At 75.0% G+C, this 55,030-nt stretch carries 61 protein-coding genes, 1 tRNA gene and 1 pseudogene (2 of these 63 only partly in view); 31 read left to right on the forward strand and 32 right to left on the reverse strand.

Going from position 1 to position 55,030, the window contains the following annotated elements; all coding sequences use genetic code 11:
- A protein-coding gene (locus tag ACI79T_RS01650; RefSeq protein WP_456608305.1) for a TetR/AcrR family transcriptional regulator crosses the window boundary here: on the reverse strand, positions 1-60 show its beginning. 633 nt of this gene lie to the left of the window's left edge; only the first 60 of its 693 coding nucleotides appear in the window; it begins with the start codon at positions 58-60; the stop codon falls past the left edge of the window.
- Positions 61-264: 204 nt separating this feature from the next.
- On the opposite strand from ACI79T_RS01650, the gene ACI79T_RS01655 reads away from it, so the two are divergent.
- The 4 genes and pseudogenes from ACI79T_RS01655 (at position 265) to ACI79T_RS01670 (ending at position 3,087) form a co-directional block, all read left to right on the forward strand.
- Positions 265-1,026 (forward strand): GNAT family N-acetyltransferase, encoded by a 762-nt coding sequence (locus ACI79T_RS01655; RefSeq protein WP_456608306.1) that lies wholly within the window; start codon positions 265-267, stop codon positions 1,024-1,026.
- Positions 1,027-1,220: 194 nt separating this feature from the next.
- Positions 1,221-1,496, forward strand: a pseudogene (locus ACI79T_RS01660) (lysophospholipid acyltransferase family protein); the annotation flags it as partial.
- 53 nt (positions 1,497-1,549) lie between these two features.
- Positions 1,550-1,891, forward strand: a complete 342-nt coding sequence (locus tag ACI79T_RS01665) for a hypothetical protein (RefSeq protein WP_456608481.1) — start codon at positions 1,550-1,552, stop codon at positions 1,889-1,891.
- On the forward strand, positions 1,888-3,087 hold the full coding sequence (locus ACI79T_RS01670) for a glycosyltransferase (protein WP_456608307.1): 1,200 nt from the start codon (positions 1,888-1,890) through the stop codon (positions 3,085-3,087). Before ACI79T_RS01665 ends, ACI79T_RS01670 begins: the two co-directional genes overlap by 4 nt.
- Positions 3,088-3,097: 10 nt before the next feature.
- On the opposite strand, the gene ACI79T_RS01675 is transcribed toward ACI79T_RS01670, so the two are convergent.
- Both ACI79T_RS01675 and ACI79T_RS01680 read right to left on the reverse strand, forming a co-directional pair.
- Positions 3,098-4,810 (reverse strand): glycoside hydrolase family 13 protein, encoded by a 1,713-nt coding sequence (locus tag ACI79T_RS01675; protein ID WP_456608308.1) that lies wholly within the window; start codon positions 4,808-4,810, stop codon positions 3,098-3,100.
- 37 nt (positions 4,811-4,847) lie between these two features.
- Positions 4,848-5,237 (reverse strand): VOC family protein, encoded by a 390-nt coding sequence (locus ACI79T_RS01680; protein ID WP_456608309.1) that lies wholly within the window; start codon positions 5,235-5,237, stop codon positions 4,848-4,850.
- A gap of 152 nt (positions 5,238-5,389) precedes the next feature.
- Between ACI79T_RS01680 and ACI79T_RS01685 the strand changes: the two genes are divergently transcribed.
- Together ACI79T_RS01685 and ACI79T_RS01690 are read left to right on the forward strand one after the other, a co-directional pair.
- The gene (locus ACI79T_RS01685; RefSeq protein ID WP_456563747.1) at positions 5,390-5,782 is read left to right on the forward strand and encodes an FKBP-type peptidyl-prolyl cis-trans isomerase; all 393 of its coding nucleotides are present in this window, start codon (positions 5,390-5,392) and stop codon (positions 5,780-5,782) included.
- A gap of 43 nt (positions 5,783-5,825) precedes the next feature.
- Positions 5,826-6,518: a DsbA family oxidoreductase gene (locus ACI79T_RS01690; RefSeq protein ID WP_456608310.1), complete on the forward strand. Its 693-nt coding sequence runs from the start codon at positions 5,826-5,828 to the stop codon at positions 6,516-6,518.
- On the opposite strand, the gene ACI79T_RS01695 is transcribed toward ACI79T_RS01690, so the two are convergent.
- The 3 genes from ACI79T_RS01695 to ACI79T_RS01705 form a co-directional block, all read right to left on the reverse strand.
- The gene (locus tag ACI79T_RS01695) at positions 6,515-7,477 is read right to left on the reverse strand and encodes an NAD(P)H-dependent flavin oxidoreductase (protein WP_456608311.1); all 963 of its coding nucleotides are present in this window, start codon (positions 7,475-7,477) and stop codon (positions 6,515-6,517) included. The genes ACI79T_RS01690 and ACI79T_RS01695 overlap by 4 nt on opposite strands.
- Before the next feature lie 31 nt (positions 7,478-7,508).
- Positions 7,509-7,751 carry an acyl carrier protein gene (locus ACI79T_RS01700; protein WP_456608312.1) on the reverse strand — a complete coding sequence of 81 codons (243 nt, stop codon included), beginning with the start codon at positions 7,749-7,751 and terminating at the stop codon, positions 7,509-7,511.
- Positions 7,752-7,845: 94 nt separating this feature from the next.
- On the reverse strand, positions 7,846-8,064 hold the full coding sequence (locus ACI79T_RS01705; RefSeq protein ID WP_456608313.1) for a hypothetical protein: 219 nt from the start codon (positions 8,062-8,064) through the stop codon (positions 7,846-7,848).
- An 82-nt stretch (positions 8,065-8,146) separates the two neighbouring features.
- Here ACI79T_RS01705 and ACI79T_RS01710 point away from each other — a divergent pair, with 82 nt between their 5' ends.
- Together ACI79T_RS01710 and ACI79T_RS01715 are read left to right on the forward strand one after the other, a co-directional pair.
- Complete coding sequence (locus tag ACI79T_RS01710) at positions 8,147-8,467, forward strand: ArsR/SmtB family transcription factor (RefSeq protein ID WP_456608480.1); 321 nt, start codon at positions 8,147-8,149, stop codon at positions 8,465-8,467.
- On the forward strand, positions 8,464-8,979 hold the full coding sequence (locus ACI79T_RS01715; protein WP_456608314.1) for an SRPBCC family protein: 516 nt from the start codon (positions 8,464-8,466) through the stop codon (positions 8,977-8,979). Before ACI79T_RS01710 ends, ACI79T_RS01715 begins: the two co-directional genes overlap by 4 nt.
- Here ACI79T_RS01715 and ACI79T_RS01720 read toward each other — a convergent pair.
- Positions 8,964-9,164 carry a hypothetical protein gene (locus ACI79T_RS01720; protein WP_456608315.1) on the reverse strand — a complete coding sequence of 67 codons (201 nt, stop codon included), beginning with the start codon at positions 9,162-9,164 and terminating at the stop codon, positions 8,964-8,966. The genes ACI79T_RS01715 and ACI79T_RS01720 overlap by 16 nt on opposite strands.
- A 233-nt stretch (positions 9,165-9,397) precedes the next feature.
- Here ACI79T_RS01720 and ACI79T_RS01725 point away from each other — a divergent pair, with 233 nt between their 5' ends.
- The 4 genes from ACI79T_RS01725 to ACI79T_RS01740 all read left to right on the forward strand — a co-directional run bounded on the left by ACI79T_RS01725 (position 9,398) and on the right by ACI79T_RS01740 (position 14,639).
- Positions 9,398-11,212, forward strand: a complete 1,815-nt coding sequence (locus ACI79T_RS01725) for a phosphoenolpyruvate carboxykinase (GTP) (protein ID WP_456608316.1) — start codon at positions 9,398-9,400, stop codon at positions 11,210-11,212.
- Positions 11,213-11,476: 264 nt separating this feature from the next.
- The gene (locus ACI79T_RS01730) at positions 11,477-12,691 is read left to right on the forward strand and encodes an MFS transporter (RefSeq protein ID WP_456608317.1); all 1,215 of its coding nucleotides are present in this window, start codon (positions 11,477-11,479) and stop codon (positions 12,689-12,691) included.
- 8 nt (positions 12,692-12,699) lie between these two features.
- Positions 12,700-13,953 carry an alpha/beta fold hydrolase gene (locus ACI79T_RS01735; protein ID WP_456608318.1) on the forward strand — a complete coding sequence of 418 codons (1,254 nt, stop codon included), beginning with the start codon at positions 12,700-12,702 and terminating at the stop codon, positions 13,951-13,953.
- Positions 13,950-14,639, forward strand: a complete 690-nt coding sequence (locus tag ACI79T_RS01740) for an acVLRF1 family peptidyl-tRNA hydrolase (protein ID WP_456608319.1) — start codon at positions 13,950-13,952, stop codon at positions 14,637-14,639. The genes ACI79T_RS01735 and ACI79T_RS01740 overlap by 4 nt, the downstream gene beginning before the upstream one ends.
- Positions 14,640-14,750: 111 nt before the next feature.
- Here ACI79T_RS01740 and ACI79T_RS01745 read toward each other — a convergent pair whose 3' ends face one another.
- Positions 14,751-15,761 carry a zinc-binding dehydrogenase gene (locus ACI79T_RS01745; protein WP_456608320.1) on the reverse strand — a complete coding sequence of 337 codons (1,011 nt, stop codon included), beginning with the start codon at positions 15,759-15,761 and terminating at the stop codon, positions 14,751-14,753.
- Between the two features lie 79 nt (positions 15,762-15,840).
- Between ACI79T_RS01745 and ACI79T_RS01750 the strand changes: the two genes are divergently transcribed.
- Positions 15,841-17,925 carry a HelD family protein gene (locus ACI79T_RS01750; protein WP_456608321.1) on the forward strand — a complete coding sequence of 695 codons (2,085 nt, stop codon included), beginning with the start codon at positions 15,841-15,843 and terminating at the stop codon, positions 17,923-17,925.
- Positions 17,926-18,036: 111 nt separating this feature from the next.
- On the forward strand, positions 18,037-20,442 hold the full coding sequence (locus ACI79T_RS01755; protein ID WP_456608322.1) for a penicillin-binding protein: 2,406 nt from the start codon (positions 18,037-18,039) through the stop codon (positions 20,440-20,442).
- Here the strand turns inward: ACI79T_RS01755 and ACI79T_RS01760 are convergent.
- Positions 20,386-21,231: a YhjD/YihY/BrkB family envelope integrity protein gene (locus tag ACI79T_RS01760; protein WP_456608323.1), complete on the reverse strand. Its 846-nt coding sequence runs from the start codon at positions 21,229-21,231 to the stop codon at positions 20,386-20,388. The two genes, ACI79T_RS01755 and ACI79T_RS01760, sit on opposite strands and share 57 nt — an antisense overlap.
- 488 nt (positions 21,232-21,719) lie before the next feature.
- Between ACI79T_RS01760 and ACI79T_RS01765 the strand changes: the two genes are divergently transcribed.
- On the forward strand, positions 21,720-22,817 hold the full coding sequence (locus tag ACI79T_RS01765) for a C40 family peptidase (protein ID WP_456608324.1): 1,098 nt from the start codon (positions 21,720-21,722) through the stop codon (positions 22,815-22,817).
- Here the strand turns inward: ACI79T_RS01765 and ACI79T_RS01770 are convergent.
- The gene (locus tag ACI79T_RS01770; protein ID WP_456608325.1) at positions 22,787-23,347 is read right to left on the reverse strand and encodes a hypothetical protein; all 561 of its coding nucleotides are present in this window, start codon (positions 23,345-23,347) and stop codon (positions 22,787-22,789) included. The genes ACI79T_RS01765 and ACI79T_RS01770 overlap by 31 nt on opposite strands.
- A gap of 113 nt (positions 23,348-23,460) precedes the next feature.
- Between ACI79T_RS01770 and ACI79T_RS01775 the strand changes: the two genes are divergently transcribed.
- Both ACI79T_RS01775 and ACI79T_RS01780 read left to right on the forward strand, forming a co-directional pair.
- A complete protein-coding gene (locus ACI79T_RS01775; RefSeq protein WP_456608326.1) occupies positions 23,461-23,784 on the forward strand; it encodes a DUF3817 domain-containing protein in 324 nt (107 codons plus the stop codon).
- A gap of 34 nt (positions 23,785-23,818) precedes the next feature.
- Positions 23,819-25,141: a serine hydrolase domain-containing protein gene (locus ACI79T_RS01780; RefSeq protein WP_456608327.1), complete on the forward strand. Its 1,323-nt coding sequence runs from the start codon at positions 23,819-23,821 to the stop codon at positions 25,139-25,141.
- A gap of 331 nt (positions 25,142-25,472) precedes the next feature.
- Here the strand turns inward: ACI79T_RS01780 and ACI79T_RS01785 are convergent, their stop codons facing one another.
- Both ACI79T_RS01785 and ACI79T_RS01790 read right to left on the reverse strand, forming a co-directional pair.
- A complete protein-coding gene (locus ACI79T_RS01785; RefSeq protein WP_456608328.1) occupies positions 25,473-25,769 on the reverse strand; it encodes a pyridoxamine 5'-phosphate oxidase family protein in 297 nt (98 codons plus the stop codon).
- 24 nt (positions 25,770-25,793) lie between these two features.
- Complete coding sequence (locus ACI79T_RS01790) at positions 25,794-26,312, reverse strand: hypothetical protein (protein ID WP_456608329.1); 519 nt, start codon at positions 26,310-26,312, stop codon at positions 25,794-25,796.
- A 107-nt stretch (positions 26,313-26,419) separates the two neighbouring features.
- On the opposite strand from ACI79T_RS01790, the gene ACI79T_RS01795 reads away from it, so the two are divergent.
- Positions 26,420-26,671: a DUF3253 domain-containing protein gene (locus tag ACI79T_RS01795; RefSeq protein ID WP_456608330.1), complete on the forward strand. Its 252-nt coding sequence runs from the start codon at positions 26,420-26,422 to the stop codon at positions 26,669-26,671.
- Here the strand turns inward: ACI79T_RS01795 and ACI79T_RS01800 are convergent.
- Positions 26,668-27,141, reverse strand: coding sequence for an Lrp/AsnC family transcriptional regulator (locus ACI79T_RS01800; protein WP_456608331.1), 474 nt, complete (start codon positions 27,139-27,141; stop codon positions 26,668-26,670). The two genes, ACI79T_RS01795 and ACI79T_RS01800, sit on opposite strands and share 4 nt — an antisense overlap.
- Positions 27,142-27,357: 216 nt before the next feature.
- Between ACI79T_RS01800 and pdhA the strand changes: the two genes are divergently transcribed.
- From pdhA to ACI79T_RS01845, 9 genes are all read left to right on the forward strand, one after another.
- On the forward strand, positions 27,358-28,500 hold the full coding sequence (gene pdhA / locus ACI79T_RS01805) for a pyruvate dehydrogenase (acetyl-transferring) E1 component subunit alpha (protein WP_456608332.1): 1,143 nt from the start codon (positions 27,358-27,360) through the stop codon (positions 28,498-28,500).
- Positions 28,497-29,474, forward strand: a complete 978-nt coding sequence (locus ACI79T_RS01810) for an alpha-ketoacid dehydrogenase subunit beta (protein WP_456608333.1) — start codon at positions 28,497-28,499, stop codon at positions 29,472-29,474. Before pdhA ends, ACI79T_RS01810 begins: the two co-directional genes overlap by 4 nt.
- A gap of 3 nt (positions 29,475-29,477) precedes the next feature.
- Positions 29,478-31,007 carry a dihydrolipoamide acetyltransferase family protein gene (locus ACI79T_RS01815; RefSeq protein ID WP_456608334.1) on the forward strand — a complete coding sequence of 510 codons (1,530 nt, stop codon included), beginning with the start codon at positions 29,478-29,480 and terminating at the stop codon, positions 31,005-31,007.
- 34 nt (positions 31,008-31,041) lie between these two features.
- On the forward strand, positions 31,042-31,413 hold the full coding sequence (locus tag ACI79T_RS01820; RefSeq protein ID WP_456608335.1) for a hypothetical protein: 372 nt from the start codon (positions 31,042-31,044) through the stop codon (positions 31,411-31,413).
- A gap of 9 nt (positions 31,414-31,422) precedes the next feature.
- Positions 31,423-32,592 carry an AGE family epimerase/isomerase gene (locus ACI79T_RS01825; protein WP_456608336.1) on the forward strand — a complete coding sequence of 390 codons (1,170 nt, stop codon included), beginning with the start codon at positions 31,423-31,425 and terminating at the stop codon, positions 32,590-32,592.
- Between the two features lie 81 nt (positions 32,593-32,673).
- Complete coding sequence (locus tag ACI79T_RS01830; RefSeq protein WP_456608337.1) at positions 32,674-33,135, forward strand: SRPBCC family protein; 462 nt, start codon at positions 32,674-32,676, stop codon at positions 33,133-33,135.
- A gap of 223 nt (positions 33,136-33,358) precedes the next feature.
- A complete protein-coding gene (locus ACI79T_RS01835) occupies positions 33,359-33,508 on the forward strand; it encodes a hypothetical protein (protein WP_456608338.1) in 150 nt (49 codons plus the stop codon).
- Positions 33,509-33,688: 180 nt separating this feature from the next.
- The gene (locus ACI79T_RS01840) at positions 33,689-35,740 is read left to right on the forward strand and encodes a diguanylate cyclase domain-containing protein (protein WP_456608339.1); all 2,052 of its coding nucleotides are present in this window, start codon (positions 33,689-33,691) and stop codon (positions 35,738-35,740) included.
- 69 nt (positions 35,741-35,809) lie between these two features.
- The gene (locus ACI79T_RS01845; RefSeq protein ID WP_456608340.1) at positions 35,810-37,903 is read left to right on the forward strand and encodes a diguanylate cyclase domain-containing protein; all 2,094 of its coding nucleotides are present in this window, start codon (positions 35,810-35,812) and stop codon (positions 37,901-37,903) included.
- Between the two features lie 4 nt (positions 37,904-37,907).
- Here ACI79T_RS01845 and ACI79T_RS01850 read toward each other — a convergent pair whose 3' ends face one another.
- The 14 genes from ACI79T_RS01850 to ACI79T_RS01915 form a co-directional block, all read right to left on the reverse strand.
- The gene (locus ACI79T_RS01850; protein ID WP_456608341.1) at positions 37,908-38,741 is read right to left on the reverse strand and encodes a tyrosine-protein phosphatase; all 834 of its coding nucleotides are present in this window, start codon (positions 38,739-38,741) and stop codon (positions 37,908-37,910) included.
- The gene (locus tag ACI79T_RS01855) at positions 38,738-39,649 is read right to left on the reverse strand and encodes a 3-methyladenine DNA glycosylase (protein ID WP_456608342.1); all 912 of its coding nucleotides are present in this window, start codon (positions 39,647-39,649) and stop codon (positions 38,738-38,740) included. The genes ACI79T_RS01850 and ACI79T_RS01855 overlap by 4 nt, the downstream gene beginning before the upstream one ends.
- A 24-nt stretch (positions 39,650-39,673) precedes the next feature.
- Entirely contained in the window at positions 39,674-39,841 is a 168-nt protein-coding gene (locus ACI79T_RS01860) for a hypothetical protein (RefSeq protein ID WP_456608343.1), read from the reverse strand.
- The gene (locus ACI79T_RS01865) at positions 39,838-40,089 is read right to left on the reverse strand and encodes a hypothetical protein (protein WP_456608344.1); all 252 of its coding nucleotides are present in this window, start codon (positions 40,087-40,089) and stop codon (positions 39,838-39,840) included. The genes ACI79T_RS01860 and ACI79T_RS01865 overlap by 4 nt, the downstream gene beginning before the upstream one ends.
- 113 nt (positions 40,090-40,202) lie before the next feature.
- On the reverse strand, positions 40,203-42,041 hold the full coding sequence (locus ACI79T_RS01870) for an acyl-CoA dehydrogenase (RefSeq protein ID WP_456608345.1): 1,839 nt from the start codon (positions 42,039-42,041) through the stop codon (positions 40,203-40,205).
- 188 nt (positions 42,042-42,229) lie between these two features.
- Positions 42,230-42,592: a lipopolysaccharide assembly protein LapA domain-containing protein gene (locus ACI79T_RS01875; RefSeq protein ID WP_456608346.1), complete on the reverse strand. Its 363-nt coding sequence runs from the start codon at positions 42,590-42,592 to the stop codon at positions 42,230-42,232.
- Positions 42,589-42,759 carry a hypothetical protein gene (locus ACI79T_RS01880; protein ID WP_456608347.1) on the reverse strand — a complete coding sequence of 57 codons (171 nt, stop codon included), beginning with the start codon at positions 42,757-42,759 and terminating at the stop codon, positions 42,589-42,591. Before ACI79T_RS01880 ends, ACI79T_RS01875 begins: the two co-directional genes overlap by 4 nt.
- Positions 42,760-42,838: 79 nt before the next feature.
- On the reverse strand, positions 42,839-43,264 hold the full coding sequence (locus ACI79T_RS01885) for a hypothetical protein (protein WP_456608348.1): 426 nt from the start codon (positions 43,262-43,264) through the stop codon (positions 42,839-42,841).
- Between the two features lie 15 nt (positions 43,265-43,279).
- A complete protein-coding gene (locus tag ACI79T_RS01890) occupies positions 43,280-43,903 on the reverse strand; it encodes a TetR/AcrR family transcriptional regulator (protein ID WP_456608349.1) in 624 nt (207 codons plus the stop codon).
- A gap of 161 nt (positions 43,904-44,064) precedes the next feature.
- Positions 44,065-44,190 (reverse strand): hypothetical protein, encoded by a 126-nt coding sequence (locus ACI79T_RS01895; protein ID WP_456608350.1) that lies wholly within the window; start codon positions 44,188-44,190, stop codon positions 44,065-44,067.
- Between the two features lie 82 nt (positions 44,191-44,272).
- Positions 44,273-45,154, reverse strand: coding sequence for a metal ABC transporter permease (locus ACI79T_RS01900; protein ID WP_456608351.1), 882 nt, complete (start codon positions 45,152-45,154; stop codon positions 44,273-44,275).
- Positions 45,151-45,978: a metal ABC transporter ATP-binding protein gene (locus ACI79T_RS01905; RefSeq protein ID WP_456608352.1), complete on the reverse strand. Its 828-nt coding sequence runs from the start codon at positions 45,976-45,978 to the stop codon at positions 45,151-45,153. Before ACI79T_RS01905 ends, ACI79T_RS01900 begins: the two co-directional genes overlap by 4 nt.
- A 182-nt stretch (positions 45,979-46,160) precedes the next feature.
- Positions 46,161-46,316, reverse strand: a complete 156-nt coding sequence (locus ACI79T_RS01910) for a hypothetical protein (protein ID WP_456608353.1) — start codon at positions 46,314-46,316, stop codon at positions 46,161-46,163.
- A 66-nt stretch (positions 46,317-46,382) separates the two neighbouring features.
- Positions 46,383-47,318, reverse strand: a complete 936-nt coding sequence (locus tag ACI79T_RS01915) for a ribokinase (protein ID WP_456608354.1) — start codon at positions 47,316-47,318, stop codon at positions 46,383-46,385.
- Between the two features lie 100 nt (positions 47,319-47,418).
- On the opposite strand from ACI79T_RS01915, the gene ACI79T_RS01920 reads away from it, so the two are divergent.
- The 4 genes from ACI79T_RS01920 (at position 47,419) to ACI79T_RS01935 (ending at position 50,290) form a co-directional block, all read left to right on the forward strand.
- Positions 47,419-47,760 carry a DUF3140 domain-containing protein gene (locus ACI79T_RS01920; RefSeq protein WP_456608355.1) on the forward strand — a complete coding sequence of 114 codons (342 nt, stop codon included), beginning with the start codon at positions 47,419-47,421 and terminating at the stop codon, positions 47,758-47,760.
- A 7-nt stretch (positions 47,761-47,767) separates the two neighbouring features.
- A complete protein-coding gene (locus ACI79T_RS01925) occupies positions 47,768-48,475 on the forward strand; it encodes a methyltransferase domain-containing protein (protein WP_456608356.1) in 708 nt (235 codons plus the stop codon).
- A 73-nt stretch (positions 48,476-48,548) separates the two neighbouring features.
- Positions 48,549-49,577, forward strand: coding sequence for a type III polyketide synthase (locus ACI79T_RS01930; RefSeq protein WP_456608357.1), 1,029 nt, complete (start codon positions 48,549-48,551; stop codon positions 49,575-49,577).
- Positions 49,578-49,645: 68 nt separating this feature from the next.
- The gene (locus ACI79T_RS01935) at positions 49,646-50,290 is read left to right on the forward strand and encodes a response regulator (RefSeq protein ID WP_456608358.1); all 645 of its coding nucleotides are present in this window, start codon (positions 49,646-49,648) and stop codon (positions 50,288-50,290) included.
- 16 nt (positions 50,291-50,306) lie between these two features.
- Here the strand turns inward: ACI79T_RS01935 and ACI79T_RS01940 are convergent, their stop codons facing one another.
- The 5 genes from ACI79T_RS01940 to ACI79T_RS01960 all read right to left on the reverse strand — a co-directional run.
- Positions 50,307-51,932, reverse strand: coding sequence for a GAF domain-containing protein (locus ACI79T_RS01940; protein ID WP_456608359.1), 1,626 nt, complete (start codon positions 51,930-51,932; stop codon positions 50,307-50,309).
- A gap of 185 nt (positions 51,933-52,117) precedes the next feature.
- A tRNA-Gly gene (locus ACI79T_RS01945) sits at positions 52,118-52,191 on the reverse strand.
- Between the two features lie 52 nt (positions 52,192-52,243).
- Positions 52,244-53,197, reverse strand: coding sequence for a methyl-accepting chemotaxis protein (locus ACI79T_RS01950; protein ID WP_456608360.1), 954 nt, complete (start codon positions 53,195-53,197; stop codon positions 52,244-52,246).
- Between the two features lies 1 nt (position 53,198).
- Entirely contained in the window at positions 53,199-53,777 is a 579-nt protein-coding gene (locus ACI79T_RS01955) for a PAS domain-containing protein (protein WP_456608361.1), read from the reverse strand.
- A 184-nt stretch (positions 53,778-53,961) separates the two neighbouring features.
- Positions 53,962-55,030, reverse strand: the final stretch of a protein-coding gene (locus ACI79T_RS01960) for a S8 family serine peptidase (RefSeq protein WP_456608362.1). 1,637 nt of this gene lie beyond the right edge of the window; the window shows 1,069 of its 2,706 coding nt (coding positions 1,638-2,706); the start codon falls outside the window, past its right edge — the gene reads right to left on this strand; its stop codon occupies positions 53,962-53,964.

Here is a 55,030-nt window from a genome sequence, read left to right on the forward strand (position 1 = left end):
GCGCAGCACGGCGTCGCGGGTCAACGACGCGCGCGACCCGAGATCGGTCCGCGGAGCCATCCGTCCACCTCCCAGCACGCGCTGCCCGTACAGGGTAAGGACGCCCCGGCGGATGGGGCGGACGGTGCCAGGGTGGTGCGGCCGCCGGCCCTCAGCCGAACGGACGTGGCGTCGTCCACCGCCGTGCACCGTCCGGACATCTGGGATCCCGACCCTGCGCGTTGTCCGGGCCCGTCCGGGGCCCACCGGTACGCGAGGTGTCTCGTGACTGTCGCTCCATCCCTCGAACGGCCCACTACCCGCTACCGCACGGTCCTGGCCACCACGTCCTCCGAGCTCGACGCCGCTCAGCGGCTCCGGCACGACGTCTTCGCCGGCGAGGGCGGTGCGATGCTCGACCCCGCCGGCGCCCTCACGAACCGGGACGTCGACGAGTGGGACGAGCACTGCGACCACCTCGTCGTCCGCGAGGAGGTGGCCGACCAGATCGTCGGGACCTACCGCCTGCTCCCACCGGCGCGCGCCGCCGCGCTGGGGCGCTCGTACGGCGACGGCGAGTTCGACCTGAGCCGGCACCGTGCGCTGCGGCCGGGTCTGGTCGAGGCCGGGCGGAGCTGCGTCCACCCCGACCACCGCACGGGTGCGGTGATCACCCAGCTGTGGGCGGGGGTCACCCGCTACGTGCTGGACGGCGGCCACAGCCACCTCGGCGGCTGCGCATCGGTCCCGCTCGCGGACGGCGGGGCCACGGCTGCGGGCCTCTGGGAGTTCCTCGTGCGGGAGCGCCGGCTGGCTTCCGCCGCGCTGCGGGTGCGCCCTCACGTGCCGTTCGACGTGCACGCGCCTGCCCGGGTGGAGCCTTTCGTCCTGCCCCCGCTGGTGCGGGGCTACCTGCGGATCGGTGCCGTGGTCTGCGGGCGCCCGGCGCACGACGTGGCGTTCGGCACCGCCGACTTCTACGTGCTGCTCGCCATGACCGACATGGCACCGCGGATCCGCCGGCACCTCCTCGGCGGTGCCCGGTGACCGGCTGGTTCCCCGTCTCGTCGTGCACCCCGGCCTGCCTGGACGACGCGCCCACCGTCGGAAGGGTGACGCGGTCCCGGCGGTGGGCCGACGTCACCCGGGCCCTCGCCGCCCCGGGAGCCCGCGGGCGCGAACGGGCCGCAGCACGGTTGCTGGAGGCGCTCGGCGTCACCGTCGAGGTGTTCCGGCCGGCGGTGCCGTGGCCGACCCCCGGCGGTGGGCAGGGGGTACTGGTCGTGGCCAACCACGTCTCCTGGCTCGACGACGTCGCCCTCCTGGCGTTCCTGCCGCACGTGCGGCCGGTGGCCAAGGCGGAGATCGCGTCCTGGCCGGTGGTCGGCAGCTGGGCGCGCCGTTCGGGCACGGTGTTCCTCGACCGGGCCCGGCTCAGCGCCTTGCGGCCAGCGGTCGCGGAGGTCACCGGCATCCTCGCCGCCGGTGGCGTGGCGCTCGTCCACCCCGAGGGACGACGGCCTGCGGGTCGGAGCTCGGCCGCTTCCGGCCGGCGTTCTTCCAGGCGGCGGTGGACGCCGGTGCGGTGGTCTGCCCGGTCGCCCTCCGCTACCGCGCGGCGGGCGGCGTACCCACCGCCGCTGCCGGCTACTTCGGTGGTGACTCGCTCCGCCAGAGCCTCGGCCGGGTCATCGGCACGCGGGGGTTGGTCCTGGAGGTGCACCTGCTCCCTGCGCTCGAGCCGGGCGGCGACCGACGCAGCCTGGCAGCGCTGGCCGAGTACGCCGTGGCGGAGGTGACGGAGGCGCTGCCCCCGGCGAACGCAGCGCACGCCCGGGCCGCGCGCCCCCCGGGCGCGGCCCAGCGGGTACCCGGGGCTCCGGACGACGTGCCGCAGCCGGCCGTCCCGTGAGCGCGACGCGGGCGGCTGCCGCGGCGCCACCGGCGGGGACGGCGGCCGGTCACGGGCTGACCGTCGCCCTGGTCGCCGAGACCTTCCTGCCCTCGGTCAACGGCGTGGTCAACTCGGTGCTGCGCGCCGCGGACCACCTCGCCCTGCGGGGGCACCACCCGGTCGTGGTGGCCCCGGGAGGGACGTCGTACGAGTCGTCCTGCGGTGCCTGGATCGAGGTGGTCCCGGTGCCGTCGATGCGCCTGCCCTTCTACCGGGAGGTGCAGCTGGCCCGCCCCGGGCTCGACCTGCGCGGCGTGCTGGACCGGATCGGGCCGGACGTCGTCCACCTGGCCTCCCCGGCCGTCCTCGGCGCTGCCGCCGGGCGGGCGGTGCGCGCGCTGGGGATCCCTGCCGTGGCGGTCTTCCAGACCGATGTGGCCGCCTTCGCCCGGCGTTACCGCATACCGGGTGGCGCCGCGGCGGCGTGGCGGATGGTCGGGGAGGTGCACGCGGCGGCCGACCTCACGTTGGCGCCGTCCTCACCGTCCGTCGCCGCGCTGCGCCGGCAGGGCATCGGTCCCGTGGCGCTCTGGGCGCGGGGGGTGGACCTGGACCAGTTCTCCCCGGGGCACCGGGACGGCGGCCTCCGGCGGGAGCTGGCGCCGGACGGCGAGCTGATCGTGGGCGTGGTCGCCCGGCTGGCCGTGGAGAAGCGGCTGGAGCTGCTGGCGGAGATCGACCGGCTGCCCGGCGTCCGGGTGGTCGTCGTCGGCGACGGCCCGCAGCGCAGGCGACTCGGCCGGCTGCTGCCGGGTGCGGTCTTCACCGGTCAGCGGACGGGCGCCGATCTCGGCCGGCTGGTCGCCTCGTTCGACCTGTTCGTCCATCCCGGTCGCGACGAAACCTTCTGCCAGGCCGTGCAGGAGGCGCTCGCCGCGGGCGTACCGGCGGTCGTGGCGGCTTCGGGCGGGCCGCTGGACCTGGTGCGCCACGGCGAGAACGGATGGCTCTGGGCGGGGGACGACCCGCCCATCCTGGCGGCCATGGTCGCCGGGCTCCGGGACGACCGGCTGGCGCTGCGTGCCGCCGCGGCAGGCGCCCGCGCCTCGGTGGCGCACCGGACCTGGGCCACGGTGGGCGACGAGCTCGTCGGGCACTACGGGCGGGTGCTCGCTACCGGTCGTGCGCCGGTCGCGATGGCCCGCGCGGGGTGAGCCCGACGGGTCAGGCGGGCAGGCGCAGGACGCGGGCCTCCCAGGGGCGGAGGTCGGCCGGGTCGTCGTCGGGCAGGTTGCCCAGCACGAGTTCGGCCGCCGGCGCCTCGGGCAGCAGCTCGGCCAGCCGGTACTCCGTGCGGGACAGGTTGCAGACGACCAGCAGCGTGACGTCGTCCAGGACCCGGGTGAACGCGTACACGTCGTCGTGGTCGGGCAGCAGCATCGTGAAGTCGCCGAGTGCCACCACGGGGAGGTCGTGGCGCAGCGCGATCAGCCGCCGGTAGTGGGCGAGCACCGAGCTTTCGTCGTCCCGCTGCGCCGCGGCGTTCCACTCGACGTTGTCCGGGTTCACCGCCAGCCACGGCGTCCCGCTGGTGAAGCCGGCGTTCGGGCCGGCGTCCCACTGCACCGGTGTCCGGGCGTTGTCCCGGCTCATGGTCCGCAGCCCCGCCAGCACGTGCGCCGGGTCGTCCCCGGCCGAGACCGCCTGCACGTGGTGGTTGAGCGACTCGACGTCGCGGAACTCCTCCAGCGAGGCGAACGGGAAGTTCGCCATCCCGAGTTCCTGGCCCTGGTAGACGTACGGCGTCCCGCGGTGCAGGTGCAGCAGCGTGGCCAGGCAGGTCGCGGAGTCGCGCCGGTACTCGGGGGAGTCGTCGCCGAACCGGGAGACCGCCCGCGGCTGGTCGTGGTTGTCCCAGTAGAGCGAGTTCCAGCCCGCCTCGGCCAGCCCGGCCTGCCACCGGCCGAACGAGGCCTTGAGGTCGCGCATCCGCAGCGGCCGGACGTCCCACTTCGACGTCCCGTGGTCGAGGTTCACGTGCTCGAACTGGAACACCATGTCCACCTCGCCGCGCGCCGGGTCGGTGAACAGCGCGGCCTCCTCCACGGTGACACCCGGCATCTCACCCACGGTGAGGAACGCGCCGTCGCGCCCGGCGAACACCTCGCGGCGCATCTCCGCGAGGAACTCGTGGATCCGCGGCCCGCAGATGAACGACGCCGACCCGTCCCCGTAGCTGCTCCCGGGCAGCGGTGGGCCGTCGTGCAGGTGCCCGTCCGGACCGACGTCCTTGCTGATCATGTTGATGACGTCCATGCGGAAGCCGTCGACCCCGCGGTCGAGCCACCAGCGCATCATCGCGTGCACCGCCTGCCGGACCTCGGGGTTCTCCCAGTTCAGGTCCGGCTGCTTGCGGTCGAACAGGTGCAGGTAGTACTCGCCGCTGGCCTCGTCGAGGGTCCAGGTGGAGCCGGAGAAGGCGGCCTGCCAGTTGGTCGGCTCCGCGCCCGGGGCGCCGGGCTCCATGCCGTGCCGCGGCGGCCGCCACCAGTACCAGTCGCGCTTGGGGGAGTCCTTCGACGAGCGGGCCTCGACGAACCACGGGTGCTCGTCGCTGGTGTGGTTGACCACCAGGTCCATGAGCAGCTTCATCCCGCGGGCGTGCAGCGCCGCGATCAGCTCGTCGAGCTGCTCCAGCGACCCGAACAGCGGATCGATGTCCTGGTAGTCGCTGATGTCGTAGCCGTTGTCGGCCTGCGGCGAGGGGTAGACCGGGGAGAGCCACAGGACGTCGACGCCGAGGTCGGCCAGGTGGTCCAGGTGCAGGAGCACGCCGCCGAGGTCACCGATGCCGTCGCCGTCGGAGTCGGCGAACGAGCGCGGGTAGACCTGGTAGACGACGGCGCGGGTCCACCACGCGGGCTGGTCAGCGGCCATGGACCCAGCCCAGCACGCCCGGCGGCACCCCGCACGGTCAGGCCGGGGGGAACCCGTGGTGCACGGCCTCCACGTTGTTGCCGTCGGGGTCGCGGAGGAAGACGCCGTAGTAGCCGGGGTGGTACTCCGGCCACACCCGCGGCTCGTGCAGGATCTCCGCACCCGCGGCCCGGGCGGCCTCGAACACCTGGTCCACCGCCTCCCGGGAGGGAGCCGCCAGCGCCAGGTGCACCGGCCGGTGCCCCCGGTCCTCCGCCGGGCTGGTCCACAGCTGCGGCTGCCCGTCGGGCCCGCACAGCCCGATGACCGGCCCGTGCGGGGTGTCGATGCGCATGGCCTCGCGGATGCCGCAGGCGGCGAAGACCGAGCGGTAGAAGGTGGCCGCCGCCTCGGCGTCGGCGCACTGCAGACCCAGGTGGTCGATCATGGCCGGACCGTATCGGCGGGGGACGACGTCCGGGGGGCCTCCGGGCGCGCGGTCGCCGCCCGCCGTCCCGCGGTCGGGGAGAGGGACGCGCCGGGCGCTGCTTGGATGGAGGTCGACGGCGCCGGGAGAGCCCCGGCGCGGGAGGGAGAACCGTGGCCGAGCTGACCCGACCGGAGGTCGAGCCCCCCACCGGGCCGGCGCCCGACGACCTGGTGATCGAGGACCTGGTCGTCGGCGACGGCCAGGAGGCCAAGGCCGGCGACCTGGTGAGCACCCACTACGTCGGCGTCACGCACGAGGGCGGCGAGCAGTTCGACGCCTCCTGGGACCGCGGCGACCCGCTGGAGTTCCGGGTGGGCGTCGGCATGGTCATCCAGGGCTGGGACGAGGGCATCGTCGGCATGAAGGTCGGCGGGCGCCGCCGGCTCACCATCCCGGCGCACAAGGCCTACGGCGACCGCGGCGCCGGCGGCGTCATCAAGCCCGGCGCCACGCTGGTCTTCGTCGTCGACCTCGTCGGCGTCCGCTCCTTCACCGGCGGCTGACCCACCCCGGAATCGTTGAAGAGGCAACGACGTTGGGCCGGGCATGCAGGTAGAGGTCTGGTCCGACGTCGTCTGTCCGTGGTGCTACATCGGCAAGCGTCGCCTGGAGGCCGCGCTGGAGGGGTTCCCGCACCGGGACCAGGTCGAGGTCGTCTGGCGGTCCTTCCAGCTCGACCCGTCGGTCCCCGAGGGCGAGACGCACCCGACGCTCCCCGCCCTGGCGCGCAAGTACGGCACCGACGTCGAGTCGATGCGCGCGAACATGGCCCGCGTCGAGCAGGTCGCCGCCGACGAGGGCCTGGAGTACCACCTGGCCGACGCGGTCAGCGGCAACACCCTGCCGGCGCACGAGCTGCTGCACCTGGCCGCCGAGCACGGGAAGCGCAACGAGCTCAAGGAGCTCCTGCTGCACGCCTACTTCGAGGAGGGGCGGCCGGTCTTCGACGTCGACTCGCTGGTGCCCTTCGCCGTCGAGGTGGGCCTGGACGAGGCCGAGGTCCGCGAGGCGCTGGGTGACCGGCGCTACCTCGCCGCGGTCCGGGAGGACGGCGCGACCGCGCAGGCGCTCGGCGCCACCGGTGTCCCGTTCTTCGTGGTCGACCGCAAGTACGGCGCCGCCGGCGCCCAGCCGGCCGAGCTGCTGCGGCAGCTGCTGGAGCGCGCCTGGGCCGATGCCCACCCGCTGGTGACCGTCCCCGCCGCCGACGGCTGCGACGGCGACAACTGCGCGGTCTAGCCCAGTAGGCCGGCCACCCGGCGCAGTGCCTGCTCGGCGCTCGCGCCGAGGTCGCGGACGACGTCGGTGGCCGAGCGCTCCTCGGTGACCAGCCCGACCGACTCGCCGGCGTAGACCGGCGCCTGTTCCAGGTCGTCGGTCCGCCGGGCGTCGACCACCCGCTGCCTGGCGGCGTCGTCCCGGGCGAGCTCGTCCTCCCGGCCGTGCCAGGTCCGGCTGAAGTCGTTGGCCAGCGCGCGGCCGGGCCAGCGCTCCGGCCAGGCCAGTCCCTGGGCGACGTCGAACGACCGCGTCAGCACGGTGTCCTCACCGACGGCGGCGCGCACCCGCGCGCGGGCGGTCGGGGAGTTGAGTCCCTCGGGACAGGACAGCAGCGGCGTGCCGATCCAGACGCCGGCGGCGCCTGCGGCCAGGACGGCGGCCATGCCTGCCCCGGTGGCGATCCCACCGGCCGCGAGGACCGGGCGGTCGGTGAGCGCGAGCACCTCCTGCAGCAGCGGGAGGGTGGCCCGGTGCCCGGTGTGCCCGCCGGCCTCGCTGCCCTGCGCGACGACGACGTCGACCCCCGCGGCCAGCGCACGGTGCACGTCGGCCACGGTGTTGACCTGCGCCGCGACGGCGACGCCCGCATCGTGCAGGCGCGGGACCCAGGGCGCCGGGTCGCCGAACGAGATGGAGACCAGGCCCGGGCTCGCGTCGATCGTGGCCTCGAGCAGGTCGGGCCGGTCGGAGAGCGCCCAGGCCATCAGCCCGACGCCGAACGGCAGGGCGTCGGCGCGGGGGATCGCGCACTGCTCGGCGAGGAAGGACGCCGACGACGTGCTGCCGACGCCGATCATGCCCAGGCCGCCGCCGAGGGAGACGGCCCGCGCGAGCGCGCCCCCGGCTACGCCGGCCATCGGGGCGCCGACGACCGGGGTGGAGAGGCCGAACCGGCGGGTCAGCGGGGTCGTGAGCACGCGCCCATCCTCCCGCCGACCCGCCGTGGCGTCACTGGGTCGCCGGACCCCCCTGCGACGTGCCCTGGAGCCGGCCCAGGAACTCGTGGCAGCGCCTGGCGCGGGCGGAGTCCTGCTCCATGACCTCGCGGAAGAACGCCGCGACGTCGTCCAGGCCCGCGTTCTCGGCGTCCCGGACGTACTGGCCGTAGTCGTGCCCGGCCTTGAGCGAGTGGTACTGGACGGAGACGAGGTCGTAGAAGACGTCCTCGAAGCCGGTTTCACCGGTTGCCATCGGTCCTCCTCGGTCGTGCGGGTTCGGACGTCCCGGTCAGTGCCCCACGGCGCCCGGGGTCGAAACGGACCGATCCGTCACGGGCGACGGCGACTCAGGTCGAGGACTCGTCGGAGAAGGCGCCGCCCGTGACGTCGCTGCCGCCGGCCTCGTCCTCGAGGGTCGCGCTCGTGGGCAGTTCGTCCTCGCCGGCGGCCACCGGGTCGTCGGCGGCGGAGGCGAGGTCCTCGCCCTCGCCCAGCGCGCCGGGATCGGCCTGCAGGGTGCGCGGGTCGTTGAGCGGGTCGGGGACGTCGGGATCGGTGACGGACATGCGCCCCTCCTATCCGTCGTTCCCGCGCGCCAACCCCTCGTCCGATGCGTAACCCCTGTGTTACGCATGCCGGGTGGAGGCGATGCAGGCGCTCGGCGACCCGACCCGGCGGGCCCTGCTCGACCTGCTCGCGGGAGGTGAGCTGCCCGCCGGGGAGCTGGCCGACCGGTTCCCCGTCAGCCGCCCGGCGATCAGCCGGCACCTCCGGGTGCTGCGCGAGGCGGGGCTGGTCCGGGTCCGCAGCGACGGGCGGCAGCGGCTGTACGCGCTCGACCCCGGGCCACTGCGGGAGATCGACGACTGGCTGGAGCGCTACCGCGACCTGTGGGCGCACCGGCTGGACGCCCTGGACACCGAGATCGCCCGCGGCCGGCGGGCACGGAGCGATGGAGGAGCGACATGAACCCGCGGAGCGAGGACGTGGACACCCGGCGCGGCACCGTCACCACCGAGCCGGACGGCCGGCGGCGGCTGGAGTTCCGCCGCAGCTGGCCCGACCCGATCGACGACGTCTGGGCCGCCCTCACCGCGCCCGACCGGCTGGCCCGCTGGATCGGCACGTACGAGGGCGAGCGGACCGTCGGCGGCACCGGCACGTTCACCATGACCCACGAGCAGGAGCAGATCGGCGAACCGATGACGATCCGCGAGTGCGATCCGCCGCACCGGCTGGTGGTCGAGTGGACGCAGCAGGAGACCGAGGACTGGTCCGTCGTCCTCGACCTGCGGGCCGAGGACGGGCGGACCCATCTCCGCTTCACCCAGGTCTTCCCGGCCGGCACCGACGTCGTCGACTTCGCCATGGGCTGGCACTGGTACCTGGACAAGCTCGACGCCGAGGTGAGCGGGCACCCGGTGCCCGGCGAGTGGGACGCCTTCCTCGCCGAGATCGGCCCTGCCTACGGCCGGGGCTGACGACGGGCCAGCGCGGCCATCGCCACCGTGCCCGCGAGGCCGAGCACCACGATCGACGTCTCCACCGGGTCGAAGCCGGCGGGCGGCGGCCGGTGCCGGCACAGCCGTTCGGAGAGGTATCCGCCGACCATCCCCGTGCCGATCAGGCGGAGCACCTGCCGCGCCCGGTCGTCCGCCGGCCCCACCCCTTCCGGTGCGGCGGATCCCGGAGGATGCTCGACCCCTGCGCCGGGCGCTCTGCCAGGGGCTTTCGACCTGAGGGGAAGACGTCCTAGACGTAACATCTCTCACGGTTACATCGGTGCGAAGTCTCGGTAACCTCACCTGATCCGGCGCGTTGCACCAGCGACGACACCGGGTAGACCGCACCACCGCCGGTGCAGGACTCCGCCCCGGCTACGCAGAGGATGGAGACGCCGTGACCACCGTGGCCACCCCAGGTCTGGAGAACGCCCCCACCACGCACGCCCGCCTCCTGGCGTGGGTGCGGGAGATGGCCGAGCTGACGACCCCGGACGAGGTGGTCTGGGTCGACGGCACCGACGAGGAGTGGGAGCGGCTCACCCAGAAGCTCGTCGCCGCCGGCACCTTCACGCCCCTGGCGAAGAAGCCCAACTCGTTCTGGTGCGCCTCCGACCCCAGCGACGTCGCCCGCGTCGAGGACCGCACCTACATCTGCTCGGTCGACGAGGCCGACGCGGGGCCCACCAACAACTGGATGGCCCCGGACGAGATGAAGTCGGTCATGACCGAGCTGTACCGGGGGTGCATGCGCGGCCGGACGATGTACGTCATCCCGTTCTGCATGGGCCCGGTCGAGGCCGAGAACCCGATGTTCGGCGTCGAGCTCACCGACTCGGAGTACGTCGTCGTCTCCATGCGCGTCATGGCGCGCATCGGCAGCCGCATCCTCGAGGCCATGGGCACCGACCGCCCGTTCGTGCCGGCGATGCACTCCCTCGGTGCCCCGCTCGAGGACGGCCAGGCCGACGTCCCGTGGCCGTGCAGCGACACCAAGTACATCGTGCACTTCCCCGAGGAGCGGGCCATCTGGTCCTACGGCTCCGGGTACGGCGGCAACGCGCTGCTGGGCAAGAAGTGCTACTCGCTGCGCATCGCCTCGGTCATGGCCCGCGACGAGGGCTGGCTGGCCGAGCACATGCTGATCCTCAAGCTCACCAACCCGCAGCAGAAGGTCTACTACGTGGCGGGCGCCTTCCCGTCCGCCTGCGGCAAGACGAACCTGGCGATGCTCGAGCCGACCATCCCCGGCTGGAAGGTCGAGACGATCGGCGACGACATCGCCTGGATGCGCTTCGGCGAGGACGGCCGGCTCTACGCCATCAACCCCGAGTTCGGCCTCTTCGGCGTCGCGCCCGGCACCGGGTGGGACACCAACCCGAACGCCATGCGCACCATCGACAACGGCAACTCGGTCTTCACCAACGTCGCCCTCACCGACGACGGCGACGTCTGGTGGGAGGGCATGACCGACGACGCCCCCGCCCACCTGACCGACTGGAAGGGCCGGGACTGGACGCCGGAGTCCGACGAGCTCTCGTCGCACCCGAACTCGCGGTTCTGCACCCCGATCACCCAGTGCCCGATCCTGGCGCCGGAGTACACCGACCCGAAGGGCGTGCCGATCTCGGCGATCCTCTTCGGTGGCCGCCGCAAGACCACCATCCCGCTGGTCAGCGAGGCCCGGGACTGGAACCACGGCGTCTTCATGGGGGCCACGCTCTCCTCGGAGACCACCGCCGCCGCCACCGGCGCCGTCGGCGTCGTCCGCCGCGACCCGTTCGCCATGCTGCCGTTCATCGGCTACAACGCCGGTGACTACTTCGGCCACTGGGTGAACACCGGCAAGCAGCACGACGCCAGCAAGCTGCCGAAGATCTTCTACGTGAACTGGTTCCGTCGCGACGAGGACGGCGGCTTCCTGTGGCCGGGCTTCGGCGAGAACAGCCGGGTGCTGAAGTGGGTCATCGAGCGCCTCGAGGGCACCGCGGCCGCCGTCGAGACGCCGGTCGGCCACGTGCCGACCGCCGACTCCCTCGACGTCTCCGGCCTGGACATGACGCCCGAGCAGGTCGAGCAGGCCCTCGCCGTCAAGCCCGAGGAGTGGCGCGAGGAGATCCCGCAGATCACCGAGTGGTTCGAGAAGTTCGGTGACAAGCTGCCCAGCACCATGTGGGACGAGCTGGAGATCCTGAAGAGCCGTCTCGCGTAGGACGCACGACCCGGGGGCCCGGACCGCAGCTGCGGTCCGGGCCCCTCGTCGTCCGTGGCCCGTCCCCGCTGCTCCCTGATGATCAGGAGACCTGATCGTTCGGGGTCCTGGCTCACCACCGATGCTGAGCCAGGACCCTGAACGATCAGCTGACCTGATCGTTGCGGCGGGTGGCTGGCTGCCGGTACGCCCTCACAGCGTGTCGGCCCGGGGTCGGTTAGCGTGGCGGGCGCCCCTTCCCTGTCTGTGGAGGCATCCCCGCTCGTGGCCAATCCGTACCTGCAGGTGCTGCGGACCCCGCACGCCCTGCCGATGGTGCTCGCCGCCTTCATCGGCCGGCTGCCCCTCTCGATGGTCGGGCTCGGCTCCGTGCTGCTGGTGGCGTCCGAGACGGGTTCCTACGGCCTCGGCGGCGCCGTGGCCGCCGTCGGTGCCGTGACGACGGCGATCGCCGGGCCGTTGCTGGGCCGGTGGGCCGACACGCACGGCCAGCGCCGGGTGCTGCTGCCGGTGCTGGCGGTCTTCGTCGCCGCGGGGGTGGTCTTCCTCTTCTCCGTCCGCGAGGCCTGGCCGCTCTGGATCGTCTTCGCCTCCGCCGGGCTGGCCGGGGCCTGCATCCCGCCGGTGTCCTCGATGATCCGCGTCCGCTGGACCCACCTGCTGCGCGGGAGCCACCGGCTGCCCACGGCGCTGGCGCTGGAGTCCGTCGTCGACGAGTTCGTCTTCATCGTCGGCCCGGTGCTGGTCACGTTCCTCTCGACGACCGGGCACGCCACCTCCGGCGTGGTCACCGCGTTCACCCTCGCCACCGTGGGCAGCCTCCTGTTCGCCGCCCAGCGCCGCACCGAGCCCGAGCCGCACGGGCACGCCAGCCGCCAGGGACCGTCGGCGATCCGGACCAGGGGACTGCGCGTGCTGTTCGTCGTCGGCGCGGCGGTGGGCGCCATCCTCGGCACGCTGGAGATCGCGCTGGTCGCGTTCGCCGACGAGCAGGGCGCCAAGGCGCTGTCCGGCGTGCTCATCGCGGGCCTCGCCGTGGGCTCGATGCTCAGCGGCATCGGATGGGGTGTCGTGCACTGGCGGGTGCCCCTGCGGCTGCGGCTCGCCGTGGCCCTGGCCGTGCTCACCGTGCTCACCGTGCCGCTGATGCTGGTCCGCGACGTCTGGCTGATGGTGCCGTTCGTGGTCGTCGCCGGGATCGCCGTCTCGCCGTCGCTGATCAGCTCCTTCACCCTCGCCGAGCTGCTGGTGCCGCGGGCCGCGGTCACCGAGGCCTTCACCTGGATCGGCACGGCCCTGGGGCTGGGCGTGGCGCTGGGTGCCTCGGTCGCCGGGAAGCTCGTCGACGTGCACGGCGCGAACACCGCGTTCGTGGTCGCCACGATCTCCGCCGCGGTCGCCGCCGTCGTCGTCGCCGCCTTCCAGCGGCTGTTGCACGTCCCCGCCGAGCACGTGGCCGAGCCCGCGCTCGCCGGCTGACGCCGACCGTGCACGAGTACACGATCCCGGGCGCGCGCGTGCGCGACCGGTCGGTGACCGTGCCGCTGCGCTGGGGCTCGGACGACGGCGCGGCGATCTCCGTCTTCGTCCGGGAGCTGGTCCACCCCGACAAGCGCGCCGACGACCTCCCGCTGCTGCTCTTCCTCCAGGGCGGCCCCGGCGGGAAGTCGCCCCGTCCCACCCGCGGCGGCTGGGTCGACCGCGCGTTGCGCGAGTTCCGCGTGGTGCTGCTCGACCAGCGGGGCACCGGGCGCAGCTCCCGGGTCACCGGCGCGACGATCAGCCGTCTCCCCGATGACGCCTCGGCCGCCGCCCACCTGCTCGCCTTCCGCGCGGACTCGATCGTGGCCGATGCCGAGCACGTGCGGGCCACCCTCTACGGCGGCCGGTCCTGGACCACCCTGGGCCAGAGCTACGGCGGCTTCGTCACGCTGACCTACCTGTCGCAGGCGCCGGAGGGGCTGCAGCGGTGCCTGGTCACCGGCGGGCTGGCCGGCCTGCACGCCGACGGCCGGGAGGTCTACCGGCGCACCTACCCCCGGGTCGCCGCGAAGACCCGGCGGTTCTACGACCGCTACCCCGGCGACGTCGCGCGGATCGCCGCCGTCGCCGACCGGCTGGAAGCGGAGCCCGCGACCCTGCCCGACGGCGACCGGCTCTCCGTCCGCCGGCTGCAGACCGTCGGCCAGGCGCTGGGCACCCGGGACGGCGCGGAGGAGCTGCACTGGCTGTTCGAGGAGGCCCTCGACGACGACGGCGGGCTCTCGGACACCTTCCTCGACCAGGTCGCCCGTCGGACCGCCTACTGGGACAACCCGCTCTACGCGGCGCTGCACGAGAGCATCTACGCGCAGGGGCCGGGCCCGATCGGCTGGGCGGCCGAGGACGAGCGCGGCCCGGAGTTCGACGGAGCCCGCCGCCCGCTGCCGTTCACCGGCGAGATGATCTACCCCTGGATGTTCGAGGAGATCGCCTCGCTGCGGCCGTTCGGCCCGGCCGCGCAGGCGCTGGCCGAGGTCGAGGAGTTCCCCGCGCTCTACGACCCCGCGCGACTGGCCGCCAACGAGGTGCCGGTCGACGCCGCCGTCTACTTCGACGACATGTACGTCGACGCCGGGCTGTCGCTGGCGACCGCCGAGGAGGTCGGCAACGTGCGCACCTGGGTGACCAACGAGCACGAGCACGACGGCCTCCGGGTCGGGAACGTGCTGGACCGGCTGCTGACCCTGCGGTCCCGGTGACCCGTCCCCGGCCGGCCGCCGGCGGTGGGCGGCAGCTGGGGGTGGCCCCGGAGCGGCTGGGCCGCTGGCTGGACGGCGTCGCCACCCGGCACGGCGCGTTCACCGAGGTGGAGCCGGTCGACGACGGGCTGCGGATCACCTGCGCCGACACCACCACCGTCGTGCTGCGCGCCCCGTTCGGCTGGACGCCCGAGACCCCGCTCCTGAGCAGCTTCACCGCCGCCGCCGGGCGACCCCGGCGGGCCGCGGTGCTGCTGGTCCGCCGCGGCCGGTGGGCGGTCGGGGTCTTCGACGGCGACCAGCTGGTCGTCTCGAAGGTCGACGCCCGGCAGGTGCAGGGCCGGACGGCGGCCGGCGGCTGGTCGCAGCAGCGGTTCGCCCGCCGCCGCGCCCACCAGACCGACGCCGTCGTCGGGCACGCGGTGGAGACCGCCGTACGGGTCCTGCTGCCGCACGCCGACGCGGTGGTGGCGCTGTTCACCGGGGGCGACCGGGGCCTGGCCGACGAGGTGCTGGCCGATCCCCGGCTGCGCCCCCTGGCCGCCGTGCGCCGCGAGCCGGCCCTGGACGTGGGGGAGCCGACCAAGGCGGTGCTGCTGGAGACGCCGAAGCAGTTCCGCGCCGTCCAGGTGCTGATCAGGGAGCCGCATGAGCGCGGCCAGGAGTCGCCCCCGCCCGCGGGTTGAGCCGGGCCACGGTACGTCGAGCCGCGTGCGCACGCGGTTCGACGTCACCTGGAGCGGCTCGACGTGGTCGGGACGGCTCCTGGCCGCGGTGTCGTCCGGAGGACGACAGAGTCATGGCGTGATCACCAGGCGAATGGGGTCGCCCTCCTTGTTGGCCAGCCGCTCGACGCCCTCGGCGGCGTCGGCGAGCGGCAGGGTGCCGGAGATGGAGCGGCTCAGGTCCAGGCGGTGGTGCCGGATGAGATTCACCAGCTCGACCACGTGGGCGGGCTCGGAGCCGTAGTGGCCGAGGATCCGCTGGCCGAAGTAGCTGAACTGGGTGCCGTTGCGGATCTCCAGCGGCTGGTCGGTGAGGCCGACCAGCACGAGGGCGCCGTCGCGCTCCAGGCAGCGCACCGCCTGCTCGCGCACGGGCGCGACGCCGGCGAAGTCGAAGGCGACGGCCAGCCCGGCGCCGCCGGTCAGCTCGCGGACGCGGGTGGCGATGTCCTCGGAGGGGTCCAGCGCGAGGTCCGCGCCGAAGTCCAGCGCCCGCTGCCGGGCGGCCGGCACCGGGTCGACGGCGACGATCGGGGCGGCCCCGGCCAGGCGCAGCAGCTGCACCGCGTGCGCGCCGAGCCCGCCGATGCCCCAGACGCCGACGGGCTGGGCGGCCCGCACCTGCGCCGTCCGCACGATCGAGGCCCACGGCGTGGACACCGCGTCGGGCACGATGCAGGCCTGCTCCAGCGGCAGGTCGTCGGGGATCGGGACGACCGTCTCCGCGGTCGCCAGCGCGTACTCCGCCCAGCCGCCGTCGTAGTCGACGCCGCGGGTGTGCACCCAGCCGCCCTTCTCCTCCCCGGCCTGCAGCAGCACCCGCTGCCCCTCCGCCCATCCGGTCACGCCGGCGCCCAGCTCGGCGACGGTGCCGGCCACCTCGTGGCCCAGCGTCACCTCGTCGCCGGCGAGGAAGAGCGGGGAGAGCTGGCCCTCGATGAGGTGGACGTCGGAGAGGCAGATGCCGGCCGCGGCGACCTTGATCAGGACCTCGCCGGGCCCCGGCGCCGGCTTCGGTACCTCCTTCACCACGAACTCACGGGTGCGCACGTTCAGCCGGCCGGCCAGCATCGAGTCAGGCATTCCCCCATCCAACGCGGTGCCCGGGCTGCCGACGACCGGGGGCCCCGAGGGCCCGTTCCTGGCGTAACGTCCTCCGACCGTGTCTCTCTCCGCGACCCCCGAGACCACCGCCCCCGATCCCGTCCCCGCAGATCCCGTGCTGGCCGCCGAGCGCGCCCACCTGGGCCGGGCGGCCGACTGCCTGGCGCAGATGCGCGTCGCCGCATCCGCCGTCACCGACGCCGGCGTCGACTCCTGGGCCTCCGAGCGCCTCGGCGCCGCCCGCGCCGAGCGGCTGGCCGCCCTGGCCGCCGACCCCGGCGTCCCGCCGTTCTTCGGCCGTACCGACTCGCTGCCGGCCGACGGCGCCCGCGAGATCTTCCACATCGGCCGCCGACACGTGCGCGACGCCGCGGGCGACCCGGTCGTCATCGACTGGCGGGCGCCGATGAGCCGGCCGTTCTACCAGGCCAACGCCGCCGATCCGCAGGGCGTGGCGCGGCGCCGCCGGTTCGGGTTCTCCGGCGGGGAGCTCACCGGGTACGAGGACGAGCTGCTCGCCGAGCCGGGCACCGGGCATCCCGGCGAGCTGCTGCGCGCGGAGATCGAGCGCCCGCGCAGCGGCCCGATGCGGGACATCGTCGCCACCATCCAGCCGGACCAGGACGACATCGTCCGCGCCCCGCTGGCCGACTCGATCTGCGTCCAGGGCGCGCCGGGCACGGGGAAGACCGCCGTCGGCCTGCACCGGGCGGCCTACCTGCTCTACACGCACGGCGGGCAGCTGGCGCGCACCGGCGTCCTGGTCGTCGGGCCCAACCGGGCGTTCCTGCGCTACATCGAGCAGGTGCTGCCCACCCTCGGCGAGGCCGACGTCGCGCAGACGACGGTGGCCGAGCTGACCGCCCGGGTGCCGGTGCGGGCCGAGGGCCGTCCGGAGGTCGCGACGCTCAAGGGTGACGCCCGGCTCGCCGAGGTGCTGCGCCGGGCGCTCTGGGGCGAGATCGCCAAGCCGGCCGACGACGTGCTGGTGCCCCTGGCCGGACGCCGGTACCGGGTGCCGGTCGAGCGGCTCAAGCGGGCCGTCGACGACCTGCGCCGCCGGGGCAGGGGGACCGACGACCAGCAGCTGCTGCACTACGCCGCCGGCCGGGAGCAGCTGGCGATGCTGCTGGCCTCCGACGCGCGCCGGCAGAAGGAGGAGGCCGGCGGCAGTCCCTCCGACGGCGAGGTCCGGCGGGCCGCCCGCAGCCCCGAGGTTCGGGAGTTCTGCGACCGGGTGTGGCCGGCCCGGGACGCCGCCGGGCTGCTGTTCCGGCTGTGGAGCGAGCCCGACCGGCTGGCCCGCGCTGCCCGGGGGATCCTGGACGACGCGGAGCAGGCCCTGCTGCGCTGGCCGGCCACGCCCCGGTCGGTGCGCACCGCCCCGTGGACGGCGGCCGACGCCGTGCTGGCCGACGAGCTCGCCGGGCTGCTCGAGCGCACCCCCGGCCACGGGCACGTGGTCGTCGACGAGGCCCAGGACCTCTCACCCATGCAGTGCCGGGCGATCGCCCGCCGGCTGGGCGCCGGATCGCTCACCGTGCTCGGGGACCTGGCGCAGGGCACCAGTCCCTGGTCGCCGGACGACTGGGCCCGCACGCTGGCCGACCTGGGGCGGCCGGACGCCGGCGTCACCCCGCTCACCCGGGGCTACCGGGTGCCGGCCGAGGTGCTCGACTTCGCCAACCGGCTGCTGCCGGTGATCGCCCCCGGGCTGCCGCCGGCCACCGCGGTCCGGTCCGAGCCCGACGCGCTCGCGCTGCGGCCGGTCTCCACGTTCGCTGCGCCGCTGCTGGAGGTGGTCGGTGCGCTCACCGCGGTCCCCGGCTCGATCGGCATCGTCTGCGCCGACGCGGCGGTGGCCGGGGTGACCGGCCTGCTGACCGGCGCCGGCATCGACGCGGCGGAGCTCACCGACGACGGGACCGGCACCGCCGCGGTCGCGGTCGTCCCCGCCACGCTGGCCAAGGGGCTGGAGTTCGACGCGGTGGTCGTCGTCGACCCGGCGGCGATCGTGGCTGCCGAGCCGCGCGGGCTGCACCGGCTCTACGTCGTCCTGACCCGGGCGGTCAGCACCCTGGTGGTCCTCCACCGCGACGACCTGCCGGCCCCGCTGCTCCGGGACGCCGGGCACCCCGTGTGACGGGCGGGTCCCGGGAGGCGGACGGGACGGTTCCGGTTGCGGCCCCGCCGCGCGGATGGTTGTGCGAGTCGATCTTCCCTGCTGAGCTGCGCATTCAGCCGGAGGAGGATTATGGAGTCGCGCACGGGCACCGGCCGCACCCTGCTCACCCTGGCGGGCGCCGTCCTGCTGGCGGGGGCGCTGTTGGCCGGGCTGCTGGCGCCGTGGATCGGCGGGCCGGCGCTGGCCGCCCGGCAGTCCACCGGCCTGCTCGGCGACCCCCCGGAGGAGTTCTCCGTCGAGGTGCCGGCCCGCAACAGCGTCATGCTGGCGGCCGACGGTGAGGTGATCACCTCCTTCTACGACGAGAACCGGGCGCCGGTCACGACCGACGAGATCGCCGAGGTCATGCGGCAGGCGCTGATCGCCGTCGAGGACGCCCGCTTCTTCGACCACGGCGGGCTCGACGTGCAGGGCACCGTGCGCGCGCTGGTCACGAACATCGCCGCCGGCGAGGTCGAGGAGGGCGGCTCCACGCTCACCCAGCAGCTGGTCAAGCAGACCCTGCTGCAGGCCGCCGGCACGCAGGAGGAGCGGGACGCGGCCACGGAGAAGACCTTCGGCCGCAAGCTGCGCGAGGCCCGGCTCGCCCTGGCGATGGAGAGCGCCTACAGCAAGGACGAGCTGCTCACCCGCTACCTCAACATCGTCTACTTCGGGCGGAACGCCTACGGCGTCCAGCCCGCGGCCCAGGCGTTCTTCGGCGTGGACGCCGCGGAGCTGACCCTGACGCAGGCGGCCCTGCTGGCCGGCCTGGTGCAGAGCCCCTTCGACCACGACCCGTTCACCGATCCCGAGGGCGCCGCCGTCCGGCGCAGCCAGGTGCTGGCCCGCATGGCCGACCAGGGCTACATCACGCCGGAGCAGCAGGCCGAGGCCTCGGCCGCCCCGCTCGGGCTCGCCCCCGCTCCCGCCCCGCGCCGCGGCTGCATCGAGGCGACGGTGGGCGCCTACGTCTGCGACTTCGTCCAGACCTACCTGGAGCGCGAGTACGGCATCACGCAGGAGGACCTGGACCGCAACGGCTACGTCGTCCAGACCACGCTGGACCCGGAGCTGCAGCGCGCCGGCGACGCGGCGGTGCTCGCGACCGAGCCGCTGGAGAGCTCGCTGGCGGCGACCTTCACCGCGGTCGAGCCGGGCACCGGTCACCTGCTGGCGATGAGCGTCAACCGGGTCTTCGGCCACGACGAGACCGACCGCACCCAGGAGTCGTTCAACCTCAACGCCGCGCCCAGCCGCGGCGCCGGGTCCACCTACAAGGTGTTCGTGGCCGCCGCCGCGCTGGCCCGCGGGTACTCCACGGAGTACACGCTCACCACCCCCAGCCGGTACGTCTCCCGGGTCTACGAGGAGGGCGACGGCTTCTACGACGTCCGGAACTCCGGCACCTACCGGTCCACGCTCGACCTGACGACGGCGCTCTACCAGTCCTCCAACACCTATTTCCTCGCGCTCGAGGACGCCCTCGGCAGCGTCGAGGAGCCGGTGCGGATGGCCGAGCGGATGGGCCTGTACGAGCACGGGCCCGGCGGGCTCGCCCAGCGGACCATCGACGAGGACAACGGCTCGTTCGCCTTCGGGCCGGAGGCCACCAGCCCGCTGGGCCTGGCGAGCGCCTACTCGACGCTGGCGGCCGGCGGCACGCAGTGCGACGTCGTCCCGGTCACCGGCCTGCTGGACCGTGACGGGGAGCCCGTCCTGGGCGACGACGGCGAGCCGCTCGTCGACGGCGACCGCTGCACGCCCGAGGCCATCCCGGCCGGGGTCGCGAACACGCTCAACCAGATGCTGCGCAAGGACGTCGAGCCGGGCTACGGCGGGCAGACCGGCTGGCGCGCCTACGTGCCGGGGCACCAGATCGCGGGCAAGACGGGCACCACGCAGGAGAACGTCTCCGTCGCCTTCGTCGGCTACACGCCGGAGATCGCCGCCGGCGTCATGGTCTTCAACCCCAAGGAGAAGGAGGACGTCGGCGGCTTCGGCGGCGGCAAGGGCGCGACCATCTGGCACGACGCCATGGCGCCGATCCTGACCGCGCGCGGCAGCAGCGACTTCCCGCCGGCCGACCCCGCGGTGGTCCGCGGCAACACGGTTCCGGTGCCCGGCTGCGCCTCGCCCGCCGACTGCCAGGACGTGCTGAGCGGGGCCGGCTTCCTGGACACGGTGGTGCGGGTGGACAGCGAGCTCGCCGAGGGCCAGCTCGTGGGCACGAGCCCGCCCGCGGGCGGGCGTGCGGTGCCCGGCCAGGTCGTCGCGATCCTCGTCAGCAACGGCTCCCGGTACGTGCCGCCCCCGCCGGTCCCGGTCCCGGTTCCCGTCCCCGTGGCGCCTCCGCCGGTGGCCCCGCCACCGGTGGTGCCGGAGCCCGCGCCGGATCCCGGCCCGGAGCCGGGCCCCGTCGCGCCCGAGGACCCCGGCCTAGCGGAGGTCCGGACCTGGATCGAGGGCCTGCCCACCTGGCCGCGCCCGCGCTGACCGGCCGCGCCACCGCTCGTCCAGCGACTGGGTGACCAGCCAGCCGAGCAGGACCACCAGGTGGAGGGCGAACAGCCAGAGCCCGACCGCCACCACCCCGCCGACGACGTCGAGCCCGCCGAACGGTGCGCCGAGGTCCAGCGGCAGGGCCAGGAACAGCACGAAGCCCTGCAGGAAGCCCGACAGGCACGCCGCGGTGAACAGCGCGCCCGCCACGAGCGCCGGCCACCCCACCCGGCCCCCGCCGACGACGCGGAAGCCCCACGCCAGCGGGACGGTGAGCGCCACCAGCACCGTGTAGTAACCGACGGCCACCTGCCCGGCGGTGGCGGCGACGCCCCCGCGATCGGCCAGGTCCGCCATGAGCGAGGCAGCCAGCAGCAGCGGGTAGAGCAGGACCGGCGCGAGCAGGAGGAGGGGGAGGGCGCCCAGCCGGCCGCGCCAGCCGGTCATCCCCTCGTGCCGGGTCCCGAAGCGGAGCAGGGCCCGTCTCAGCCCCTCGCCGTACAACGACATGGGCAGCAGGGCGAGCAGGGCGCCGAGGGGGTCCAGGCCGACGCCGGCGTCCACCAGCCGGAGCACGGCCGCCGGTGCGCCTAGCTCGTCGGGAAGGAGGTCACCGAGCCGCATTCCCAGCTCCTCGACCCGCGCCGGGGAGGTGAGCCAGGCCGTCAGGCCGAACGCCAGCACCAGGAGCGGCACGATCGCGATGCCGGCGTAGAAGGTGAGCCCGGCGGCGATGAGGGCCAGGTCGCGGCCGCGCAGCCGGGACTTGACGCCGGGGAGCACGCCGGTGACCAGGGTCCGCAGCCGGCGGGGTCGCGTCCGGGTCGAGTCCTCCGCCGTCCGGCCGCGGGGTGGCGCCCCCTTCACCACGCCGGCGGCGGCAGGGGCCTGCGGAGATCCATCCCTCCGTAGTGGTCCCGCCGTCGGGTGCCGAAACCGGGTGCGGCCCGGGTTCCGGGCAGGGGACGCGGCCCGGCGGCGGGTGGCGTGGCCGCTGCGCCGGCCGGGGCGCGTGTGCACCGTGAGCCGGAAGGCAGGGTCGAACTACACGAATGTGGTTCGGGCCGTTGTCACGAAGCGGTCACGGCCCCTACGGTGAGTGTGCCCGCCGGGGCTTTCCGTCACCACCCCCGTGACACCCGCCGGGCGCCGTCGAGCCGGACACCCGCGCACGCGTGGAGTGACGGACCGATCCTCCCGGACCGTGGCCGTGTGCCGTCGTGGCCGGGCCGGTAGGCGGCCCGCGAGAGAGAACGGAGAGCCGCCGCACCATGGCGACCCCCCTGCGCACGTCCACCCGCCGCCGCACCGCGCGGCGGGCCGGTCTCGCCCTCGCCGGCACCATCGGCCTGCTCTTCACCGCGGTCCCCGCATCGGCGCAGCCGGGCGATCCGGCCTCGTCGGCCGAGGCGGCGCAGCTCGTGGCCGAGCGCGGGCACCAGCTCGAGATCGTCACCGAGCGGTTCAACGAGGCGCAGGACGCCCTGGCCGCCCAGCAGGCCACCGCGGTCGCCGCGGCTGCCGAGCTCGAGAAGGCGACCGCCGACCTCGCCCGGGCGCAGGAGGCGGTGCGCGGCATCGCGCGCAGCGCCTTCACCGGGGAGACCCTCGGGTCGTTCCAGGCGATGCTGACCAGCAGCTCGGCCGACGAGTTCGTCAACCGGGTGGCCACGCTGGAGACGATCGCCGGGCACCAGAGCGGCCTGCTCGAGGTCGCGGCCCGCGCGAACGTGGCCGCCGCCCAGGCCCAGGCCACCGCGCAGCAGTCCGCCGCCGAGGCGCAGGCGACCTACGACGGCCTGGCCGGCCAGCAGGCCGACCTGGAGAAGCAGGTCGCCGAGTTCCGGGCGCAGTACGAGCAGCTCACCGCGGCGGAGCGGCAGGCCGCCGCGGCTGCCGCGGCCGCTGCGCACGCCGAGGAGGGGCACGCCGCAGAGGAGTCCGCCGCCGAGCCGCGCGCCAGCCGCAGCGACCGCGCCGCCCCCGCGCCGTCGGCGCCGGTCGTGGCGAGCAGCAGCGCCGCCCAGGTCGCCGTCGACACGGCGATGGCGCAGCGGGGCAAGCCCTACGTGTGGGCCGCCTCCGGCCCCGGCGCCTTCGACTGCTCGGGCCTGACCTCCTACGCCTACCGCGCCGCCGGGATCAGCCTCCCGCGCGCCAGCCGCAACCAGGCCGCTGTCGGCCAGGCCATCTCCCGCGACCAGCTGCAGCCCGGCGACCTGGTGTTCTTCTACAGCCCGATCAGCCACGTCGGCATCTACATCGGCAACGGGCAGATGGTGCACGCGCCCACGTCCGGCGACGTGGTGAAGGTGGCGAGCATCGACTCGATGGGCGGCTACAACGGGGCGCGGCGCATCGCCGGCTGATCGTCCCGGGTGACCTGCTGGAGCAGGCCCCACACGAACACCGCCCGGGTGCCGCCCGGCAGGCGGACCTCCCAGCGGGTCACCACACCGGCACCGCGGGCGCCGGGCAGGCCGACGACGTCGTCGAGCACGTGCTCCCACACCAGCAGGCGACGAGCCGTGGCCGGCGGGACCGGGGACCCGGGCGCCCGGACGAGGTGCTCGTTGTAGACGGCTCCGCCCGGCCCGCTGAGCACCTCCCACCACAGGTCCGGCCACAGCGGCAGGGGCCAGCGGCGCACCTGGACGTCGAGGTCGCCGAACCGCCGGTCCTCCAGCTCCTCGGGCGGCCCGAGGACGGCCGAGCGCAGCGCCAGCCCGCGCGGCGCCCGCCGCGAGTGCTGCAGCGCCTGCCAGCGGGTGTGCGCGGCGTGGGCCTCCGCCCGGGTCGCGCCCAGCCGGGGGAGCGCTGCGGCGGTGAGGTCGGGTCGCACGTCGGCCATCCGGCGCAGCAGGACCAGGCAGAACTCCCGACGGGCCAGTCCGCGCACGACGTCGACCCTGCCAGGTGGCTCCCTGCTGCGAAGGTCACACCCGCCGCGGGGATCGCGCGCGCGGCCCGGTCGTTGACGACCGGAGAGCCCCGCCGACCCGAGGACGTCCGTTGACCCCGCGCACCGTCGCCACCGCCTTCCGCATCGTCGCCGTCGCCGAGGCGATCACCTGGATCGGCCTGCTGGCCGGGATGTTCGTGAAGTGGGTGCTGCAGACCTCCGAGCTGGGCGTCCAGGTGTTCGGGCCCATCCACGGCGGGGTCTTCGTCGTCTACGTCCTGGTGGCCCTCGTCGCCGCCCGCGTGCTGCGCTGGTCGGCGGCCACCACGGTGCTCGCGCTCGTTGCATCGGTGCCGCCGCTGGCCACGGTCTGGTTCGAGCGACGGGCCACCCGCTCCGGCGAGCTGCCCGCGCGCGGGGCGCTGACCGCCTGACCTCCGGGCGGGGCGGCTCGCTACGGTCCCCGTCATGCCCGAGCCCGTCCTGCCCAGCACCGCCCGCCTCCTGCTGGCGCGCACCGCCCGCGTCCAGCGCGACGGCCGCGCCCCCAGCCTGGTCGCCGGCGTGGTCCGCGACGGGGCGCTGGCCTGGTCGGCCGGCCGCGGCGCGGTGGCCGAACCGCACACCGACGTCCAGTACCGGCTGGGCTCGATCAGCAAGACGGTGACGGCGGTGGTCGTGATGCGGCTGCGCGACGAGGGCCGGCTGCGGCTCGACGACCCGCTGGAGCAGCACCTGCCGGGGACGCCGTTCGGTGACCGCACCGTCGGCCAGCTGCTCTCCCACCTCGCCGGCGCCTCCGCGGAGAGCCCCGGCGGCTGGTGGGAGCGCACCCCGGGCGGCACCCTCGACGAGCTCGGCATGACGGGCAGCGACGTCGTCCTGGGGGCGGCCCGCCGGTTCCACTACTCCAACCTGGGCTTCGGGCTGCTGGGCGAGCTCGTCGCCCGGCAGCGCGGCCGCAGCTGGGAGGAGGCGGTGACCGCGGAGGTGCTGGCGCCGCTGGGCATGGACCGCACCACGCCGCGGCCGGTCGCCCCGGCGGCCGAGGGCTGGGCGGTGCACCCGTGGGCCGACGTCGTCCTGCCCGAGCCCGAGCACCACGCCGGGGTCATGGCCGCCGCCGGGCAGCTGTGGGCGTCCCTGGCCGACCTCGGGCGCTTCGCCGCCTTCCTGCTGGGGGACACCGCCGGCGTGCTCGACCCGGCGACGCTCGAGGAGATGACCGTGCCCGCGGGCGTCGACTCCTCGGCGCCCGGCTGGTCGGCCTACGGGCTCGGCGTGCAGGTGGTGCGGGTCGACGGCCGGACCCTCGTCGGGCACGGCGGCTCGATGCCCGGGTTCCTCGCCGGGGTCTTCGTCGACCGCGAGGAGCAGACCGGCGCGGTGTCGCTGGCCAACGCGACCAGCGGCGTCGACCCGCTGGTCTTCGGGCTGCTCGCCGACCTGCGCGGCGCCGAGCCGCGGATCGTCGAGCCGTGGGCGCCCGCGCCGTCGCCGCTGCCGCTGGCGAGCCTCGGCGTCTGGTTCTGGGGGCCGTCCCCCTACCTGCTCCGCGCCGTCGCCGGCGGCCTGCTGCACCTGGGCCCGCTGCCCGGCCGCAGCGGGCGGGCCAGCCGGTTCACCCGGCGCGACGACGGCACGTGGCTGGGCCTGGACGGCTACTTCGCCGGCGAGACGCTGCGGATCGCCGCCGACCACCTGGACCTGGACACGTTCGTCTTCACCCGCACCCCCTACGACCCGGACGCCCCCGTGCCCGGCGGGGTGGACGAGGGCGGCTGGCGCTGACCCGGGGTCAGGCCGAGGGGTACAGGCCGGCCGAGTAGGTCGCGGTGGAGCAGTAGTCCTCCAGGTCCTCGAGCCGCTCGTCGCGGCGCTCCAGCGGGTGCGCGATCCGGGCCCGGGACGGGACGGCGTCGGGCCGCCGGCTCGCGTCGTCCCACAGCTGCGAGCGGAGGAAGGCCGTGCCGCAGTGGTGGAAGCCTGCTCGACGTCGACCACCACGGCCGGGACCGGCCGGTGGCCCTTGACGACCATCCGGTCCAGCAGCGCGGGGTCGGTGACCAGCCGGGCCGGCCGTTGATCCGCAGGGTGTCGGTGCGGCCGGGGAGCAGGTGGATCAGGCCGACGTGCGGTGGGGGATGTTCTTCTGGTACCCGTCGGTCCGCCGGTTGCCCGCCCGCTCGGGCAGCGCGATGGTGCGGTCGTCCAGGACCAGGGTGAACCCGGGCGGGTCGCCCTTGGGGGAGACGTCGCAGCTGCCGTCCGCGGCGCTGGTCGCGACCAGGCAGAACGGGGAGGCGGCCAGCCAGTCGCGGTCGACGTCGGCGAGCGCCGTCCGCTCCTTCGCCAGGGCGGCGGGCGCCGGTTCCCCGAGCAGCGACCGGAGCTCGTCCTCGCTGGTGATCTGGTGCACGGGGGCATCCTGCCCCGCCGTCGGTCAGGGGCGGTCGAAGGCGTCGATGGTGAACTTGGTGACCACGCCGTAGACCAGGTGCGGCACCAGGTCGCTGAGCCAGTCGGCCGCCGACCAGGTGCGGGGGTCGGTGACGCCGAGCGCCGTCATGGGCCCGTTGGCCGCGACCATCGCGCCCAGCCCGGTGAGCAGGATCCCGACCGGCTTCGCCGAGAGCAGGCCCGACGCGCGGGCCAGCCCGCCGACCACGCCCACGCCGACACCGGCCACCAGACCGGTCATCGGGCCGAGCCCCTGCACCCGGTTGCGGCGCGTCTCGTCGTCGCCGGGGATGGGCACGTGCGCAGTCTCCGCCAGCCGCTCCACGGTCCGCTCCGGCGTCGAGCTGCTGCCCCGCCCGCGCACGACCATGTCCAGGTAGGTGACGGCGTTGAGCGCGGTGGTCCCCGCGGCGCCGGCCGCCGCGCCGCGCACCGCCCACCCGAGGGTGCTGATCCCGCGTTTGCCCTTGCCCGTACGTCCCAGTGGGGTCCGCTTCGCCATGCGCGGCCCGGTACCCGCCGTGCGGCGGCCACACCCACCGGTCGCGGGCAGGTTCGCGGCGACGGGTCCCGCTGGCGGGTCCGGTCCGCTCCGCCCACGCTGGGCCGGTGGACGACGTCGGCGCCGAGCTGGAGCGCACCATCGCCGAGCTGCTCGCGCGACGTCGTCCGGAGGCGTCGATCTGCCCCTCGGAGGCCGCGCGCACGGTCGACCCCGCGGGCTGGCGCGAGCTGATGCCCGAGGCGCGCAGCGCGGCGGGCCGGCTCGCGGACGCGGGGGCCGTCGAGGTGACCCAGGGCGGCGAGGTGGTCGACGTCCGGACCGCCCGGGGGCCCGTGCGGATCCGCCGGCCCCGCTAGCCGGTCCCGGCGGCCCGGTCCAGCAGCGGGGCGGTGCGGCGCTCGACGAAGCGGCGCATCGCCAGCGCGGTGTCCACCCGCTGGACGCCGGCGATCGCCAGGACGGCCTCGGTGATCCGCCAGAGGTGGTCGGCGTCGGTGGCCACCACGTGCACGAGGAGGTCGGTGGCCCCGGACAATCCGGTCACCTCCAGGACCTCCGGCAGGCCGGCCAGGGCGTCGCTGACCTCGCCCAGCCCCCGCTGGGCCACCTGCACCGACATGTACGCCGCGAGGCGGTAGCCGAGCGCCTCGGGCCGCACCCGCTGGTCCAGCGGGGCGAGGACGCCGTTGCCCTCCAGTCGGGCCAGCCGGGTCTGCACGGTGTTGCGCGCGAGCCCGAGCCGCTGGGACAGCGCCATCACGCTGGCCCGGGGGTCCTCCGTGAGCGCGCGCAGCAACCGTGCGTCCGTGGCGTCGATCTCCGGCATGCTGCGCAGTCTGGCAGGTGTCGGCCACGATCGGGTGGCGATCTGCACAGTCGTCCGTCCGACCCCTGCGCAGATCGCCACGGATCAGGGCTGGTCCTCGCCGGGTCTGCCGTGCCAGGATGTGTGAGTGCCGCCACACCCGGCGGCCGGAACGTCCAGCACCACCGCGCCGCCGGTGACCCCGGTGGCGGTGGCCGACGGCGAGGAGTGCGACCCGTGACAGCGTTGCCGGAGACCACGGAGATGGTCGACCCCGTCCCGGGGGCCGCCGCGCCCCACCTGCCGAACCGCTCCGACCTGGTGCAGCTGCTGACGCCGGAGGGCGAGCGGGTCGAGCACCCGGACTACTCGCTCGAGATCGGCCACGACGAGCTGCGCGCCCTGTACCGCGACCTGGTCCTGGTCCGCCGCTGGGACGTGGAGGCGACCGCGCTGCAGCGGCAGGGCGAGCTGGGCATCTGGGCCTCGCTGCTGGGCCAGGAGGCTGCCCAGATCGGAGCCGGCCGGGCGATGGCCGTCTCGGACATGGCCTTCCCGACCTACCGCGAGCACGGCGTCGCCTGGACCCGCGGCGTCGACCCGTTGCACGTGATCAGCCTGTTCCGGGGCGTGGACAACGGCGGCTGGGACCCGGTGGACACCGGCTTCAACCTCTACACCGTCGTCATCGGCGCGCAGACCCTGCACGCCACCGGCTACGCGATGGGCCTGCAGCGCGACGGCGCCGAGAACGCGGCGCTGGCCTTCCTCGGCGACGGTGCGACCAGCCAGGGCGAGGTCAACGAGGCGATGATCTGGGCGGCCAGCTTCTCGGCCCCCGTCGTCTTCTTCTGCCAGAACAACCAGTACGCGATCAGCGTGCCGCTGGAGCGGCAGTCGCGGGTGCCGCTGTACCAGCGGGCCGCCGGGTTCGGCTTCCCCGGCGTCCGGGTCGACGGCAACGACGTCCTCGCCGTCCTGGCCGTGACGCGGGCGGCCCTCGCGGCCGCCCGGGAGGGGCAGGGCCCGACCTTCATCGAGGCCTTCACCTACCGGATGGGCGCGCACACCACCTCCGACGACCCCACCCGCTACCGGCTGGCCAGCGAGCTGGAGGAGTGGAAGCTGCGGGACCCGATCGCCCGGCTCAAGGCCCACCTGTCGCGCAGCTCGATCGCCGACGCCGCGTTCTTCGACTCCGTGGAGGCCGAGGCCGACGAGCTGGCCGCGCGGATCCGCAGCGGCACCGTCGACATGCCCGATCCGGCGCCGACGGAGATGTTCGACCACGTCTACGCCGAGCAGACCCCGCAGCTGGCGCAGCAGCGGGCCGACTTCGTCGCCTACCAGGCCAGCTTCGAGGGGGGAGTCGAGCGATGACCCAGACGCTCACGATCGGCAAGGCGCTCAACCTCGGCCTGCGCAAGGCGATGGAGGACGACGCGAAGGTCGTGCTCATGGGCGAGGACATCGGCAAGCTCGGCGGGGTCTTCCGGATCACCGACGGCCTGCAGAAGGACTTCGGCGAGGCGCGCGTGGTCGACACCCCGCTCGCCGAGGCCGGCATCCTCGGCACCGCCGTCGGCCTGGCCATGCGCGGCTACCGGCCGGTCTGCGAGATCCAGTTCGACGGGTTCGTCTTCCCCGCCTACAACCAGATCGTCACCCAGGTGGCCAAGATGCACGCCCGCTCCAAGGGCCGGCTGCCGATGCCGATCGTCATCCGCATCCCGTTCGGCGGCGGCATCGGTGCGGTGGAGCACCACAGCGAGAGCCCCGAGGCCTACTTCGCGCACACCGCGGGGCTCAAGGTCGTCGCGGTCAGCAACCCGGTGGACGCCTACTGGGGCATCCAGCAGGCCATCGCCGCCCCGGACCCGATCGTCTTCCTCGAGCCCAAGCGCCGGTACTGGGAGAAGGCCGAGGTCGACGTCGACGCCACGCCCGATCCGCTGTTCGCCTCGCGGGTGGTCCGCGGCGGGGACGACGTCACCCTGCTCGCCTACGGCCCGATGGTGAAGACGGCGCTGCAGGCGGCCGAGGCCGTGGCGGACGAGGGGCGGTCGGTGGAGGTCGTCGACCTGCGCACCGTCTCCCCGCTGGACCTGGAGCCGGTGTTCGAGTCGGTGCGGCGCACCGGGCGCTGCGTGGTCGTCCACGAGGCGCCGGTGACCCTGGGCCTGGGCGCGGAGATCGCCGCCCGGGTGACCGAGACCTGCTTCCACTCCCTGGAGGCGCCGGTGCTGCGGGTGGGGGGCTACGACACCCCGTACCCGCCGTCGAAGCTCGAGGAGGAGTACCTCCCCGACCTCGACCGGGTGCTGGACGCCGTCGACCGCGCGATGGAGTTCTGAGCCATGCCGCAGAGCGCCACCCTCCGCCAGTTCAAGCTCCCCGACGTCGGTGAGGGGCTCACCGAGGGCGAGATCCTCCAGTGGCTGGTCGCCGTCGGCGACACCGTCACGGTCAACCAGCCGCTGTGCGAGGTGGAGACCGCCAAGGCGGCCGTCGAGCTGCCCTCGCCGTTCGCCGGCACCGTCGTCGAGCTGCTGCACGAGGCCGGGACCATGGTCGACGTCGGCACGCCGATCATCACGATCGACACCGGTGGGGGAGACGCCGGTGGCGGGGCGCCGGCCGCCGAGCCGGCCGACGACGGTGGAGCGGCCGGTGCCGGCGACGCCGAGCCCACCGCCGGGCTGATCGGCGGCACCGCGCCGGGCGGCCGGACGGCGGTGCTGGTCGGCTACGGCCCGCGCACCACCGAGGCGCGGCGCCGGCCACGGCGTTCGGGCGCCGCCGCCGCGGCCCGCGCGACCGCGCTGCCCGGCGCCGACTACGGCTCCGGCGGCACCGACCGCCCGCCGCTGCCCACCGACGACGGCCCGCCGCTGCTCGCCACCGCCCCGGACATGCGCAGCAAGCCGGTGCGGCACGGTGGCCTCGAGGTCGGCCGGCAGGCCGAGCTGACGGCCCTCCGCGAGGACGCCGCACCCGCCCGCGGGACGCAGCCGGGCCGCCGTGGCCCGCGCCCGCTGGCCAAGCCGCCGGTGCGCAAGTACGCCAAGGACCTCGGGGTGGACCTGGCGACGGTCAGCGGCTCGGGTACCGACGGCTGCATCACCCGGGCCGACGTCGACGCCGCCGTCGCCGCCCGTTCCGCCCCTGCGGCGGAGCCGGCCGGTACCGGCGCGGAGCAGCGGATCCCGGTCAAGGGCGTGCGCAAGGCGACCGCCGCGGCGATGGTGGCCAGCGCCTTCACCGCGCCGCACGTCACCGAGTTCCTGACCGTGGACGTCACCCGGATGATGAAGCTGCGCGGTCGGCTCGCCGCCCGGCCGGAGTTCGCCGGGGTCAAGGTCAGCCCACTGCTGTTCGTCGCCAAGGCCGTGCTGCTCGCGGCGCGGCGCCACCCCATGGTGAACAGCTCCTGGGACGAGGCGGCACAGGAGATCGTCGTCCACGGGCAGGTCAACCTCGGCATCGCCGCGGCGACGCCGCGGGGGCTGATCGTGCCCAACATCCGGGACGCCGGCCGGCTGAGCCTGCCCGAGCTCGCCGCGGCCCTGGGGGAGCTGACCGAGACGGCCCGCGCCGGGCGCACCGCCCCGGCCGACATGAGCGGGGGCACCCTCACGATCACCAACGTCGGCGTCTTCGGCGTCGACACCGGCACGCCGATCCTCAACCCGGGGGAGGCCGCGATCCTCGCGTTCGGGGCGGTCCGGGAGATGCCGTGGGTGCACAAGGGGAAGATCCGGGTCCGGCAGGTCACCCAGCTCGCGCTCTCGTTCGACCACCGCATCGTCGACGGCGAGCTGGGGTCGAGGTTCCTGGCCGACGTCGGCGCGCTGCTGCACGATCCGGGGAGCGCCCTGGCCTACTGACGGCGCACACCCCTGACCGGCGAGGAGCCCGCCCGTGGATCGTCGTACGAGAGCGCTCGTCGCCCTGCTGCTGTTCGTCGTCCTCACCGGCGTGGCGATCGGCGTGAGCGGCGCGCGGCCGGCCCTGGACCAGGGGACGGCCCCGTGGCTGCTGCAGGTGCTCGGCTACCTGTGCGCGATCGCGGGCGGCGTCCTCCTGGCCGGGGACGCCGGCCGCGACCGGCAGCTCGGGCTCGTGGTGCTCGCCGCCACGGCGGTCATGGCCGTCGTCGACGCGCTGACGGCGAGCGACGTCGGGGCGAACATCGGCGCCGGTCTGGTGCGGCTGATCTGCCTCGCCGTGGTGGGGGTCGCGACGGCGCGGCTGGCCGTCGGCGTGGCCGCGGACCGGCGGGCCGGGCCCTAGCCTGACCGCGTGACCGACCTCGACCGGCTGCTGGACTTCGCCGCTCGCTCGCGGCTGCCCGACGGCTTCGGCTACCTGGGTGCCGACGGCGACGTGCTCGCCGACCGGCCGCAGGAGGCGTGGATCGTCGCCCGGATGACGCACGTCTTCGGGCTGGCGCACCTGCTCGGCCGGCCGGGGGCGGACGAACTGGCCCGTCACGGCGTCGAGGCGCTCCGGGCCGGCCCGCTGCACGACGACGGCCACGGCGGGTGGCGGTCCGCGACCGACGACGACGGCAAGGCCGCCTACGTGCACGCCTTCGTGCTGCTGGCCGGGGCCACGGCCGCCGCCGCCGGGGTCGGCGGCGGGCGGGCGCTGCTCGACGAGGCCCTCGGCGTGTGGCAGGACCGCTTCTGGGACGCCGACGCCGGGCTGGCCGTCGAGGAGTGGGACGCCGGCTGGGCGCGGCTGTCGGACTACCGCGGGGCCAACGCGAACATGCACGGTGTGGAGGCGACCCTCGCAGCCGCCGACGCGGTGTCCGGGTCCGACCCCACCACGGCGGAGCGGCTGCGCGGCCAGGCGCTGCGCAGCGTCGAGCGGGTGGTGCACGGCTGGGCCAGGGAGCGGGACTGGCGGCTGCCCGAGCACTTCACGTCGCGGTGGGAGCCGCTGCCCGGCTACAACCGGGACCGGCCCGCGGACCCGTTCCGCCCCTACGGCGTCACGGTCGGGCACCAGTTCGAGTGGGCCCGCCTCGCCCTGCACCTGCGGGCCGTCCTGGCGGAGCCGCCGGACTGGCTGCTCGGTGACGCCGTGGCACTGTTCGACGCGGCGGCGTCCCGGGGCTGGGCGGCCGACGGTGCCGACGGCTTCCCGTACACCCTCGACTGGGACGACCGGCCGGTCGTCGGTGCGCGCATGCACTGGGTGCTCTGCGAGGCGATCGCCGCGGCGGCCGTGCTGGCCGAGGTCACCGGGCAGGCGCGCTACCGGGAACTCGCCGGACGCTGGCGGGCGCACGGCGAGGCGGTCTTCGCGGACCCGGTCACGGGCAACTGGCGGCACGAGCTGACGCCGGCGGGCGCGCCGGCCTCCGCCACCTGGGCGGGGCAGCCCGACGCGTACCACCTGGTGCAGATGCTGCTCCTCGACGGTCGGGCGGTGCGGGGCAGCATCGCGGCGGCGCTCCGCTGACCTGCTCCTTCGACGTGTCAGCCCCGGGCGACGGGGGTATGTGGCGCGCGACCGAGAACGCGACATCAAGGAGCTGAGAACGTGGCCAGCGTGCAGGAGTCCGTCGACGTCGACGTCCCGATCCGTGTCGCCTACGACCAGTGGACGCAGTTCGAGTCGTTCCCCCAGTTCATGGGTGGGGTCGAGCGCATCACGCAGCTCGACGAGACGCACACCCACTGGGTGACCAACGTCGACGGCGTGAAGCGGGAGTTCGACGCCGAGATCACCGAGCAGCACCCCGAGGAGCGGGTGGCCTGGACCAGCACGAGCGGCGAGGCCAAGCACGCCGGCGTGGTGACCTTCCACCGGCTCGACGACGCCAAGACCCGCGTGATGATCCAGATCGACTGGGAGCCCACCGGGCTGGTGGAGAAGGCCGGCGCCGCGCTGGGCTTCGACGACCGCCAGGTGAAGGCCGACGCGAAGAAGTTCAAGGAGTTCATCGAGAGCCGTGGCACCGAGACCGGTGCCTGGCGCGGGGACGTCCAGCGCCCCAGCTGACGCGACCGCCCGCCGACGGCGCCCGCCCCCTCCCGGGGCGGGCGCCGTCGGCGTTCGTGGGGATGGTGGGGCCGGTGGGGTGTCCAGGTGGCGACCGTCACTCGAAGGGGTGAGGAACCTTCGGCGATGCCTCAACATCGCCGACGTTTCGTCGGATTAGAGTGACAGTCGCCTGCGTTACTACGGGCGTAGGCAGCGAACACCGACGAAAGAGGCAGTAACGATGAGCAGCGTGACGACCAGCTGGCGGCGGCGTCGGCAGCTGGCGCGTACCCGGCGAGCCCTCGACAAGGCCCTGGCACGCAGCAGCAGCCCGGCCATGCGCGACGAGCTCCTGACGATGGCGAACAGCAGCCACTTCCTCGGCCGCTGAGCCCCCGCCGCCCCCGCGCGGCCCGCGACACATCCCGACCCCGGTCTCCGTCGAGACCGGGGTCGCATGCGTTCGGGGGACGGCACGTGCCAGACGGCCAGAAGAGTGCCATTGTGTAGTGGTGCAGGCACGATCCGTGGTGAGGCTGGGCCTCGCCTTCCCGGGGACGGACGTGGCGCGATGAGCCATCCCCCCGCCGGGCGGGAGACCTCGGGGGCGACCACGGGTGGCCTGCTCCGCTACGTCCGGGACCAGGGCGGTGACGCCGCCGTCGCGGAGGTGCTCCGGCGCGCCGGCGTGGACGCCACCGCCGGTGAGCTGGAAGACCAGTCCCGGTGGTGGAGCTACGACGACCGCATCGCGCTGTTCACCGCGGCCACCGAGGTCATCGGCGGTCCCCGCACCATGTTCGACGTCGGCCGGGCCGTGCTCGAGACCGGGCTCGCCCACTCCCTGGTCATCCTGCTGCGCGCGATGGGGTCCCCGCGTCAGGTGCTCGGCCAGCTCCCCCGCGTGGTGCAGAAGTTCAGCACGACGTCGACCATGGAGGTCAGCGAGGCCGCGTCGAACTCGGCCACCATCCGGGTCCGGCTGCACGACGGCTTCCCGCCCTCGCGGCTCGACTGCGACTACACGCAGGGCCTGCTCAGCACCGTGCCGCAGATCTTCAGCCTCCCGCCGGCCCGGGTGGCCCACGACGAGTGCCAGTCCGACGGGCACCCCGCCTGCGTCTACCAGCTGAGCTGGACCCGGCGGTCCCGGGTGCTCCGGCGGCGCCGCGGCACGCAGGGCATCGACCCCGAGCTGCACGCGCTCCGGGGGCAGCTGCAGATCCTGCAGTCGGCTGCGACCGACCTGGTGGCCAGCGACGACGTCGACACGGTCCTGCAGCGCATCGTTTCCCGAGCCGCGCAGGCCGTGCTGGCGCCGGCGTACCTGCTGGCCGTGCACGCCCCCGGCGGCGGGGCGCCGCTGGTGCACGGCGAGGGCCTGGACCCCGAGCGGATGCCCGAGCTCGGCCGGAGGCTGCTCGACGGCGGGGACCTCGGGCTCGGCTCAGTCGTCGTGGACGTGGCGTCGGCCCGCCGGAGGCACGGCCGGCTGGCCGCCCTCTACCGGCACGGCGACGGCGCCATCGGCGACGAGGCGGCCATGCTCGCCGCCTACGCCGGCCACGCGGCCGCCGCCCTGGACCTGATCATCGCGCTGGAGGACGCGCGCACCGAGGCGGACCGGGCCGGCGCGCTGCTGAGTCTGGCCCACGGTCTCGCCGCCACGACCGACGCCGCGGAGGTCGCCGACCTGGTCACCGAGGCGCTGCCGGAGATCGTCGGCTGCTCCACCGCCGGCATCCTGCTGTGGGACGCGGCCAGCGGGACCCTCCGCTCGCACTCGGCCGTAGGCCTCGCCGAGGAGGGCCACGACGTGGTGCGGCCCGTGGCGCTGCGCCTCGAGGACGCGCCCGAGCTGGTGGGGATGCTCACCAGCCGCGAGCCGCAGGTGGTGCGCCGCGGGTCGAGCAGCCCGGCGATGCAGCGGCTGCTCGACAGTGCCGGGACCGCTGAGGCGGTGGCGGTGCCCCTCCTGGCGGACGGGGCCTTCCTGGGCGTCGCCACGGCGGGCTGGCGCCGGGGCGAGGCGCCCGTGGACCTCGACGGCGAGGTGCTGACCCGGCTGCGCGGCGTCGGTGACCAGGCGACGACCGCCCTGCAGAAGGCCCGGCTGCTCCAGACCGTCCGGCACCAGGCCACCCACGACGCGCTGACCGGGCTGCCCAACCGGGCGCTGTTCCTCGACCGGCTCACCACCGCGATCGCGACGGCGGACCGGCGGTCGCACCTGGCCGTGCTCTTCTGCGACCTCGACCGGTTCAAGCAGGTGAACGACACGCTGGGCCACGCGGCCGGTGACGAGCTGCTGCGCCAGGTGGCCGCCCGGCTGCTCGCGGCGGTCCGGCCGGGGGACGTCGTCGGCCGGCTCAGCGGCGACGAGTTCGCCGTCGTCCTGCCCGGTCTCGCCGAGGCGTCGGACGCCGAGGGCCTGGCCGCGCGGATCGTGGACCGCTTCCGCCAGCCGTTCCGGCTCGAGGGCGCCGACGCGGTCGTCGGCACCAGCGTCGGGGTGGCCGTGCACCCGGGCGACGGCGGCACCGCCGAGCAGCTGCTGCGCACGGCGGATGCGGCGATGTACCGGCACAAGCACGCGGACCGGCCGACCCCGGCACGCGGCTGACCTGCGGCGTCTCACCCGAACCGAGCAGTTCCGCTCAAGCGGCCGCCCCCTCCGGCCGATGCACGTTCCGTGGGCACACGAGCACCCGGGGGCGACGGCGCGACCGCCGATCCGCCGGCCGAGGCGCGCGAGACGCCGGGCATCACCATGGCCGGCGTGCTCGCCTATGTGCGCCGCACGGCCGGGGACCACGCCGTCGCGGCGGTGCTCGACCGGGCCGGCCTGACCGCCGTCGGCGACCAGTTCGGCGAGCAGGGCCGCTGGTGGAGCTACGACGCGCGGATCCGGCTGTTCGCCGCCGCGACCGAGGTGCTCGGCCACCCGGACACGATGTTCCACATCGGGGCCGATGCGATGCGCCGCGGAGGTGCGCCCTCGCTCGTGCTGGTCCTGCGGGCCCTCGGCTCGCCCCGCCAGGTCTTCCGCCGGCTGCCCCGTGCCGCGGCGAAGTTCACCACGGTCTCCACCATGCAGGTCCTCGAGCTGAGCGCCACCGCGGCGACCAGCGCGCTCCACCTGCACGAGGGGTACGAGCACTCGCCGCTGGACTGCGCGTACGCGCGTGGCCTGGCCGTCGCGGTGCCGCAGATCTTCGCGCTCCCGCCGGGGGTCATCACCTCCGCCGAGTGCCAGGTCGGCGGTTCCCGGACCTGCACCTACCGGGTGACCTGGCAGCGCCGTTCCCGGCTCCCGCGACGGCGCCGGCGCAGCGAGTCGGCGGAGCTGGAGCTCGGCGCGCTGCGGGGACAGCTGCGCACGCTGCAGTCGGCCGCCGGGGACCTCGTCGCCAGCGACGACCTGGACACCGTCCTGCACCGCATCGTGGCCCGCGCGGGCGAGGCCGTGCTGGCCCCGGCGCACCTGCTCGCCGTCGCCGCTCCGGACGGCGGGGTTCCGCTGGTGCACAGCGCCGGGATCCCGGCGGACCGGCTCGCCGGGCTGACCGCCCGGCTCCTGGCCGGCGAGGAGCTCGGCCCCACCGCCGTCGTCGTCGACGTCGCCTCCGCCCGCCGCCGGCACGGCCGGCTCGCCGCCATCTACCCGTCGGGCGACGGCGAGCTGACCGACGAGCACACCATGCTCGCCGCCTACGCCGGGCACGCCGCCGCCGCGCTGGACCTGCTCATCGCCCTCGAGGACGCCCGCCGGGCGGCCGACCGGGCCGGCGCGCTGCTCGCCCTCGCCCACGAGCTGGCCGAGGCCACCGACGCCACCGCCGTCAGCTCGATCGTCACCGAGGCCCTGCCGCGGGTGGTCGGCTGCAGCAGCGCGTCGGTGATGCTCTGGGATCCGGCCGAGGGCCAGCTGCGCGGCCGGTCGTCGGTCAACGTCGCCAGAGGGCGCAGCGCGTACTTCCTGGACACGCCCCTGCATGCGGAGGAGACCCCGGAGCTGGTGGGGATGCTCACCGACCGGGAGCCGCGGATCATCCGGGCCGCCGACAGCAGCCCGCCGCTGCGCCGGCTGCTGGCCGGGATCGGCGTCTCCGACGTCGTCGCGGTGCCGCTCCTGGCGGGCAGCACGTTCCTCGGCGTGGCGACGGCGAGCTGGGAGGCCGGCCAGGCGCCGGAGGAGCTCGGCGGGGACGTCCTCGCCCGCCTGCGCGGCGTCGGCGACCAGGCCTCCACCGCCCTGCAGAAGGCCCGCCTGCTGGAGACCGTCCGGCACCAGGCCACCCATGACGCGTTGACCGGGCTGCCCAACCGGGTGCTGTTCCTCGAGCGGCTGGAGGCGACGCTCGCGTCCACCGGCCCGGACGGGCACCTCGGGGTGCTGTTCTGCGACCTCGACCACTTCAAGGAGGTCAACGACTCGCTGGGCCACGCCGCCGGCGACGAGCTGCTGCGTCAGGTCGCGGCGCGGCTGCGGGCCGTCGTCCGTCCCGGCGACACCGTCGGCCGGCTCAGCGGCGACGAGTTCGCCATCGTGCTGCCGGAGCTGGCCGATGCCGACCACGCCCGGCGCCTCGCGGACCGCGTCGTCGGCTGCTTCGCCGAGGCCTTCCGCCTCGACGGCAGGCCGGTGCGGGTGGGCACCAGCGTGGGCGTGGCGGTGCTCGGCGCCGAGCGCGGGCGCAGCGCCGACGAGCTGCTCCGCGAGGCGGACGCGGCGATGTACCGGCAGAAGGAGGGGCGCGGCCGCAGCGACCGCGCCGTCCGCTGAGCCCTCAGTCCCGGAGCCGGGCCCGCAGCGCGGCCTGCTCGTCGGCACCGAAGCCGTGCGCGTCCAGCCAGCCCGCCGGGCCGCCGAACCGCTCGTCGAGCAGGTCCAGCACCCGCTCCATCGTCTCCGCGCGCGGCGTGTGGCTCGCTACGTCCCGGGTGACCATGTCCTCGGCGTACGTCGGGGAGGCGGCGAGCTTGGCCACCAGCGCGTCGATGATCTCCGCCGTCAGCGCGTAGTCGGCCACGATCTCGTCGTTCGGCACGCCCGCGACCGACAGGGCGAAGGCGCAGACGACGCCGGTGCGGTCCTTGCCGGCCGCGCAGTGCACCACCGACGCGCCGTCGGCCGCCCGGCTCAGCGCCCGCAGCGCGCCGACGACGTTCTCCGACCGCTGGCCGAGGTAGCCCAGGTAGGAGCGGACCGCCGGCGGCTCGCCCTCGTCGTGGGCCGCCACCTGCCGGGGCAGCAGCGACTCCAACCACCCGGCGGGCAGCTCGGGCCGGTCGTCGGCCTCCTCGACCGCGAACACGTCGGTGTGGTGCCCCCGCTCGGGCAGCAGGGTGAAGTGCCGGTGGGTCACCTCGGGGAGCGCGCGCAGCGGCCCACGCCCTTCCAGGAGGATCTCCGCGGTGGTGCGCAGGTCGATGACCTGGCGCAGGCCGATCTCGTGCACCAGTCGCCGGACGTCGGCGTCGCTGAGGGTCTGCAGGTTGTCGCTGCGCAGGATCCGTCCGGTCCGGGTGCGCCCGCCATCGGTGGTCGGCAGCCCGCCGAGGTCCCGCATGTTCGTGGTGCCGTCGAGCCGGATCCAGCGGCCGTGGTGCGGAGAGGTCACGCCTGGGACGGTACGGCCTCGGCCGGGACGTCACCGAGCAGCCGCTCGCACACGTCGATCAGCCGTCGCCGCAGCGTCGCGCCCCGGTCGGCGAACGTCCGCTGGGCCGCCACGTACTGCGCCTTGCCCTCCGGTGTCTCGACGGGCACCGGCGCGTACCCGTGGTCACGCAGGTCGTAGGGGGAGGCGCGCATGTCCAGTTCGCGCACGTCCACGGCGAGGGCGAGGCAGTCGGCCAGCAGCTCTCCGGGCACGGCGGGGGAGAGCTTGTAGGCCCATTTGTAGAGGTCCATCGTCGCGTGCAGGCAGCCCGGCTGTTCCAGGTCCGGCTGGGCGGCCCGGGTGGGACGCAGCGTGTTCAGCGGCCGGCCGCGGCGGCTGAAGAACCGGTAGGCGTCGAAGTGGCTGCACTGCACGCGGTGGCGGTCCACCACCTCGGCGGTGCCCTCGACGCCCAGACGCAGCGGCGCGCCGTGCCGGACCTCGCCGTCGTCCGGGCGGTAGACCATCGCCCACTCGTGCAGGCCGAAGCAGCCGAACTGCGCCGGCCGCCCGGCGGTCGACCGGAGCAGGTGCGCCACCCGGGCCACGACCTCACCCCGGGCGGCCAGGAACGCCTCCTCGTCGAGGCCGACGGCCCCGTCGCCGTGCAGGGTGTGGAACGGCCGGTCGAGGCGCTCCCGGGCGGCCGGGCCGGCCAGGGCGAACCCCACCCCGGGGTGCCACCGGGCCAGCCGACCGGGCGTCTCGGAGTAGTAGGTGAAGAGAAAGTCCAGCACCGGGTGCGCCACCCCGGCCCGGCGCCGCTCGGTGTGCGGCCCCGTCCAGCGGGCGATCCGCTCGGCGTGCGCGGCCGCCCGGGGCTGCCATTCGTCCTCGGCCAGGACGGTCAGGGGCGGACGCGGCACGGCGTCCAGGGTAGGTGGCCGTCCTCAGCCCGCGTCGTTGCCCGGACGGGCGACGGCGTCGTCCTCCTGGGCCTCCTCGTCGGTGGTCAGCGTCGCGGTGCCCTCGTCGGCCTCGCTCTCCTGCGTCTCGTGCACGGGCCCGTCCGTGGTGTCGGGGGACTCGCGGTAGCCGGTCGGCTGGGACTCGCTCATCGGCCATCGTCTCCGGAACGCTCGGTGGGGGCCTGGACCTCGCCGGACGCGCCGGCCCGCGTGGCGCGGGCGATGTCGCCGTCCGCGGTGGCGGGCAGGTCGTCACCCTGGGCGTCGTCGCGCTCGATCGCCTCGTCGGCGGTCAGGGGGACGTCGTCGAACGACGAGCCCAGGTCGCTGTTGGCACCCGTGGCGGACGAGGTGGGGACGTCCTGCTGGATGCGGTCGCTGCCCTGCGGGTCGGTCATGCCGGCCTCCTGTCGGTCGGGGCTGTCCCACCGCCCATGCCCGGCATCGCCCCCACGAAACGGCCGTGGCCGCCTCCCCGGTGGGAAGGCGGCCACGGCTGTCGGTGCGGAGTTCAGAACACCGCTTCGTCGATCTCCATGAGGGCGTTGTCGGTGTTCTCGGCGATGAGCCGCTCCGAGGTCAGCCGGGGCAGCACCTGGGTGGCGAAGAACCGGGTGGCCGCGACCTTGCCCGCGTAGAAGTGCTTGTCCTTCTCGCTGACGTCGCCGGCCAGGGCGGCCAGGGCCACCTCGGACTGGCGGATCAGCAGCCACGCGGTGATCAGGTCACCGGTGGCCAGCAGCAGCCGGCTGGTGTTCTGCGCGACCTTGTAGAGCGAGGACATGTCCTCCTGCGCGGCGGTCAGGTGGCCGAACATCGTGGTGAGCATGCCCTGGACGTCGGCCAGCGCGGTGCCGAGCAGCGCGCGCTCCTCCTTGAGCCGTCCGTTGCCCGCCTCGCCGTCGACCGTGGCCTGGATCTGCTCGGCCAGCCAGGTCAGGGCGACGCCGCCGTCCTTGACGATCTTCCGGAAGAAGAAGTCCTGGCCCTGGATCGCCGTGGTGCCCTCGTAGAGGGTGTCGATCTTGGAGTCCCGGATGTACTGCTCGATCGGGTAGTCCTGCAGGAACCCGGAGCCGCCCAGGGTCTGCAGCGACTCCGACGTGAGCAGCTCCGTGGCCCGCTCGGAGCCGAAGCCCTTCACGATCGGCAGCAGCAGGTCGTTGACCCGCTCGGCGAGCTTGGCCGCCTCGCTGTCCCCGGTGGCCTCGGCCTCGACGACGCGGTCGCGGAAGCTCGCCGTGTAGAGGTAGAGCGCCCGCATGCCCTCGGCGTAGGCCTTCTGGCGCATCAGCGACCGGCGGACGTCCGGGTGGTGGGTGATGGTCACCCGGGGCGCGTCCTTCGACGTCGCCGTGAGGTCGGCGCCCTGGACGCGGGTCTTGGCGTAGTCCAGCGCCACCTGGTAGCCGGCCGAGAGGGTCGCGATCGCCTTGGCGCCGACGAACATGCGGGCGTGCTCGATGACCTTGAACATCTGGGCGATGCCGTCGTGCACCTCGCCGACGAGCCAGCCCTGCGCCGGGACCGGGCCGTCGCCGAAGGTGAGCTCGCAGGTCGTGGAGACCTTGAGGCCCATCTTCTTCTCGACGTTGGTCACGTAGGCGCCGTTGCGCTCGCCCAGCTCACCGGTCGCCAGATCCACGTGGAACTTGGGGACGACGAACAGCGACAGGCCCTTGGTGCCGGCCTTCGCGCCCTCGGGGCGGGCCAGGACCAGGTGGATGATGTTGTCGCTCATGTCGTGCTCGGCCGACGTGATGAACCGCTTCACGCCATGGATGTGCCACGAGCCGTCCGCCTGCTGCACCGCCTTGGTGGTGCCGGCGCCGACGTCGGAGCCCGCGTCGGGCTCGGTGAGCACCATGGTGGCGCCCCAGCGGTGCTCGAGCATGAGCTCGGCCAGGCGCTTCTGGTCCGGCGTGCCCAGCTCGTCGAGGATGGCCGCGAAGGCCGCGCCCGAGCCGTACATGAACACGGCGGGGTTGGCACCGAGGATCATCTCGAAGGCGCCCCAGGTCAGGGCGTGCGGCGCCCCGAAGCCGCCGAGGTGCTCGGGCAGGTCGAGGCGGGCCCACTCGCCGTCCTCGACGGCCTTGTACGACTTCTTGAACGACTCCGGGATGGTCACGGAGTTCGTCGCCGGGTCGAAGACCGGCGGGTTGCGGTCGGCGTCGACGAAGGACGCGGCGACCGGGCCCTCGGCGAGCTTGCGGATCTCGGCCAGGATCCCGCGCGCGGTGCCGGCGTCCATCTGCTCGAACGGGCCGGTGCCGAACTTGTCCTTGGTGTCCTGGAACTCGAAGAGGTTGAACTCGAGGTCCCGCAGGTTCGCGGTGTAGTGGCTCATGTGTGCTGGCTCCCGTGCTCCCTGCCGATGGACGGCGATCCCTACTCGCCAGTAACAAACGCTATTACTGGTCGGTAGGAAGGGGCAAGGACTTGAGCCGGCGCGCCCACTCCGGGTGAGCCGGGACGCGCGTCCCGAGGGGTCCGCGCGTCCCGGCCGTGCCGTGCGGGGGAGGCGTCGCCCGCCGGTCAGCGGCGGCGGCGCCGGGCCCGGAGCACGATGCCGGCCAGCCACACCAGCAGCCCGCCGAGCGCCGCGGCGATCAGCAGCGCCACCACGAGCGGCGCCTGCACGTCGCCGAAGACCAGGCTGATCTGGACGGTCTGGCCGTTGAAGACGACGAACAGCACCAGGAGCACGGTGACGAAGACGAGCAGCGCCAGCGCCAGCGAGCGGCCGATCGCCCGGCCGGTGTGCCGCTCCTTCTGCGGAGCCTGCTGCGGCGCCGGAGCGGGCTCGGCAGCCCCGGCGTCGGCGGGCCCGGTCGAGCGGTTTCCCAGGCCCACGCTGAGCGGGTCGCCGGCCGTGCCGGACCGGTCGGGGGCGCTCACTGCGCGTCCGGCTCTGTGTCGGCGGGCGGGTAGGCCGGGCCGGCGATGCCGTCGGCCGGTCCCTCGGTGGCCCCCAGGGAGTCGCGGTCCTCGCCGGGCGCCTTCTGGGCACCGAGCGGCTGGGCCGTGCGCTCCGATCCGGCGTTGTTCTCGTCCGGCATGGTCATGGATGGGGTGTGCCCGGCCGGGCGTCGCCGGAAACCGGCCGTGATCACGCCGGACGCGCCGACGGCAGCACTCGCGGCGTCACTCCTCCAGCGCCGGACCCGCTTCGTGCGCGGGGTGGCCGGAGGTGCGCTCGCGCTGCTTCATCCGCGCCTCGTAGACATGCCGGTCGCCGCCGGAGAGCTCCTCGCGCGCGCGGGCGTCGTAGGCGCGGAAGGTGCCCCAGTAGTTCTCGTCGAAGTCCTCGACGATCTGGAAGGTCCACCGGTCGGCGATGACGTTCCGGCCGACCAGGTCGCGCTCGATGTCGCCGGCCAACCGGTCGGCCCCGGCCTTCCCGAACAGCCCGACCGACTCCTGGAGCAGCCGGTCGGCCTTGCCGGTCAGCTGGTGGAAGGCGTACAGGAAGCCGCGTGCCTGGTCGACGGTCTCCAGGGCCTCGGAGAGCTTGCCGAGCGCCTCCACCGTCGTGTCGTCGAGGTCGGGCCGGGTGCGGTCGTTGCTCACCCGTCCATCCTGCGGTCAGCGCGGGGCGGACGCGATCTCGATCAGCCGCTCGGCCAGCTGCCGGCCGTGCGCGGCGGGGCCGTCGGGGCCCAGCAGGCCGCCGGAGAGGTACATGCCGTCGATGATCAGGTGGATCTGCGCGGCGAGGTCGTCGCCGTTGCCCGGCACGATCTCGTCGGCCAGACGCTCGAGGCGGGCGTGCAGCTCGAACTTGTAGTCGGCGGCGGCGCTGCGGGCGGGGTGCTGCGGGTCGTCGTACTCGCTGCTCACGTTGGTGAAGGGGCAGCCGCGGAACCCGGTGCGGGTGACGTCGCGCTCCACGGCGTCGACGACGGACAGCAGCGCGGCGCGCGGGTCACCCTCCAGCCGGTCCAGCTCGGCGTCGATGAACGCCAGGACGGTGGCCGCCTTGCGGGTCAGGTAGGCCCCGACGAGGTCGTCCTTGCTCTTGAACAGCCGGTAGACCGTCATCTTGCCGAGGCCGGTCTCGCGCACCAACTCGTCCATGCCGACGCTGCGCGAGCTGCGCCCGGAGAACAGGCGTTCGGCGGTGTCCAGGACGATCTCCTGCCGCTCGGCTCGGCTGCGGCGAACCGGTACCGAGATGTCGGCGGCGGAGAGGGGTACGGCGGCGGTCACGTCAGCGATGGTGCACCAGCACGTGACGGAGCAGTTCGCGGCACGCCGACCTGGTCGCTCTGGGTGACGAGAGGCGCCCGGGCTGCGCGTGGCGCCGGGGAGCGGTGGTGTCGGTGTGACGACGCAGCGTCACCGACTCCGCTCCCCGGGGCCGTCCGGGGTCAGTCCCGGCGGGTGCGGCGGGGGTTGGCCAGCAGCCGCGCGACGGCGCGCGCCGTGCTCTCGGCGGTGGACTCGTCGCGGGACGTGCTGGGCGACTCCTGACGGTTCTGAACGGTGTCTGCCATGCGCTCCAGCGTGCCCGACCCGGCGCCGTGGGAAACCGCCGCGTACCCGATCGGGGCTGAGAGACGCGTCACCGCCCCGGCCTCAGTGCGCGTGGTGGGTGTCCAGCAGCGGCCGGTCCGCCCGCCGGGCGGCGCGGGGGCCGGCGACCACCAGGACGACCACCCAGGCCAGCACGGCCAGCCCCACGATGAAGAAGCTCGGCGGCAGGTTCACCATCGCCGCCAGCACGAGCCCGCCCCAGACCGAGCCGAGCGCCAGGGCGACGGCGAGCGCCGCCACGCGCACCGGCCGGGCCGTCAGGCGCAGCGCGGTCGCGGCCGGCGTGACCACCAGGGCGAACAGCAGCAGGGTGCCCACCACCTGCACGGCCATGGTGATGGTCAGGGCCAGCAGGACCACGAAGGCCAGGCCGAGCGCCCGGACGGGGACGCCCCGCGCCTCGGCCACGGCCGGGTCCACCGAGGCGAACACCAGCGGTCGGGCGATGACCGCCAGCACCAGCACGACGAACGCGGTGAAGGCCGCGTAGACGACGAGCTGGTCGCGGGTGATGGCCAGCAGGTTGCCGAACAGCACCGACGTCGTCGTGCTGGCGTTGGCGCTGGCCAGCGAGGCGAACAGCACGCCCAGCGCCGTCGCCAGCGCCAGGATCGTGCCCGTCGCCATCTCCCGGTCGGCGACCCGGCGCCCCAGCAGCCCGATGAGCAGGCCACCGGCCAGGCAGAAGACGGCCAGGCCGAGGGTGACGGGCGCGCCGACGAGGATCGCCCCGGTCGCCCCGGGGAACCCGATGTGCGCCAGCGCGTGCGCGGCGAAGGCGTTCTGCCGGGTGATGACGAAGTAGCCCAGCAGCCCGGCGGCGACGGCGACCAGCGAGCCGCCGATCATCGCGTTCTGCATGAACGACGTCTGCAGGACCTGGAGCCAGTTCGACTGGAACTCCACGGCGGCCAGGGCGCTCATCGCTGGGGGTCCCGCCAGGCGGCGCGGGTGAACAGGTCGCCCTGCGCGGTCCGGACGACCCCCACCGGGGTGCCGTAGAGGTGCGTGAGCAGCTCCTCCTGCACGACGTCGGTGATCGGGTCGTGGTGCGGGTGGCCGTCGAGCAGGTAGATGGCCTCGGTGAGCACGGGCAGCAGCGGGTTCAGGTCGTGCGCGACGACCATCACCGTCACGTCCCGCTCCCGGTGCAGCTCGCCCAGCAGCTGCACCACCTCCTGCTGGTTGCGCAGGTCGAGGTTCGCCAGCGGCTCGTCGAGCAGCAGCAGCTCGGCGTCGTCGACGATGGCCTGGGCGATCGCGACCCGCTGCTGCTGGCCGCCGGAGATCTCCGACATGCGCCGGTCGGCGAAGTCGGCGGCCCCGACCCGCTCCAGCGCGGAGTCCACCCGCGCCCGCTCGGCGGCGGAGGTCCGGCGCAGGCCGAAGCGGTTGCCGGTCAGGCCGAGCGTGACCAGGTCGCGGCAGCGGATCGCGTCGCCGAGGGCGGCGGTGTAGTTCTGCGGGACGTACCCGATGCGGCGGTTCCCCCGCCGCGGCGGGGCGCCGAGCACCTCGACCCGGCCGCCGGCCACCGGGAGCAGGCCCAGCGCCACCTGGAAGAGGGTGGTCTTGCCCGCCCCGTTGGGGCCGATGACGCCGACGACGGCGCCGGCCGCCACGGTGAGGGTGCCGTCGGACCAGACGGTGTGCCCCCCGCGGGCGACGCTGACGTCGTCGAGGACCAGGGCCGGCGGGCGGCTCACGGCGCCGTCGGGTGCGCGCCGGTGCGCCGGAGGAGCTGCCACGCGACGGACGAACCGTCCACCGGGCCGCGGGATTCCGACCGGGCCCCGGCAGCGCCGGCGAGCGGACGACGGACCGGCACTGACTCTCCTACGATTGACAATGATTGTCACTCGCAGTATGGCGGACGGGCGTCCCGGCCCGGCGCGCGGGTGCCCGGCCGCGCGCCGGGCCGCGACCGCGGTCAGACGTCCGGCGTGTCGGCCCCACCGCCGGCGGCGTCCGAGCGGCCCTCGGCCGGCTCCTCCGGGTGGGGCGTGCGGCCGCTGCCGGCCTCCTCGCCGGCCGGGTCGCCCTCGGCGCGGTCGGCGCTGTGCGGCGTGCGCTGGGGTTCGCTCATCGGGGCTCCTCCTCGGGATTCGGGTCGGGGAGCCTGTGCCCGGTCCTCCGGCCGGTGAACCGCTGGTCAGCCGACCGGGGTGGCGGCGGGGACGCGCGGGAGCAGCTGCCGCACGGCGTCGTCGTCCGGCAGGGCGCCGCGCGCCCCGGGGCCGGTCGTGGACAGTGCCGCGGCGGTGACGGCGTGCCGCACGGCGTCGGCCAGGCCCGCCCCGGCCGCCAGCGCCTGCCCCAGCGCGCCGGTGAAGCAGTCCCCGGCACCGGTGGTGTCCACGGCGGTGACCGGTGGCGGCGCCTGCAGCAGGGCCGGTCCGTCCCCGGGCACCACGAGGGCGCCGCGCGCCCCCAGGGTCACCACCACCGCGCCCGCCGTCACCCGGCGGGCCAGGTCCGCGAGCCCGGCGGGCGAGCGCTCGCCGGGCTCCTCGCCGGCCAGCTGCACCAGCTCGTGCTCGTTGGGCACCAGGACGTCCACCCGCTCCAGCAGCGCGGCCGGCAGCGGGCGCGGCGGCGCGGGGGTGAGCACCACCGTGCCGGTCGCCACGCGTGCTGCCGCCTCGACCGTCGGCAGCGGCACCTCCAGCTGGAGGAGCACCACCCGCGCCGAGCGCACCGAGGGCGTGTCGACGTCGTCCGGGGTCAGCTCGGCGTTGGCGCCGGGGACGACCACGATCAGGTTCTCGCCGGTGGCCTCCTCGACCGGGATGGTCGCGGTCCCGGTCGGCGTGCCGGTGGTGCGCAGCACCCGGCTGACGTTCACCCGCGAGCCGGCCAGCGCGGCCAGCTGCCGGTCCCCGGCCGGATCGTCGCCCACCCGCCCGACCATGTGCACGGCGTGGTCCCCGAGCCCACCCAGGAGCCCGGCGGCGGCGGCCTGGTTGGCGCCCTTCCCGCCCGGAGCGAGGGCGGCGGACCGGGCCACGACCGTCTCTCCCCGGCCGGGCAGCCGGTCGACGGCCACCAGCACGTCCTCGTTCAGGCTGCCGACGACGGTGACGGACACGCGGACCTCCGGGGGCTGGGCGGGTCACCAGCAGTACCAGACCGTCGTTTCCCCCGGGCGGCGCCGCGGTACGGGAGGACGACGACCGAGCGGAGGACCCATGAGCACCGACGATCCCGACGACGTCCGGCGCGAGTTCGGCGAGGCGGTGAACATGACCGCCGGTGAGCTGGAGGAGTGGCTGGCGACCGAGGAGTCGCAGACCGTCGGCCAGAAGGACGGCGACGACGAGTCCACCGGGCACGCCTCGGGCCGGCGCATCGTCGAGCTGCTGCGCACCAAGAAGGGCGACCTCACCGACGACGACCTCGCGCACATGCGCAAGGTGCACGGCTACGTGGCCCGCCACCTGGCCCAGCGGCCGGCCCAGGAGGACCTCGACTCCTCCCGCTGGCGCTACTCCCTGATGAACTGGGGCCACGATCCGCTGAAGAAGGGCTAGGCCCACCGTGCGATCCTCCGTCCGCCCGCGCAACGACCCCGCCCAGTACGAGGACCTCGTCGACCAGTGGTGGGAGCCCGACGGCGGGTTCGCCGCCCTGCACTGGCTGGCGGCCTCGCGGGCCGAGCACATCCCGCCCGCGGCCTCGCCCGGCGCGCTGCTGGTCGACCTCGCCTGCGGTGGTGGGCTCATGGGCCCGCACGTGGCCCGGCTGGGCTACCGGCACGTCGGCGTCGACCTCGGGTTCGAGGGCCTGCGGACGGCGCGCGGCCACGGCGTGCTGCCGGTGCGCGGATCGGTGCTCGCCGTCCCGCTGGCCGACGGGTGCGCCGACGTCGTCGTCGCCGGCGAGATCCTGGAGCACGTCGAGGACGACGTCGCGGTGCTCGCCGAGTGCGCCCGCCTGCTGCGGCCCGGCGGCGTGCTGGTGATCGACACGCTCGCCGCCACGCGGATCGGCCGCTTCCTCACCGTGACCGTCGCCGAGCGGCTGCCCGGCGGACCACCACCCGGGATCCACGATCCCGCGCTCTTCGTGGACCGGGAGCGGCTGCTGGCCGCGGCCGACCGGCTCGGCCTGGAGCTGCGCCTGGTCGGGCTGCGGCCCTCGCTCCGCGACGCGGTCGCCTGGCGGCTGGGCCGCCGCGGGGGCGTGCGGATGAAGCCGATCCGGTCCACGGCGGCCGTCTTCGCCGGCTACGGGCGGAAGCGGTGAGCGGGCGACGGCGCGGCGGCGCACGTACCGTCGGACGCATGATCCCGAGCAGCTCCGCCGGGGAGCGGCGCCCGTGACCGCCGCCGTCCTCACCGGCGCCGGCGCCGCCCTCCCCACGACGCTCGAGCAGGAGGCCGCCTGGGAGGGCTTCTTCGCCCAGCACTACGAGGGCGTGCGCGCCGCCCGCCGGATCTTCCTGGGCGCGGGCGTCCGCCGGCGCCACGCGGTGGCCAACCCGATGGACGAGGACCTCAGCGGCTGGAGCACCGGTGCGCGGATGGTCCGGTATATCCAGGAGGCGCTGCCGCTGGGCAAGCAGGCCGTCGCGGGCGCGCTGGACGCCGCGGGTCTGGCCCCGGGCGACGTCGGCCTCTTCGCCGTCGCCACCTGCACCGGCTACGCCACCCCGGGTCTCGACATCCGGCTGGCCAGCGACCTGGGCATGCCGGCGGGCCTGCAGCGGCTGCTCGTGGGCCACATGGGCTGCTACGCGGCCCTCCCGGGCCTCGCGGCCGTCAGCGACTTCGTGACCGCCCGCTCGCGGCCGGCCGTGCTGCTGTGCTGCGAGCTGACCAGCCTGCATGTCCAGCCGGCCCAGGCCGACCTCGAGCAGGTGGTCGCGCACGCGCTGTTCTCCGATGCGGCCGCCGCCGTCGTCGTCGAGCCCGGCGCCTCGCGCGGGCACCGGCTGGCCGGCATCGTGGCGCGGACCGACGCCTCCACCGCCGACCACATGACCTGGGACGTCACCGACCTCGGTTTCCGCATGGGGCTCTCCCCCCGGGTGCCCGACGTGCTGTCGCGGCACGTGGGCGACGTCGTCGACGAGCTGCTCGGCGCCGCGGGCCTGCGCACCGAGGACGTCGCCGGCTGGGCGGTGCACCCCGGTGGGCCGCGGATCATCGACGTGGTCCGGGACGAGCTCGGGCTGCGCGAGGAGCAGGTCGCCGCCTCCCGCCGGGTGCTCGCCGAGCACGGCAACTGCTCCTCGGCCACCGTCCTGCTCGTGCTGCAGGAGCTCGCCGACGTCGACGGCCCGATCGTCGCCATGGCCTTCGGTCCCGGGTTGACGCTGTACGCGGCGCTGCTGTTGCCCGCCTGACTGTCGGATCGGCGGGGCCGGCCCTACGCTCCGCCGTACCGCGACGTCGCGGCGAGGGGAGGACGGCCGTGCAGCCCTCGCCGCCGCGCGTGCGGATCTTCCTCGTCGACGACCACGAGGTCGTCCGCCGTGGCGTGGCCGAGGTGCTGGAGGACGCCCCGGACCTGGCCGTCGTGGGGGAGGCCGGCACCGTGGCCGAGGCGCTCGCGCGGCTGCCGGCGGTGCGCCCGGACGTGGCGGTCCTCGACATGCGGCTGCCCGACGGTGACGGCGCCTCGCTCTGCCGCGAGCTGCGCGCCCGCGTCCCGAGCCTCCGCTGCCTGGTGCTGACCAGCTACGCCGACCGGGCTGCCCGCGACGAAGCCGTGCGCGCCGGAGCGGCCGGCTTCCTGCTCAAGCAGGTGCGGGGTCCGGCGCTGGTGTCGGCGGTGCGCACCGTGGCCGGGGGCGGCACGCTCCTGGCCGACGGCCCGCCGCCCGCCGCCCGGCACGGCGGGGACCGGCTGGCGGCGCTCACCGACCAGGAGCGGATCGTCCTGCGGCTGATCGGGGAGGGCCTGACCAACCGGCAGATCGGCGAGCGCATGGGGCTGGCGGAGAAGACCGTGAAGAACTACACCAGCCACCTGCTGGCCAAGCTGGGCCTGGAGCGCCGCACCCAGGCCGCGATCCTCGCCACCGAGCTGCGGGACGTCCGCCCGCCGGGGCGCTGACGGGGGCGTTCCCCGGTCATCCCGGCAACGGCACCGACCAGCGGATCTCGGTGCCGGAGGGCCCGGCGGTCACCGTCATCCGGCCGCCGCGTCGCTCGGCGCGGTCGGCCAGGTTCGCCAGCCCGCTGCGCACGGTCACCGACGGCAACCCGCAGCCGTCGTCGGTGACGACGACGCACACGGCGTCGGCGAGCGCGACCTCCACCGTCAGCCGGGTGGCCCCGGCGTGCCGCACGACGTTGGTCACCAGCTCCCGCACGACCGCGACCAGGTCGCCGACCAGACCCGCGGGGAGGTCCTCGACCTCGCTGTGCACCCGCAGGTCCGGGCGCAGCCCGTGCCCGTCGACGACCGAGCGGACGACTTCGGCCACCCGTCGCCGGACCGCCGCCACGGAGGAGTCCTCCGCGCCGTGCAGCTCGAAGATGGAGGCGCGGATGCGGGCGATCGTCCCGTCGAGCTCGTCCACCCGCTCGGCGATCCGCGCCGCGGCGTCCGGGGCCGATCCCTCCATCGACCGGCCGAGCCGGTCCAGCGCCAGCGCGGTGGCGAAGATCCGCTGCACCACGTGGTCGTGGAGGTCGCGCGCGATCCGCTCCCGGTCGGCCTGCACCTGCAGGCGCTGCTCGCGCTGCTGGCTGCGGACCAGCTCCATCGCCACCGTGGCCTGCGTGGCGAAGGCCGCCGCCGGCTCCAGCACCGCGGCGTCGAAGGGTGGCCGCCCCCGGGTCCGCAGGGCGACGAGCGTGCTGGTCCGGAAGCGTTCCCCGACGGGGAGGAACAGCGCCGGCCCGTAGCGACCGGTGACCCGGCCGACGACCTCGGCGCGGGCCATCCCGGGAGGCGGGGCCTCGACGTCGTCGACCAGCTGCGGCGTGCCCGACCGGTGGGCCGCGCCCAGGCGGGAGCCGGCCAGCGAGACCAGCAGCCCTTCGGTGTCGCCGGCGGCCGGGCCGGCGGCGACCGTGATGGTGAGCGTCTCCTCGTCGCCGGGCAGCGGCACCAGCAGTCCGACGGCGTCGGCGCCCGACAGCTCGACGACGCGGACGGCCGCGGCCCGCAGCACCTCCTCGGCCGGCCGCCCGGAGAGCAGGGCCGTCGCGATCTCCGTGCCCGCCTGCGCCCAGGCGCGGCGTTGCTCGGCGTGCTCGAGCAGCCGGGCGTTCTCGATGGCCAGCCCGGCCACCGCGGCCAGGCCCTGGGCGACCTCCAGGTCGGCCTCGGTGAACGCCGCCCCGGTGCGCTTCTCGGTGAGGTAGAGGTTGCCGAACACGGAGTCGCGGACCCGGACCGGCACGCCCAGGAACGAGCGCATCGGCGGGTGCCCGGGCGGGATGCCCACGGACGCCGGGTGCTGCCCGAGATCGGCCAGCCGCAGGGGCCTGGGCTCCTCGACGAGCAGGCCCAGGATGCCGGCACCGGCCGGGGGCCGGCCGATCCGCTCGTGGTCGTCCGCGTCCATCCCCACCGTGACGAACCGGTCCAGCCCGCGACCGTCCGATGTGAGCACGCCGAGCGCGCCGTAGCCGGCGTCGACGTGCTGCACCGCCGCCTCGACGATCTCCCGCAGGGTCGCCTCCAGCTGCCCGCCGGACGTGGCGGCGAGCAGCGCGGCGGTGAGTGCGGTGGGGTCGTCGGTCACCGGCGGTACCAGCGGTCGGGCGGGGACACGGCCCGACCGTAGGAGCGCCGACGGGGCGGGGGAAGCGCTTCGCCCATAGTCGTGCGAAACCGGGTCGTCCCAAAGGGACCAAAGACCCGGCACGGGTTTGCGGGGCCGGACGCGACGAGGCCCCGGTCGGATCGACCGGGGCCTCGTGGACGTCGTGGAGCGGGTGACGAGAATCGAACTCGCACTGTCAGCTTGGGAAGCTGATGTTCTACCATTGAACTACACCCGCGGACGGCGACGAGACTACCTGGTCGCCTCCCCGCCGCGACAGCCGCCTCCGGTCAGCGGCGCATCTCCGCGAGGAACCCGGTGGCCTCCGAGCGCAGCTTCTCCGCCATCTGCGACAGCCCGGTGACGTCGTCGTAGCCGGTGTTCAAGGAGGCGGAGCCGTCCACCGCGGCCGCGATGCCGTCGACCAGCCCGTTCATCTCGCCGACGGTCGACCCCACGTTGCTCATGACCTCGGCGACGTCCTCCGAGGCCTGCCGGATCTGCTCCACCTGGGCGGTCACCCGCTCGGTCGCCCGCCCGGTCTGGTCGGCGAGGTCCTTGACCTCCGAGGCGACGACGGCGAAGCCCTTGCCGGCCTCACCGGCGCGGGCGGCCTCGATCGTGGCGTTGAGCGCCAGGAGCCGGGTCTGCGCCGCCACCGAGTCGATGAGCGCGATGATCTCCTTGATCTCGGCCGACGAGCGGGTCAGCGAGCCGATCGTCTCGCGGGCGGTGCCGACCTCCGTGCTGGCGGCCGACGCGGCGGCGGTGAGCCCCGAGGCCGAGGCGCTGAGCTCCGTCGCCGCCGTCGCCACCTGCTCGGACATCGAGAGCACGACCGATTCGAAGTCGTCGGCCAGGCGGAGCCGGCTGCTCTGCGCCTCGGTGACCCGCCCGGCGGTCTCCTGCATGGCGCCGCGGGCGTCGTTGATGTCGCTCGCGCCGCGCCGGAAGGAGCCCAGCAGGCCGGTGGTGAGCAGCCGGCGGTGGAACCGGCCCTCGGCGGCCGAGTGCAGCGCGGCGGAGGACTCGCGGACGAACGCGTCGGAGACGTCGAGCACCCGGTTGAGCGCGTGGTGCAGCCCGACGAGCTCGGGCACCGCCTCGGCGTCCGGTGCGATGCGGCTGCGGGCCTCCAGGTCACCCCGGGCCGCCGCGTCGCAGGCCGTCGTCAGCTGGCGGACGAACTCGCGGTACACCGCCAGCTCGGCGGCGTCGGCGCCGCGGGAGGAGCGCATCCCCATGTCAGCTCTCCTCCTTGTTGATGACCGACCAGACGAACTCCTCGTACGTCTGGCCCTGCTCGGCGAGCACGTCGGCGAGCAGCCGGGAGGACGCCTCGACGGCCGCCCGGGCGTTCGGGTGGCGGCGCTCCTCGTCGAGCAGCCGCTGGTAGAGGGGCAGCACCCGCTGGACGGCGCGGCGGGAGGGCCGGCGGCGGTTGGAGTGGTACCCGACGACGCCGCAGCCGGCGTCGAACGACGGGGTGACGTGCGCCAGGACCCAGTAGTGCCCGCCGTCGACCGCCAGGTTGTTGATGTAGGCGAAGACCTCCTGGCGGGCGCGCAGGGTGTCCCAGAGCAGCTTGAAGACCGCGCGCGGCATCCCGGGGTGGCGGATCAGGTTGTGCGGCTGGCCGAGGACGTCGTCGAGGTCGTAGCCGCTGACCCGGAGGAAGACGTCGTTGGCATAGGTGATCACGCCGCGCAGATCGGTCTTGGAGACGATCAGCTCGTCCGCGGCGAAGGACCGCTCGCGCCCGGTGGGGCGAGCGGCGACGCGGGTGCCACGGGGTGCCGGTGGCGCCGGCCGGGTGTCGAGCACGAAAGCGGTCTCCCTGGGTTCCGTCCGATTGCGTCCTCTACATCGGCAGGCCGGGGGGCGAGGTGTACGGCAACCCCCTGTTGCGGGGGTGGCCCGGGTGCGGACGACACCGCGCCCCGTCCGCATGGGGAAGTCGGACGGGGCGCGGTGGCTCAGGGGATGCGCCGGGTCGGCGCGGACGGCGTCAGAGGGCGACGCCGGTGCAGGAGGAGGCGCAGCTCACCGACCAGATCGAGCCGAGCGCGGCGAACCGGTCGGAGCGGACGAGCCGCTCACCGTGCGGTCCGGTGCGCACCACCGGTGCAGCGTCCGGTGCCGTCCCGTCGCCGGGCGTGGCACCACCCGGGGTGCCCGGGTCGGGGCTGCTCGGCGTCGGGCTGCTCGGGGCAGGAGCGCCGGGCGCCGGGGTGGTCCCGCCGGGTGCGGTCCCACCGGGCGTGCTGCCCGAGGGATCGCTGGCGACGGTCTCGGCGTAGGTGAGCGCGCCCGTGAGCGTCGTCGACCGGCCGTCGCGAGCGTGCAGGCTCACGTCGTAGGTCCCCGCCACCCGTGCCGGGACCCGGACGCGGAGGCTGGTGGCGCTGCTGTGGACGACCGTGGCGGTGGCCGACGAACCGATCCGCACCGTCGGCACGCTCGGCAGCGACAGGCCGGTGATCGTCACGATCGTCCCGCCGGCGGTGTCGACCAGGTTCGGGCTCAGCGCGGTGACGCGGAAGGCGCCCACCTCGGGGTAGGTCGTCGTGCGGGACGGCGAGGGTGCCGTGCCGGGCTCGGTGCCACCCGGGGCGGTCGTGCCCGGCGTGCTCGGGGCCGGGCTCGGCGCCGTGCCCACCGGCTCGGAGCCGCCCGGAGCGGTGCCTCCGGGTGACGGGGTGCCGGGTGACGGGATGCCGGGTGACGTGCCGCCGGGTGCAGGGGTCGTGCCGCCGGGCGCGGGGGTGCCACCGGGCGTGGGAGTCCCACCGGGCGTCGGCGTGCCGGGTGCCGGGGTCGTGGTGCCAGGGGTGGGAGTGCCCACGGGCGAGGTGGTGCCGGGCGCCGGGCTCCCCGGTGCCGGCGTCGTGGTGCCGGGCGTCGGGGTGCCGGGGGTGCCCGGTGCCGGGGACGTGGTGCCGGGCGTCGGGGTGCCCGGTGCCGGCGTCGGGCCGGAGGACGGGGTGCTGCCCGGCGTCGTACCGCCCGGCGTGTCGCCGCCGGCGGAGGCCGCCGGGGACACCAGCAGGGGCGCCGCGTGCATGCGTCCCAGCGGC

Source organism: Blastococcus sp. SYSU DS0619 (assembly GCF_054051035.1).

Excerpts from the sequence above, each read along its gene's own strand:
- ACI79T_RS01765 (WP_456608324.1), top strand. The coding sequence starts at position 21,720 with ATGGCGACCCCCCTGCGCACGTCCACCCGCCGCCGCACCGCGCGGCGG.
- ACI79T_RS01755 (WP_456608322.1), top strand. The coding sequence starts at position 18,037 with ATGGAGTCGCGCACGGGCACCGGCCGCACCCTGCTCACCCTGGCGGGC.
- ACI79T_RS01745 (WP_456608320.1), bottom strand. The coding sequence starts at position 15,761 with ATGCCTGACTCGATGCTGGCCGGCCGGCTGAACGTGCGCACCCGTGAG.
- ACI79T_RS01860 (WP_456608343.1), bottom strand. The coding sequence starts at position 39,841 with ATGAGCGAGTCCCAGCCGACCGGCTACCGCGAGTCCCCCGACACCACG.
- ACI79T_RS01710 (WP_456608480.1), top strand. The coding sequence starts at position 8,147 with ATGCAGGCGCTCGGCGACCCGACCCGGCGGGCCCTGCTCGACCTGCTC.
- ACI79T_RS01870 (WP_456608345.1), bottom strand. The coding sequence starts at position 42,041 with ATGAGCCACTACACCGCGAACCTGCGGGACCTCGAGTTCAACCTCTTC.
- ACI79T_RS01910 (WP_456608353.1), bottom strand. The coding sequence starts at position 46,316 with ATGAGCGAACCCCAGCGCACGCCGCACAGCGCCGACCGCGCCGAGGGC.
- ACI79T_RS01900 (WP_456608351.1), bottom strand. The coding sequence starts at position 45,154 with ATGAGCGCCCTGGCCGCCGTGGAGTTCCAGTCGAACTGGCTCCAGGTC.
- ACI79T_RS01950 (WP_456608360.1), bottom strand. The coding sequence starts at position 53,197 with ATGGGGATGCGCTCCTCCCGCGGCGCCGACGCCGCCGAGCTGGCGGTG.
- ACI79T_RS01780 (WP_456608327.1), top strand. The coding sequence starts at position 23,819 with ATGCCCGAGCCCGTCCTGCCCAGCACCGCCCGCCTCCTGCTGGCGCGC.
- ACI79T_RS01790 (WP_456608329.1), bottom strand. The coding sequence starts at position 26,312 with ATGGCGAAGCGGACCCCACTGGGACGTACGGGCAAGGGCAAACGCGGG.
- ACI79T_RS01680 (WP_456608309.1), bottom strand. The coding sequence starts at position 5,237 with ATGATCGACCACCTGGGTCTGCAGTGCGCCGACGCCGAGGCGGCGGCC.
- ACI79T_RS01810 (WP_456608333.1), top strand. The coding sequence starts at position 28,497 with ATGACCCAGACGCTCACGATCGGCAAGGCGCTCAACCTCGGCCTGCGC.
- ACI79T_RS01700 (WP_456608312.1), bottom strand. The coding sequence starts at position 7,751 with ATGGCAACCGGTGAAACCGGCTTCGAGGACGTCTTCTACGACCTCGTC.
- ACI79T_RS01895 (WP_456608350.1), bottom strand. The coding sequence starts at position 44,190 with ATGGCAGACACCGTTCAGAACCGTCAGGAGTCGCCCAGCACGTCCCGC.
- ACI79T_RS01690 (WP_456608310.1), top strand. The coding sequence starts at position 5,826 with ATGCAGGTAGAGGTCTGGTCCGACGTCGTCTGTCCGTGGTGCTACATC.
- ACI79T_RS01800 (WP_456608331.1), bottom strand. The coding sequence starts at position 27,141 with ATGCCGGAGATCGACGCCACGGACGCACGGTTGCTGCGCGCGCTCACG.
- ACI79T_RS01715 (WP_456608314.1), top strand. The coding sequence starts at position 8,464 with ATGAACCCGCGGAGCGAGGACGTGGACACCCGGCGCGGCACCGTCACC.
- ACI79T_RS01705 (WP_456608313.1), bottom strand. The coding sequence starts at position 8,064 with ATGTCCGTCACCGATCCCGACGTCCCCGACCCGCTCAACGACCCGCGC.
- ACI79T_RS01835 (WP_456608338.1), top strand. The coding sequence starts at position 33,359 with ATGAGCAGCGTGACGACCAGCTGGCGGCGGCGTCGGCAGCTGGCGCGT.
- ACI79T_RS01920 (WP_456608355.1), top strand. The coding sequence starts at position 47,419 with ATGAGCACCGACGATCCCGACGACGTCCGGCGCGAGTTCGGCGAGGCG.
- ACI79T_RS01865 (WP_456608344.1), bottom strand. The coding sequence starts at position 40,089 with ATGACCGACCCGCAGGGCAGCGACCGCATCCAGCAGGACGTCCCCACC.
- ACI79T_RS01815 (WP_456608334.1), top strand. The coding sequence starts at position 29,478 with ATGCCGCAGAGCGCCACCCTCCGCCAGTTCAAGCTCCCCGACGTCGGT.
- ACI79T_RS01880 (WP_456608347.1), bottom strand. The coding sequence starts at position 42,759 with ATGACCATGCCGGACGAGAACAACGCCGGATCGGAGCGCACGGCCCAG.
- ACI79T_RS01675 (WP_456608308.1), bottom strand. The coding sequence starts at position 4,810 with ATGGCCGCTGACCAGCCCGCGTGGTGGACCCGCGCCGTCGTCTACCAG.
- ACI79T_RS01840 (WP_456608339.1), top strand. The coding sequence starts at position 33,689 with ATGAGCCATCCCCCCGCCGGGCGGGAGACCTCGGGGGCGACCACGGGT.